The organism is Nocardioides sp. NPDC047086 (assembly GCF_040643685.1).
Lineage (GTDB): Bacteria > Actinomycetota > Actinomycetes > Propionibacteriales > Nocardioidaceae > Nocardioides.
The window spans coordinates 1-47,253 of the sequence record NZ_JBEYUV010000040.1 but is presented as its reverse complement, the minus strand read 5'-3'; the positions used below and the strand labels follow the sequence as shown (position 1 = coordinate 47,253).

The 47,253-nt window shown below is 70.2% G+C and carries 46 protein-coding genes and 1 riboswitch; of the genes, 36 read left to right on the top strand and 10 right to left on the bottom strand.

What is annotated here, in order from left to right:
* Nucleotides 1-245: 245 nt before the first annotated feature.
* A complete protein-coding gene (locus tag ABZ796_RS23415; RefSeq protein ID WP_357340184.1) occupies nucleotides 246-2,558 on the bottom strand; it encodes an FdhF/YdeP family oxidoreductase in 2,313 nt (770 codons plus the stop codon).
* Nucleotides 2,559-2,774: 216 nt separating this feature from the next.
* On the opposite strand from ABZ796_RS23415, the gene ABZ796_RS23410 reads away from it, so the two are divergent.
* Nucleotides 2,775-3,938, top strand: coding sequence for an acyl-CoA dehydrogenase family protein (locus tag ABZ796_RS23410; protein ID WP_357340182.1), 1,164 nt, complete (start codon nucleotides 2,775-2,777; stop codon nucleotides 3,936-3,938).
* Here the strand turns inward: ABZ796_RS23410 and ABZ796_RS23405 are convergent.
* Complete coding sequence (locus ABZ796_RS23405; RefSeq protein WP_357340180.1) at nucleotides 3,901-4,530, bottom strand: TetR/AcrR family transcriptional regulator; 630 nt, start codon at nucleotides 4,528-4,530, stop codon at nucleotides 3,901-3,903. The two genes, ABZ796_RS23410 and ABZ796_RS23405, sit on opposite strands and share 38 nt — an antisense overlap.
* A gap of 207 nt (nucleotides 4,531-4,737) precedes the next feature.
* On the opposite strand from ABZ796_RS23405, the gene ABZ796_RS23400 reads away from it, so the two are divergent.
* From ABZ796_RS23400 to ABZ796_RS23390, 3 genes are all read left to right on the top strand, one after another.
* Nucleotides 4,738-6,288, top strand: a complete 1,551-nt coding sequence (locus ABZ796_RS23400) for a long-chain-fatty-acid--CoA ligase (protein ID WP_357340178.1) — start codon at nucleotides 4,738-4,740, stop codon at nucleotides 6,286-6,288.
* Between the two features lie 4 nt (nucleotides 6,289-6,292).
* The gene (locus ABZ796_RS23395) at nucleotides 6,293-7,798 is read left to right on the top strand and encodes an acyl-CoA synthetase (protein ID WP_357340176.1); all 1,506 of its coding nucleotides are present in this window, start codon (nucleotides 6,293-6,295) and stop codon (nucleotides 7,796-7,798) included.
* A 67-nt stretch (nucleotides 7,799-7,865) separates the two neighbouring features.
* The gene (locus tag ABZ796_RS23390; RefSeq protein ID WP_357340174.1) at nucleotides 7,866-8,984 is read left to right on the top strand and encodes a sterol desaturase family protein; all 1,119 of its coding nucleotides are present in this window, start codon (nucleotides 7,866-7,868) and stop codon (nucleotides 8,982-8,984) included.
* A gap of 20 nt (nucleotides 8,985-9,004) precedes the next feature.
* On the opposite strand, the gene ABZ796_RS23385 is transcribed toward ABZ796_RS23390, so the two are convergent.
* The gene (locus ABZ796_RS23385) at nucleotides 9,005-11,719 is read right to left on the bottom strand and encodes an AAA family ATPase (protein WP_357340173.1); all 2,715 of its coding nucleotides are present in this window, start codon (nucleotides 11,717-11,719) and stop codon (nucleotides 9,005-9,007) included.
* Nucleotides 11,720-11,855: 136 nt separating this feature from the next.
* Between ABZ796_RS23385 and ABZ796_RS23380 the strand changes: the two genes are divergently transcribed.
* The 3 genes from ABZ796_RS23380 to ABZ796_RS23370 all read left to right on the top strand — a co-directional run bounded on the left by ABZ796_RS23380 (nucleotide 11,856) and on the right by ABZ796_RS23370 (nucleotide 15,905).
* On the top strand, nucleotides 11,856-12,956 hold the full coding sequence (locus ABZ796_RS23380; protein WP_357340172.1) for a class I SAM-dependent methyltransferase: 1,101 nt from the start codon (nucleotides 11,856-11,858) through the stop codon (nucleotides 12,954-12,956).
* 73 nt (nucleotides 12,957-13,029) lie between these two features.
* Nucleotides 13,030-15,159 carry an alpha/beta fold hydrolase gene (locus tag ABZ796_RS23375; RefSeq protein ID WP_357340171.1) on the top strand — a complete coding sequence of 710 codons (2,130 nt, stop codon included), beginning with the start codon at nucleotides 13,030-13,032 and terminating at the stop codon, nucleotides 15,157-15,159.
* A 125-nt stretch (nucleotides 15,160-15,284) separates the two neighbouring features.
* Nucleotides 15,285-15,905 (top strand): HAD family phosphatase, encoded by a 621-nt coding sequence (locus ABZ796_RS23370; RefSeq protein WP_357340170.1) that lies wholly within the window; start codon nucleotides 15,285-15,287, stop codon nucleotides 15,903-15,905.
* 108 nt (nucleotides 15,906-16,013) lie between these two features.
* Here ABZ796_RS23370 and ABZ796_RS23365 read toward each other — a convergent pair whose 3' ends face one another.
* Complete coding sequence (locus ABZ796_RS23365; protein ID WP_357340169.1) at nucleotides 16,014-16,781, bottom strand: LuxR C-terminal-related transcriptional regulator; 768 nt, start codon at nucleotides 16,779-16,781, stop codon at nucleotides 16,014-16,016.
* A 163-nt stretch (nucleotides 16,782-16,944) separates the two neighbouring features.
* On the opposite strand from ABZ796_RS23365, the gene ABZ796_RS23360 reads away from it, so the two are divergent.
* The 6 genes from ABZ796_RS23360 to ribH all read left to right on the top strand — a co-directional run bounded on the left by ABZ796_RS23360 (nucleotide 16,945) and on the right by ribH (nucleotide 21,705).
* Entirely contained in the window at nucleotides 16,945-17,238 is a 294-nt protein-coding gene (locus ABZ796_RS23360; RefSeq protein ID WP_357340168.1) for a hypothetical protein, read from the top strand.
* Nucleotides 17,239-17,325: 87 nt separating this feature from the next.
* Nucleotides 17,326-17,985 carry a ribulose-phosphate 3-epimerase gene (gene rpe, locus ABZ796_RS23355; RefSeq protein WP_357340186.1) on the top strand — a complete coding sequence of 220 codons (660 nt, stop codon included), beginning with the start codon at nucleotides 17,326-17,328 and terminating at the stop codon, nucleotides 17,983-17,985.
* Between the two features lie 51 nt (nucleotides 17,986-18,036).
* Nucleotides 18,037-18,183, top strand: a riboswitch (FMN riboswitch).
* 93 nt (nucleotides 18,184-18,276) lie between these two features.
* Nucleotides 18,277-19,344: a bifunctional diaminohydroxyphosphoribosylaminopyrimidine deaminase/5-amino-6-(5-phosphoribosylamino)uracil reductase RibD gene (gene ribD, locus ABZ796_RS23350; RefSeq protein ID WP_357340167.1), complete on the top strand. Its 1,068-nt coding sequence runs from the start codon at nucleotides 18,277-18,279 to the stop codon at nucleotides 19,342-19,344.
* Nucleotides 19,344-19,952 carry a riboflavin synthase gene (locus ABZ796_RS23345; RefSeq protein WP_357340166.1) on the top strand — a complete coding sequence of 203 codons (609 nt, stop codon included), beginning with the start codon at nucleotides 19,344-19,346 and terminating at the stop codon, nucleotides 19,950-19,952. The genes ribD and ABZ796_RS23345 overlap by 1 nt, the downstream gene beginning before the upstream one ends.
* Nucleotides 19,949-21,226, top strand: a complete 1,278-nt coding sequence (locus ABZ796_RS23340; RefSeq protein WP_357340165.1) for a bifunctional 3,4-dihydroxy-2-butanone-4-phosphate synthase/GTP cyclohydrolase II — start codon at nucleotides 19,949-19,951, stop codon at nucleotides 21,224-21,226. Before ABZ796_RS23345 ends, ABZ796_RS23340 begins: the two co-directional genes overlap by 4 nt.
* Entirely contained in the window at nucleotides 21,223-21,705 is a 483-nt protein-coding gene (gene ribH / locus ABZ796_RS23335) for a 6,7-dimethyl-8-ribityllumazine synthase (RefSeq protein WP_357340164.1), read from the top strand. Before ABZ796_RS23340 ends, ribH begins: the two co-directional genes overlap by 4 nt.
* Nucleotides 21,706-21,751: 46 nt before the next feature.
* Here the strand turns inward: ribH and ABZ796_RS23330 are convergent, their stop codons facing one another.
* Nucleotides 21,752-22,360 (bottom strand): class I SAM-dependent methyltransferase, encoded by a 609-nt coding sequence (locus tag ABZ796_RS23330; protein WP_357340163.1) that lies wholly within the window; start codon nucleotides 22,358-22,360, stop codon nucleotides 21,752-21,754.
* Nucleotides 22,361-22,397: 37 nt separating this feature from the next.
* On the opposite strand from ABZ796_RS23330, the gene ABZ796_RS23325 reads away from it, so the two are divergent.
* The 3 genes from ABZ796_RS23325 to ABZ796_RS23315 are packed head-to-tail and all read left to right on the top strand — an operon-like array spanning nucleotide 22,398 to nucleotide 24,328.
* On the top strand, nucleotides 22,398-22,754 hold the full coding sequence (locus tag ABZ796_RS23325; RefSeq protein ID WP_357340161.1) for a metalloregulator ArsR/SmtB family transcription factor: 357 nt from the start codon (nucleotides 22,398-22,400) through the stop codon (nucleotides 22,752-22,754).
* Entirely contained in the window at nucleotides 22,751-23,779 is a 1,029-nt protein-coding gene (locus tag ABZ796_RS23320; RefSeq protein WP_357340160.1) for a cation diffusion facilitator family transporter, read from the top strand. The genes ABZ796_RS23325 and ABZ796_RS23320 overlap by 4 nt, the downstream gene beginning before the upstream one ends.
* Before the next feature lie 15 nt (nucleotides 23,780-23,794).
* Entirely contained in the window at nucleotides 23,795-24,328 is a 534-nt protein-coding gene (locus tag ABZ796_RS23315; protein WP_357340158.1) for a gamma carbonic anhydrase family protein, read from the top strand.
* 15 nt (nucleotides 24,329-24,343) lie between these two features.
* Here ABZ796_RS23315 and ABZ796_RS23310 read toward each other — a convergent pair whose 3' ends face one another.
* Complete coding sequence (locus ABZ796_RS23310) at nucleotides 24,344-24,964, bottom strand: hypothetical protein (protein WP_357340157.1); 621 nt, start codon at nucleotides 24,962-24,964, stop codon at nucleotides 24,344-24,346.
* Entirely contained in the window at nucleotides 24,961-25,215 is a 255-nt protein-coding gene (locus ABZ796_RS23305) for a helix-turn-helix transcriptional regulator (protein WP_357340156.1), read from the bottom strand. The genes ABZ796_RS23310 and ABZ796_RS23305 overlap by 4 nt, the downstream gene beginning before the upstream one ends.
* A 106-nt stretch (nucleotides 25,216-25,321) precedes the next feature.
* Here ABZ796_RS23305 and ABZ796_RS23300 point away from each other — a divergent pair, with 106 nt between their 5' ends.
* The 4 genes from ABZ796_RS23300 to ABZ796_RS23285 all read left to right on the top strand — a co-directional run bounded on the left by ABZ796_RS23300 (nucleotide 25,322) and on the right by ABZ796_RS23285 (nucleotide 28,221).
* Nucleotides 25,322-25,585 carry a phosphoribosyl-ATP diphosphatase gene (locus tag ABZ796_RS23300; RefSeq protein ID WP_008359350.1) on the top strand — a complete coding sequence of 88 codons (264 nt, stop codon included), beginning with the start codon at nucleotides 25,322-25,324 and terminating at the stop codon, nucleotides 25,583-25,585.
* A gap of 9 nt (nucleotides 25,586-25,594) precedes the next feature.
* On the top strand, nucleotides 25,595-26,464 hold the full coding sequence (gene hisG, locus ABZ796_RS23295; RefSeq protein ID WP_357340154.1) for an ATP phosphoribosyltransferase: 870 nt from the start codon (nucleotides 25,595-25,597) through the stop codon (nucleotides 26,462-26,464).
* A gap of 22 nt (nucleotides 26,465-26,486) precedes the next feature.
* Nucleotides 26,487-26,915, top strand: coding sequence for a PH domain-containing protein (locus ABZ796_RS23290; protein WP_357340153.1), 429 nt, complete (start codon nucleotides 26,487-26,489; stop codon nucleotides 26,913-26,915).
* Between the two features lie 91 nt (nucleotides 26,916-27,006).
* The gene (locus ABZ796_RS23285) at nucleotides 27,007-28,221 is read left to right on the top strand and encodes an SGNH/GDSL hydrolase family protein (protein ID WP_357340151.1); all 1,215 of its coding nucleotides are present in this window, start codon (nucleotides 27,007-27,009) and stop codon (nucleotides 28,219-28,221) included.
* Nucleotides 28,222-28,231: 10 nt separating this feature from the next.
* Here the strand turns inward: ABZ796_RS23285 and ABZ796_RS23280 are convergent, their stop codons facing one another.
* Complete coding sequence (locus ABZ796_RS23280; protein ID WP_357340150.1) at nucleotides 28,232-29,134, bottom strand: aldose 1-epimerase family protein; 903 nt, start codon at nucleotides 29,132-29,134, stop codon at nucleotides 28,232-28,234.
* A 63-nt stretch (nucleotides 29,135-29,197) separates the two neighbouring features.
* Between ABZ796_RS23280 and ABZ796_RS23275 the strand changes: the two genes are divergently transcribed.
* The 5 genes from ABZ796_RS23275 (at nucleotide 29,198) to ABZ796_RS23255 (ending at nucleotide 34,292) form a co-directional block, all read left to right on the top strand.
* On the top strand, nucleotides 29,198-30,073 hold the full coding sequence (locus ABZ796_RS23275) for a LysR family transcriptional regulator (RefSeq protein ID WP_357340148.1): 876 nt from the start codon (nucleotides 29,198-29,200) through the stop codon (nucleotides 30,071-30,073).
* Nucleotides 30,074-30,201: 128 nt separating this feature from the next.
* Complete coding sequence (locus tag ABZ796_RS23270; RefSeq protein WP_357340147.1) at nucleotides 30,202-31,158, top strand: ABC transporter substrate-binding protein; 957 nt, start codon at nucleotides 30,202-30,204, stop codon at nucleotides 31,156-31,158.
* Complete coding sequence (locus tag ABZ796_RS23265; protein ID WP_357340146.1) at nucleotides 31,158-32,396, top strand: betaine/proline/choline family ABC transporter ATP-binding protein; 1,239 nt, start codon at nucleotides 31,158-31,160, stop codon at nucleotides 32,394-32,396. The genes ABZ796_RS23270 and ABZ796_RS23265 overlap by 1 nt, the downstream gene beginning before the upstream one ends.
* Entirely contained in the window at nucleotides 32,389-33,291 is a 903-nt protein-coding gene (locus ABZ796_RS23260) for an ABC transporter permease subunit (RefSeq protein ID WP_357340144.1), read from the top strand. The genes ABZ796_RS23265 and ABZ796_RS23260 overlap by 8 nt, the downstream gene beginning before the upstream one ends.
* Before the next feature lie 53 nt (nucleotides 33,292-33,344).
* Nucleotides 33,345-34,292 (top strand): TauD/TfdA family dioxygenase, encoded by a 948-nt coding sequence (locus ABZ796_RS23255; RefSeq protein WP_357340142.1) that lies wholly within the window; start codon nucleotides 33,345-33,347, stop codon nucleotides 34,290-34,292.
* Between the two features lie 36 nt (nucleotides 34,293-34,328).
* Here ABZ796_RS23255 and ABZ796_RS23250 read toward each other — a convergent pair whose 3' ends face one another.
* Both ABZ796_RS23250 and ABZ796_RS23245 read right to left on the bottom strand, forming a co-directional pair.
* Complete coding sequence (locus ABZ796_RS23250; RefSeq protein ID WP_357340140.1) at nucleotides 34,329-34,829, bottom strand: 4-amino-4-deoxy-L-arabinose transferase; 501 nt, start codon at nucleotides 34,827-34,829, stop codon at nucleotides 34,329-34,331.
* Nucleotides 34,830-34,873: 44 nt separating this feature from the next.
* The gene (locus ABZ796_RS23245) at nucleotides 34,874-35,335 is read right to left on the bottom strand and encodes a hypothetical protein (protein ID WP_357340138.1); all 462 of its coding nucleotides are present in this window, start codon (nucleotides 35,333-35,335) and stop codon (nucleotides 34,874-34,876) included.
* An 88-nt stretch (nucleotides 35,336-35,423) separates the two neighbouring features.
* Between ABZ796_RS23245 and ABZ796_RS23240 the strand changes: the two genes are divergently transcribed.
* The 11 genes from ABZ796_RS23240 to pheT all read left to right on the top strand — a co-directional run bounded on the left by ABZ796_RS23240 (nucleotide 35,424) and on the right by pheT (nucleotide 47,119).
* Nucleotides 35,424-35,918 (top strand): SseB family protein, encoded by a 495-nt coding sequence (locus tag ABZ796_RS23240; protein WP_357340137.1) that lies wholly within the window; start codon nucleotides 35,424-35,426, stop codon nucleotides 35,916-35,918.
* 294 nt (nucleotides 35,919-36,212) lie between these two features.
* Nucleotides 36,213-36,956: a translation initiation factor IF-3 gene (gene infC, locus ABZ796_RS23235; RefSeq protein ID WP_350713858.1), complete on the top strand. Its 744-nt coding sequence runs from the start codon at nucleotides 36,213-36,215 to the stop codon at nucleotides 36,954-36,956.
* 67 nt (nucleotides 36,957-37,023) lie between these two features.
* Nucleotides 37,024-37,236, top strand: coding sequence for a 50S ribosomal protein L35 (locus ABZ796_RS23230; protein ID WP_008359371.1), 213 nt, complete (start codon nucleotides 37,024-37,026; stop codon nucleotides 37,234-37,236).
* Between the two features lie 43 nt (nucleotides 37,237-37,279).
* Nucleotides 37,280-37,663 (top strand): 50S ribosomal protein L20, encoded by a 384-nt coding sequence (gene rplT, locus ABZ796_RS23225; RefSeq protein ID WP_160023841.1) that lies wholly within the window; start codon nucleotides 37,280-37,282, stop codon nucleotides 37,661-37,663.
* A 91-nt stretch (nucleotides 37,664-37,754) separates the two neighbouring features.
* Nucleotides 37,755-38,525 (top strand): RNA methyltransferase, encoded by a 771-nt coding sequence (locus ABZ796_RS23220; protein WP_357340134.1) that lies wholly within the window; start codon nucleotides 37,755-37,757, stop codon nucleotides 38,523-38,525.
* A 341-nt stretch (nucleotides 38,526-38,866) separates the two neighbouring features.
* Nucleotides 38,867-39,922 carry a MerR family transcriptional regulator gene (locus ABZ796_RS23215; protein ID WP_357340132.1) on the top strand — a complete coding sequence of 352 codons (1,056 nt, stop codon included), beginning with the start codon at nucleotides 38,867-38,869 and terminating at the stop codon, nucleotides 39,920-39,922.
* 2 nt (nucleotides 39,923-39,924) lie between these two features.
* Nucleotides 39,925-41,112, top strand: coding sequence for an MFS transporter (locus ABZ796_RS23210; protein ID WP_357340130.1), 1,188 nt, complete (start codon nucleotides 39,925-39,927; stop codon nucleotides 41,110-41,112).
* A 33-nt stretch (nucleotides 41,113-41,145) separates the two neighbouring features.
* Complete coding sequence (locus ABZ796_RS23205) at nucleotides 41,146-42,348, top strand: oxygenase MpaB family protein (RefSeq protein WP_357340128.1); 1,203 nt, start codon at nucleotides 41,146-41,148, stop codon at nucleotides 42,346-42,348.
* A 37-nt stretch (nucleotides 42,349-42,385) separates the two neighbouring features.
* Nucleotides 42,386-43,426, top strand: a complete 1,041-nt coding sequence (locus ABZ796_RS23200; protein ID WP_357340126.1) for an ATP-binding protein — start codon at nucleotides 42,386-42,388, stop codon at nucleotides 43,424-43,426.
* Nucleotides 43,427-43,511: 85 nt separating this feature from the next.
* Complete coding sequence (gene pheS, locus ABZ796_RS23195; protein ID WP_357340124.1) at nucleotides 43,512-44,633, top strand: phenylalanine--tRNA ligase subunit alpha; 1,122 nt, start codon at nucleotides 43,512-43,514, stop codon at nucleotides 44,631-44,633.
* Nucleotides 44,630-47,119 (top strand): phenylalanine--tRNA ligase subunit beta, encoded by a 2,490-nt coding sequence (gene pheT, locus ABZ796_RS23190; RefSeq protein ID WP_357340123.1) that lies wholly within the window; start codon nucleotides 44,630-44,632, stop codon nucleotides 47,117-47,119. The genes pheS and pheT overlap by 4 nt, the downstream gene beginning before the upstream one ends.
* The last annotated feature ends 134 nt before the right edge of the window (nucleotides 47,120-47,253 follow it).

Here is a 47,253-nt window from a genome sequence, read left to right as displayed (position 1 = left end):
GGTGTCAGGTCGACCAGCGGGGGCGGTGTCAGGTCGACCGGCGGGGGTGGTGTCAGGTCGACCGGCGGGGGTGGTGTCAGGTCGACCGGCGGGGGTGGTGTCAGGTCGACCAGCGGGGGCGGTGTCAGGTCGACCAGCGGGGGCGGTGTCAGGTCGACCGGCGGGGGTGGTGTCAGGTCGACCGGCGGGGGTGGTGTCAGGTCGACCGGCGGGGGCGGTGTCAGGTCGACCGGCGGGGCCGGGGGTCAGCGGCTCGGCGTGACCCGGACCTTCACGTTCTTCATCAATGGCTGGTCGCTCTGGAGGCTGTAGTCGCTGACCCCGATGAGCGCGTTCATCTCCGGCATGTAGCCCGCGGCGCTCCCTCGCGGGAGGTCGTAGCGCAGCGCGCGATAACCGCGGAGCGAACGGACCGACCCGTCCTTGGCGGTGGCGACGATGTCGACCAGCGACCCCTCGGTGATCCCGCGCGAGCGCATGTCGTCCTCGTGCATCAGGATCAACGTACGCAGGTTCTTGATGCCCCGGTAGCGGTCGTCGTCGGAGTAGATCGTGGTGTTCCACTGGTCGTGGGAGCGCATCGTCTGGAGCACGAGGACGTCGTCGTCGGCCGGGATCACGTCGGGCAGCGGCGTCGCGGAGAACTCCGCCCGGCCCGACGGCGTGTTGAAGACCAGCTCGCGGGCGGGCTGCTTGAGCCGGAAGCCCAGCGGGAGCCGGACCCGGCGGTTGAAGTCCTCGAAGCCGATCAGGGCCTTGGCCATCACGTCGCGGATCCGGTCGTAGTCCTCGACCCAGGACTCCCACGGGCTCGCGCTCGCGGGCAGGGTCGCCCGCGCCATCCCGGCGATGATCGCGGGCTCGGAGAGCAGGTGGGGTGAGGCGGGCCGCTTCATCCCGCGGGAGAGGTGGACCATGCTCATCGAGTCCTCGACGGAGGTCTCCTGGAGGCCACCGGCCTGGTGGTCCTTCTCGGTGCGACCCAGGCAGGGGAGGATCAGCGCCCTGCGGCCGTGGACCAGGTGGCTGCGGTTGAGCTTCGTGCTCACCTGGACAGTGAGGTCGCACTCGCGCAGGCCGCTGGCGGTGTAGGCGGTGTCGGGAGCGGCCATGACGAAGTTGCCGCCCATGCCGACGAACACCTTGACCCGGCCCTCGTTCATGGCCCTGATGACACCGACGGTGTCGAGGCCGCGCTCGCGCGGCGGGGTGATGCCGCAGACCTCGCCGAGCCGGTCGAGGAACGCGCCGGTCGGCTTGTGGTCGATGCCGCAGGTGCGGTTGCCCTGGACGTTGCTGTGGCCGCGTACGGGGGAGGGGCCGGCGCCCTCGCGGCCGAGGTTGCCGCGCAGCAGGAGGACGTTGACGATCTCGCGCACCGTGTCGACGCCGTGCTCGTGCTGGGTCACGCCGAGGCACCAGCTGATCAGCGTACGGTCGGAGGCGGAGTAGACCTCGGCGGCTTTGCGGATCTCGGCCTCGCTGAGCCCGGCCTGGCGGCTGAGGTCGTCCCAGGAGGTCGACTCGACCAGGTCCCGATAGTTCGAGAATCCCGTGGTGTAGCGCTCGATGAACTCGACGTCGAGCGCCTTCGGGTCGCTGCGGTGCTCCTCGAGCAGCGCCTTGGCCATCCCGCGCAGCAGCGCGAGGTCGCCACCGGGGCGGACCTGCAGGTTGAGGGTGCTGGTGCGGGTGGCCTTGTTGAGGGCCATGTCGACGAACTCGTGCGGGATGATCGCCTTGCGGGCGGCGGCCTCGACCAGCGGGTTGATGTGCACGATCTGGGCACCGCGGTCGTAGGCCTCGGTCAGCGCGGTGAGCATCCGCGGCGCGTTGGAGGCCGCGTTGACGCCCAGGACGAAGAGCGCCTCTGCGCTCTCCCAGTCCTTGAGGTCGGCGGTGCCCTTGCCTGTCCCGATCGCGGCGGTGAGGGCACGCCCCGAGGCCTCGTGGCACATGTTGGAGCAGTCGGGCAGGTTGTTGGTGCCGAACTCGCGCGCCCACAGCTGATAGAGGAACGTGGCCTCGTTGCCGAGACGCCCCGAGGTGTAGAACGCGGCCTCGTCGGGGGAGTCCAGGGCACGCAGCGTGTCGCCGACCAGCGCGAACGCGTCGGCCCAGGAGATCGGCAGGTAGCGGTCGCTCGCCTCGTCGTAGACCAGCGGCTCGGTCAGCCGGCCCTGGTCCTCGAGCTCGAAGTCGGACCAGGTCTCCAGCTCGGTGACCGTGTGGGCGGCGAAGAAGTCGCGGTCGACCCGCTTGGCGGTCATCTCCCACACGACGTGCTTCATGCCGTTCTCGCACAGGTCGAGCTTGAGCCCCTTCATGTCGTCGGGCCAGGCGCAGCCCGGGCAGTCGAACCCGTCGTTCTCGTGGTTCATCTTGAACATCGCCCTGGTCCCGGAGACGATCGCCTGCTCGCGGGAGAGCACCTTCATGACCGAGGTCGCCGCGCCCCAGCCGGCCGCCGGATGGTGGTAGTCGCGCTGCTTCCACTCACCTGCGGGGACCGGCCCCTGGCCGGAGGTGTCCTGGTCGGAGGTGTGCTGGTCGACCATCTCGCGCTCCTGTGCATGTCGTGACCGAGGGCGTGCCGGGCGGCCCCGCCTCGTCGTCGACGTTAGTCCCGCCCGGCCGCCTTCGCGAGCGGCGACAGGCGCGGCGACGGGATCGTGTCGGCTCCGACAGCGTCGGTGGTGGACGGCGACAAGAGACGCTCTTGACACGGTTTCAAAATCTAATACGATTTAAAAAACGCCAGATCGGAGTAGCTGATGAGCGGTGCCATCCCCACGGATCGCAACCTGTACGACGAGGACCACGAAGCGTTCCGGGAGACCGCCCGAGCGTTCGTGGACAAGCACGCGGCCCCCCACGCCGAACGCTGGAGCAGGGAGGGGAAGGTAGACCGCTGGCTGTTCACCGAGGCCGCGAAGGCGGGTGTGCTCGGCTTCAACATCCCCGAGGAGTTCGGTGGGGGAGGCACCCGCGACTTCCGCTTCAACGCGATCTTCGGCGAGGAGCTCGCCCGGCACCCGGTCTCCGACGGCCTCGCCGGGGTCGGGCTCTCCAACGACATCGTGATCCCCTACTTCACCGACCTGACCGACGACGAGCAGAAGCAGCGCTGGCTGCCTGGCATCGCAGCGGGCGAGCTCATCGTCGCCGTCGCGATGACCGAGCCCGGTACCGGATCCGACCTCTCCGGGATCCGCACCAGCGCGGTCCGGGACGGCGACGACTACGTCGTCAACGGGTCCAAGGTCTTCATCTCCAACGGACAGAACGCCGACCTGGTCGTCACTGCGGTGCGTACGGGCGAAGACAAGCACAAGGGCATCAGCCTGCTGGTGATCGAGGCCGACACCCCCGGCTTCAAGCGCGGCCGCAACCTGGAGAAGGTCGGCCTGCACGCGCAGGACACCAGCGAGCTCTTCTTCGAGGATGTACGCGTCCCGGCGGCCAACCTGCTCGGCGAGGAGGGCAGTGGCTTCATCGGCCTGATGCGCAACCTGCCCCAGGAGCGGATCTCGATCGCCGCCAACGCCGTCGCCGCGGCCGAGGGCGTGCTCGAGCGCACCCTGACGTACGTCAAGGAGCGCCAGGCGTTCGGCAAGCCGATCGGCTCCTTCCAGAACACCCGGTTCGAGCTGGCCGACATGGTCACCGCGGTGCGGGTCAGCCGCTCCTACATCGACGACCTCCTCGCCCGGCACTCCCGTGGTGAGCTGAGCGCCGTCGACGCGGCCGCCGCGAAGTTCTGGACCACCGAGCAGTACGTCCAGGTCGTCGGCCGCTGCGTCCAGCTGCACGGCGGCTACGGCTACATGCTCGAGTACCGGATCGCGCAGGACTACCTCGACTCCCGCATCACCACCATCTACGGTGGCACGACCGAGATCATGAAAGAGATCGTCGGCCGCGACCTGGGTCTCTGACCTCCTGATCGGTGACCGTCCGTCGCACCATGTCCTGGGCGACGGCGATCACCTCGTCGAGGCCGCGGGTCTCGGGCCGCCACCACTCCACGACCCAGTTCATCGCGCCGAGCAGGAGCATCCGGAAGGTGGTGGCGTCGAGGTCGTCCCGGATCGTGCCCTCCTTCTTCGCCGCCTCGAAGAGGTCACGCCAGAAGTGGCTGTAGAGCGACTCCTCGGCGGCCGGCCGGTCCCGCAGCGCCTCGGGCACGTGCCGGGCGTTGCGGATCGAGGCGGTCGCGTAGTCGGAGATCTCCAGCTCGTAGCGGAGGTGAGCGTCGACAGCGGTCATGATCCGGTCGAGAGGGGCAGTGCCGTCGGGGAGTGCGGCGACTGCCTCCTCGACGTGGATGCGGACGTCGTGCGCTCCTGCCCACATGACCTCCTCGACGAGCTCGTCGCGGGAGGCGAAGTAGTAGTAGATCGCCGGCGCCTGGACGCCGGCCACCTGTGCGACCTCGCCGAGGCGCATCCCGGCGTATCCTCTCTGCGAGAGCACGCTTGCCGCCGCGTCCAGGATGCGTTTGCGGGTCTTCTCCGACTTCGATGCCACGATTGAATTCTAATACAGATTCAGTTTTCGTGACCGTACTCATTCGTGCGTGGCGCCCTCGCCGCCCGTCCCGCCAGGCCCCGCCGTGACTCTGTCGGTCGCAGTCGTCGGCTTCTGACGTGAGACGACCCTTGTGCTCGAATATGAATCTGTATTAAAAAATGCTGTGATGGAAACCACATGGTTTCGCCTGGGAGAGGGAGATCGATGAGCGACCACGTTGCGCAGGCCCCGGCCTGGACGTTCCGCAACCACTGGATGAGCCAGACCGCCGGGCACGCGGTGAGGCGGCCCGACGCGACGGCGCTGCGCTTCCTCGGGGTGGACACCACCTGGAAGCAGCTCCACGAGCGGTCGCTGCGTTTCGCCGGCGCGCTGCGGGAGCGCGGTGTCCGGCAGGGCGACCGGGTGATCCTGCTGACGCTCAACCGGCCCGAGTTCGTCGAGGCCGTCTTCGGGATCAACAGCCTCGGCGCGATCGCGGTGCCGGTCAACGCCCGGCTGGCTCCGCCGGAGATCGCCGGCCTGGTCGAGGACAGCGGCGCCACCGTCATCGTGACCGAGCAGCTCCTCGCCCCGCTGGCCGCGGCCACCGCGGGTCTCGCGCCCGGGCTCAAGACGCAGGTCGTCATCGGCGAGGCCGAGGGGATGGAGGCGTACGAGAGCCTGGTCGAGGGCAGTGAGCCGATTGAACTCGGCGACATCTCCGAGGACTCGGTGGCGCTGATCATGTACACCTCGGGCACCACAGGGAAGCCCAAGGGCGCGATGTTGACGCATCACAACATGCAGATGCAGGCACTGACCTGCATTCGCGCCAACGACGTCGGCGACGAGTCCGACATCGCGTTCATGACCGCGCCGTTCTTCCACATCGCCGGCCTGGGCTCGCTGGCCGCCAACTTCCTGCTCGGCATCCCGAGCGTGATCCACCCGCTCGGCGCGTTCGACGCCGGCGAGGTCGTCGACGCCTGGGAGCGCGAGGGCGCCACCGTCGTCTTCAACGTGCCCCAGCAGTGGCAGGCCATCTGCGCGCTGCCGGGCATCAAGGAGCGCGACCTCAAGCTCCGGATCATCTCCTGGGGCGCCGCTCCGGCCTCCGAGACCCTGCTCAAGGCGATGGCCGAGACCTTCCCGAACGCGCTCAACGTCGCGGTCTTCGGGCAGACCGAGACCTCACCCATCACCTGCGTGCTGCGCGGCGAGGAGTCGCTGCGCAAGCTCGGCTCGGTCGGCCGCCCGATCCCGACCATCCAGTACCGGATCGTCGACGGTGAGATGAACGACGTGCCCGTCGGCGAGGTCGGCGAGATCGTCTACCGCGGCCCTTCGGTCACCCAGGGCTACTGGAACAACATCGAGGCCACCGAGAAGGCGTACGCCGGCGGCTGGTTCCACTCCGGAGACCTGGTCCGTCAGGACGAGGAGGGCTTCGTCTGGGTGGTCGACCGTGCGAAGGACATGATCATCAGCGGCGGCGAGAACATCTACAGCGCCGAGGTCGAGAACGCCATCCACGCCCACCCCGCGGTGGTCGAGGCGGCGGTCGTCGGTCGCAGCGACGAGAAGTGGGGCGAGGTTCCGGTCGCGCACGTGGCGCTGAAGCCGGGTGAGAGCCTCGACCTCGAAGGGCTCAACGAGTTCCTGACCACCCGGCTGGCCCGGTTCAAGCTCCCCAAGGACCTGGTCGTGCTCGAGGCGCTGCCGCGCAACGCCGGAGGCAAGGTCCGCAAGACCGAGCTGCGGACCCAGGGCTGAGGCCGTGTTCCCCGGGGTCTGGGCGGCACGCACCCCCGACAAGCCCGCCATCGTGATGGCGGGCTCGGGGCGGGTGCTCACCTACCAGGAGCTGGCGGAGCGCAGCCTCCGGCTCGCGCGACACCTGCACGCCTGCGGGCTGCGTCGCGGCGACGTGGTCGCGCTGCTGAGCGACAACCGGCCCGAGGCCTACGAGGTCTACTGGGCGGCTCTGCGCTCGGGGCTCTACGTCACCGCGGTCAACAGTCACCTCTCCGCTGACGAGGTCGCCTACATCGTCACCGACTGCGGCGCGAAGGCGCTGGTGGTCTCGGCGGACGTCGCGGCCGCCACGACCTTGGAGGTCGACGTGGCCCACCGGCTGGCCTACGGCGGTGAGGTCGACGGCTATGCCACCTACGAGGCCGCGCTGGCGGCCGCGGGCGTGGGACCTCTCACCGAGTCCCACGGCGACGACCTGCTCTACTCCTCGGGCACCACCGGGCGCCCGAAGGGGATCAAGGCGCCGCTGCCCGAGATCGCGGTCGGGGAGCCGGGCTACGTCTACCCGCTCGTCTTCGGCACGACGTACGGCTTCGACGACGCCTCGGTCTATCTCTCCCCGGCGCCGGTCTACCACGCCGCGCCGCTGCGGTTCGGCGGTGTCGTGCACGCCTACGGCGGGACCCTGGTGATGATGGAGCGCTTCGAGGCCGAGCAGGCGCTGGCGACGATCGAGCGCTACGGCGTCACCCACACCCAGATGGTGCCGACGATGTTCGTGCGGATGCTCAAGCTGCCCGAGGACGTACGCCGCTCCTACGACGTCGCCTCGCTGCAGTGCGTCGTCCACGCCGCGGCGCCCTGCCCGGTGGAGGTCAAGCGAAGGATGATCGAGTGGTTCGGTCCGATCATCGAGGAGTACTACGCCTCCACCGAGGGCATGGGCGCGACCGCGATCGACTCCGCGACCTGGCTCGAACATCCCGGCTCCGTCGGCCGGCCGATCATCGGCGTCCCGCACATCGTCGGCGAGGACGGGTGCGAGGTCGGCCCCGGAGAGGTCGGGGCGATCTACTTCGAGCGCAACGACCGCAGCTTCGCCTACCTCGGCGACCCGACCAAGACCGATGCCGCCAGGCACCCCGAGCACCCCTCGTGGACGACGGTCGGCGACGTCGGCTACCTCGACGAGGACGGCTTCCTCCATCTCACCGACCGGGTCGCGTTCACCATCATCAGTGGAGGCGTGAACATCTACCCCCAGGAGATCGAGGACCTCTTCAGCCTCCATCCGGCCGTCTCCGACATCGCCGTCATCGGTGTCCCGGACGAGGAGATGGGGGAGCGGGTCGCCGCGTTCGTCCAGCCGGCTCCGGGCGCCGACACCGGCCCTGGGCTGAAGGAGGAGCTGACCGCGTACGCACGGGACCGGATCGCCCACTACAAGGTTCCGCGCGAGATCCACTTCCGGGACTCGTTGCCGCGGACACCCACCGGGAAGATGGTCAAGCGCCGTCTGCTGGAGTGAGCTGCGCGGGTGAGTTGAGTACCTGGACTCAGGCGGCGAGGGTGCGCCGGCGGCCAGAATCTCTGCCATGTCCACGACCCTGCTGCGCCACCATCTGCTCGCTCCGGCCGCCTCCTGCTTCCTGGGAGTCCTGAGCCTGGCCACGGTGCTCTGCTTCCACTTCCCGGAGCTGCTGACCAGCCGCGAGTTCCGGGCGATCTACACCGAGGACTTCGCGCGTACGCTGCTGCTGGTCGGTCTGGCTGCTGCCTTCTTCGCGGGCACGATCGCAGTGCTCCGGGACCAGCACAAGCGGCTGGCATTCACCGGCGTCGGCACGGCGACCGCCGCCGTGCTGCTCGGCGGCACCGAGGTCCCGTTCGACGGTCCGGTGAAGGACACGCCGTTCTCGCTCGGTCTCGACTGGTTCGTGCTCGCCCTGTTCTTCTCGGCTCTGGTGTTCATCCCGCTCGAGCACGCCTTCGCCCGCCGTCCGGTGCCGGTCTTCCGGCCGGGCTGGCGCACCGACGCCTGCTACTTCTTCATGAGCCACGTGCTCGTCCAGCTCATCCTGATCCTGGTCACCACCTCGACCTCGCTGGTGGTCTCGACGGTGAAGGTGCCGGGTGTGCAGGCGTGGATCCAGGACCTGCCGTTCGTCGCGGCGTTCCTGCTCGCGGTCTTCCTCGCCGACCTCGCCCAGGCGGTGCTGCACCGCTGCTACCACCGGATCATGGTGCTGTGGCGGTTCCACGCGGTGCACCACTCCAGCCCCGAGCTCGACTGGCTGGCCGGTTCCCGGGTGCACTTCGTCGAGACCGTGCTGACCCGCAGCATCGTGCTGCTGCCGCTGCTGTTCCTCGGCTTCTCGACCTCGGTCGTCAACGCGTACGCCGTGCTCGTCGGCATCCAGGCGGTGGTCGCGCACGCCAACCTCGGCATCCGGTTCGGCTTCCTCGAGTATCTGATCGTGCTGCCTCGCTACCACCACTGGCACCACGCCCGGCACCTCGACTACTGGGACCGCAACTACGCCATCCACCTGCCGGTGATCGACATGCTGATGGGCTCCTTCAAGCTGCCCCGCGACGGCAGCTGGCCCGAGGAGTACGGCGTGCTCAAGCGCGAGACCGTGCCGGTCGGCATCCTCGCCCAGCACGTCGCCCCGTTCCTCGGCCAGCGCACCTTCGACGAGTACGTCCGCTGACGTGGGTCAGGAGCGTCTCCTCATGCACCCAGGAGCTGCTCGGCGAGCTCGGCGCGGGAGTGGATGTCCAGCTTCGTGTAGACCTTCCGCAGGTGGTACTCGACGGTCTTCGGGCTGAGGAAGAGTGCGGCCGCGGTCTCACGTGTCGTGCGGCCCTCGGCGAGGAGCAGCGAGACCTGCAGCTCCTGCGGTGTCAGGGACGCCGTTCCCGACGCCTCCCGCCGCGCCACCCTCTCGCCCGTCGCCTCCAACTCGGCGGCGGTGGTCCGGGCCCAGGGATCGGCCCCGAGGTCGTCGAAGGACTCGAGTCCGGTGCGCAGGTGCGCGCGGGCATCGACGCGGCGTCCCGCCCGCCGGAGCCGGCCCCCGTACGCCAGGTGGGTCCGCGCGGCCTCGAAGAGGTCACGGGTGTCCGCATGACCTTCGATGGCCGCCTCGAAGTGCGCGTCGAAGGAACCATGGTCCGCCACGGTTCCCAACGCCCGGTGCGCCCGCGCGACCGACCAGGGTCGACCCTTCGTACGTGCCGCGGCCGCGTACCGCCGGGCCTCGGCCTCCGCCTCGGCGGGCCGGCCGAGGCGGAGCAGGGCATCGACCAGCTCCGCGCCGGGGGAGAGGTCGGGGTCGGCGATGCCCCACTCCTCGAGCCGTCGCGAGAGGTCGAGGAACGTCTTCGTGGCGGCTCGGGGGTCGCCCTCGGCGAGCTCGAGGTCGCCGACGGCGTAGAGGCACCAGGCCTCGCCCATCCGGATGCCCCGTCGGGTGCACAGCCGGACGGCCTCGGTCGCATGCTCCCGGCAGGCGTCGCCCCGACCCTGCCGGGACTCGAGCCACGCCAGCCCGGCGAGGGACATGGCGAGGTCCGTGCCCTGGCCCGTCTCGCGCGCGAGCCGGATCGCCTCCTCGTAGTTGGCCGCGGCCCGGGACCAGGCCGTGGACGTCGCCTGGTCCCGGGCGACGTGGAAGAGCACGTTGGGCAGCAGGCCGACGCCCATGCGGGACCGTACGTCGTCGACGATCCGGCGCAGGTCGGCACCGGTCTCGGCGTCGCGGAGGAACAACGGCGTCGTCAGCAGCCACGGCAGCGCCTCGGGATGCTCGACCGGGTCGGCGTGCGCGGCGAGCAGCGGAACCGACGCCTGGATCTCCGCCAGTCCGCCCGTGCCGCTGAGCACCTTCGCCATCCCCGCCGCGGCGAGCCCGATGGCACGAGCGCGAGGCGATTCGGCGGTGGCGACCGCTGCCAGCAGGGACGTGGCGAGGCGTGTCGACACCGCCGCGTCGGCCAGGTAGAAGGCGGCGTGCAGCGCCTCGGCGAGGAGGAGCACGGTGTCATCGGGAGCGGGCGCCTCGGGCGCCGACCGCTCGAGGATGCGGACGGCATCGGTGACAGACCCGCTCCGCGCCGCGATCTGCGCCCGGATCCGCAGGGTGCGAGAGCGGATGAGGATCGGGACGGGCCGGGTCTCGATCTCGTCGAGCAGCGCGACCGCTCGGTCGTGGCGCCCTCCGGTCCATGCCGCCTCGGCAGCCTCGCACAGCAGGAGGTGCCACCGCTCGGGGTCCGTGCTCAGCCGTGCCGCGCGCTCATAGGCGGTGCTCGCGACGGTGTACGCCGAACGGGCGCTCGCGCTGTCGGCGGCGGCTTCGAGCAGACCCGATACCTCCGGGTCGGGACCCCAGGTCGCCTCCGCCAGATGCCACGCCCTACGCTCCGCGTCGTCCGGCAGCAGGTCGGCCACGGCGAGATGGACGGATCGACGGAGAGCCTGCTCGGCCTCGGCGTAGACGGCCGCGCGTACGAGCGGGTGTCGTACGTCGATGCGGCTGCTTGTCACGACGACCAGCCCGGCACGCTCGGCGGCACCGAGGCCGGAGACGTCGAGCCCGAGCCGCTTGCAGACCTCGCACGTGAGGTGGAGGTCGCCGTTGGTGACCACGGCAGCGAGCAGGACGGTCCGGGATCCCGGGTCGAGCTCCGCCAGCCGCCGGGAGAAGGCGGTCGCGAGGGCGGCGGGCAGCGCCGGCGGGAGCCCCGGGGCCCGGTCGTCGAGAAGCTCGAGGCTGCGACCGAGCTCGAGGAGGGCGAGCGGGTTGCCGCCGGTCGCGGCGAACAGCCGGGCCACCTGATCCTCGGTCGGTGGCGCGATCTCCAGCGCCCGCACGAGGTCACCGGACGCGGCCGCGTCGAGACCGGACAGCTCGAGCACGTCGAGGCCGTCGACGAGTCCGTCGCACACTCCGGATCGGCCGGCGAGCAGGACGACGGCCGGGTCCGCGTCGATCCGGCGGGCGGCGAAGGCAAGGGCCTCGGCCGACGGCCGGTCGAGCCACTGCAGGTCGTCGACGACGACGGCTATCGGGGCCTGCTCGGCGTACCGGCACAACAGTGCGAGGGTGGCGGCGCCGATGGCGAACCGATCGCCGGCGGTCGCCGCCTGGAGTGCGAGTGCGCTGCTCAGTGCTGCTGCCTGCGGGACGGGCAGCGTGTCGAGGAGATGGAGCGCCGGGCGGAGCAGCAGGTGGAGCCCGGCGAACGCGAGGTCCTGTTCCGCTTCGGTGCCGGTCGCGCGCAGGACGCGGACGCCTTCCAGACGCTCGAGCGCATCGTCGAGCAGTGCGGTCTTGCCGACACCGGGGTCGCCGGTGACCGCGAGAGCGCCACCGCGGCCGAGCCTCGCTCCGGCGAACAGCCGGTCCACGATCCGCTGCTCGACGTCGCGTCCGATGAGCACCAGGTGAGTCTAGGCGCCGGCTCCGGTGCCGGCGCCGCGGTGGAACAGCGTCCTACCTGTTCCTGGGTACCCCAGGAACAGGACCAGGTGGGGCACCTGACGCGGGGACGTACCGAGCGTTCCTAGCGTTCCGGCCATGACTACCACTGATGACGCCATGACCCCGGGCACGAACGAGGTCGAGATCGACATGGACAAGCTGATGGCCTTCGTCTTCCGTGCGGTGGACGAGGTCGGTGCGACGCTCAACGCCGCTCTGGTGGTGATGGGCGACAAGCTCGGCTACTACCGCGACCTCGCGGCCAACGGGCCGAGCACCCCGGCCGAGCTCGCTTCGCGGACCGCCACCGGCGAGCCGTACGCCCGTGAGTGGCTCAACGCCCAGGCCGCCGGCTCGTACGTCACCTACGACCCGGCCACCGGCCGGTTCACGCTGCCGCAGGAGCACGCGGTGGCGTTGACGGTCGAGGACAGCCCGGCCTTCCTGCCCGGCATGTTCCAGATCGCGCTCGGCACCGTCCACGACGCCTCGCACATCCTCGAGGCCGCACGCAACGGCGGCGGCTACGGATGGCACGAGCACGACGCCGACGTACACGTCGGCTGCGAGCGGTTCTTCCGCCCGAGCTACAACGCCCACCTGATCCCCGAGTGGCTGCCCGCCCTCGACGGCGTCGTGGAGAAGCTCGAGCGCGGAGCGACGGTCGTCGACGTGGGCTGCGGCCACGGCGCCTCGACGATCCTGATGGCGCAGGCGTTCCCCGACTCCCGATTCGTCGGGTGGGACTACCACGAGGCGTCGATCGCGACCGCGCGCGAGCGCGCCGCGGCCGCGGGCGTCGCGGACCGGGTGAGGTTCGAGGTCGCCCCGGCATCCGCGTTCGGCGGCGGCGACTACGACCTGGTCACCATGTTCGACTGCCTGCACGACATGGGTGACCCGGTCGGCGCGGCGCGGCACGTCCGGGAGTCGCTCGCCGAGGACGGCACCTGGATGGTCGTCGAGCCCATCGCCGGTGACCACGTCGAGGACAACCTGCACGCGGTCGGTCGCGCCTACTACGGCTTCTCCACGCTGCTCTGCACGCCCAGCTCGCTCGCCCAGGACGTCGGGCTCGCGCTGGGGACCCAGGCCGGCCCGGCCCGGATCCGCGACGTGACGATCGCGGCCGGGTTCACCCGGTTCGAGGGCGTGTCCGAGACCCCGTTCAACCGCGTCTACGAGGTCCGGCCGTGAGGGGGAGGCTCTCGCGGCTCGTCGCTCGGTCGAAGCCCGGCGCGACCGGGCCCGACCGAGTCACACTGGGGCCATGAGGGCACGCGAGCCCGATGCCGACGGCTACGTGGAGACGGACGGCATCAAGGTCCACTACGAGGTCTACGGTGCAGCGACCGCCGGCCCGGACGACCGCACCATCGTGCTGATGCCGACCTGGACGATCATCCACTCCCGGTTCTGGAAGGCGCAGATCGGCTACCTGGCGCGGCACTTCCGAGTTGTGACCTTCGACGGTCGCGGCAACGGCCGGTCCGACCGGCCGGAGGGAGCGGCGGCGTACACCAGCGAGGCGTACGCCGCCGACGCGCTCGCCGTCCTCGACGCCACGGGCACCGATCGTGCGGTCGTCGTCGGGATGTCGTCCGGAGTGACCTGGAGCCTGCACCTGGCTGCCGATCACCCGGGCCGGGTGGCCGGTCTGGTCGCGATCGGTGCGGCCTGCGGCTTCGCGAACGTCCAGGCTCGGGACGCTGCGGTGTGGGGTGCCCGTCTCGACACCACCGAGGGGTGGGCGAAGTACAACCGGAACCACTGGCTCGAGGGCGGCTACGACGACTTCCTGGAGTTCTTCTTCACCACGATGTTCCCCGAGCCGCACTCGACCAAGCAGATCGAGGACTGCATCGCCTGGGCGCACGAGACGACGCCCCAGGTCGTCGCCGATGCCACCGCGGCGCGGCTCGGGCGCGACGGGGTGGTCTGCGCCTCGGTGGAGGAGATCTGCGGCCGGGTCCGGTGCCCGGTCCTCGCGATCCACGGGACCGAGGACCAGATCCGGCCGGTCGCGATCAGCGAACGCCTCGTCGAGCTCACGGGTGGGTCGCTCGTGCTGCTCGAGGGCAGCGGGCACGGTGTGGTGGGCCGCGACCCGGTCAAGATCAACCACCTGATCAAGGACTTCGCGGACGCGGTCCGACCGCCGCCGCCGGTGAGCCGGCCCCGGGTACGCGCGTCCCACCGCCCGAAGAAGGTGCTCTATCTCTCCTCGCCCATCGGGCTCGGGCACGCCCGCCGCGACCTGGCCATCGCGCAGGCCCTCCGGGAGCGCCACGAGGACGTACGGATCGACTGGCTCGCCCAGCATCCGGTGACCAGGATCCTCGCGGCCGCCGGCGAACGGATCCATCCCGCCAGCGGGTGGCTCGCCAACGAGTCGCGCCATATCGAGGAGGAGTCGGGCGAGCACGACCTGCACGTCTTCGACGCGCTGCGGCGCATGGACGAGGTCCTCGTCAACAACTTCATGGTCTTCGATGACGTCGTCCGCGACGAGCGCTACGACCTCGTCGTCGGTGACGAGGCCTGGGACGTCGACCACTTCCTGCACGAGAACCCAGGGCTCAAGCGCTTCGGCTACGTGTGGCTGACCGACTTCGTCGGATTCCTCCCGATGCCCGACGACGACGAGCGGACACGGTTCGTCACCGCCGATCACAACGCCGAGATGCTCGAGCATGTCGATCGCGATCCGCGCCTTCGGGACCGGGCGATCTTCGTCGGGAACCCCGTGGACGTCGTGCCCGGGCGTTTCGGCGAGGACCTGCCCGAGATCTCGGCCTGGACGCGGCAGCACTACGACTTCAGCGGCTACGTCACCGGCATCGACCCCGGCTCGATCGCCGACAGGGCGCGGCTGCGGCGCGAGCTCGGCTGGCGACCGGACGAGCGGGTGTGCGTGGTCACCGTCGGCGGGTCCGGAGTCGGCAGCCACCTGCTCCGCCGGGTGGAGGGCGCCTACGACGCCGCCCGCGCGGCCGTGCCGGACCTTCGGATGGTCGTCGTGACGGGCCCACGCCTGGACACCCGCGTCGTCCGAGCGCGGCCCGGCTTCGAGGTCGTCGGCTTCGTCCCCGATCTCTACCGGCTCCTCGGCGCCTGCGACCTCGCCGTGGTGCAGGGCGGCCTGACCACGACGATGGAGCTGACCGCTGCCGGCACGCCGTTCGTCTACGTGCCGCTGCGCCACCACTTCGAGCAGAACATCCACGTCCGGCACCGGCTCGAGCAGTACGGCGCCGGCCGCTGTCTCGAGTACCACGACCTCAACCCGGACACGCTCGCGCGCGCGATCGCCGAGGAGATCGGCCGCGAGCCCGGCAGCCGGCCGGTCGAGACCGACGGCGCCGGACGCGCCGCCGCACTGGTCGCCGACCTTCTCTGATCCCGCCCCCGCCAGGCCCTAAGGTTGGTCCCGCACCGCGACCCGATCTCGTTCCACCGGAGGCTCCGCTGAACACCAACCAGGCACCTGACAGTCCATCCAGGCAGTTCCCGGCCGCGATCCTGATGGACATGGACGGCACCCTGGTCGACACCGAGCCCTACTGGATCGCCGCGGAGTACGCGATCGCCGAGCGCTTCGGGGCGACGTGGTCCGAGGAGCAGGCGATGGAGCTGGTCGGCAACGCGCTGATCGAGTCGGCGCGGCTGGTCAAGGTGGGCATGGGTCTTCCCCACGAGCCCGAGGAGATCGTCGAGATGCTCCTCGACGGCGTGGTCGAGCAGGTCGAGCGTGAAGTCCCGTGGCGCCCCGGAGCGCGTGAGCTGCTCACCGACCTCTTCGAGCAGGGCGTGCCATGCGCCCTGGTGACGATGTCGTACGCCCGCTTCGTCGGCCCGATCCTCCAAGAGCTGCCCGAGGGCACCTTCAAGGTGATCGTCACCGGTGACATGGTGCGCAACGGCAAGCCCCACCCCGAGCCCTATCTGACCGCGGCCGCCGCCCTCGGGGTCGCGGCCGAGGACACCATCGCGGTCGAGGACTCCAACACCGGAGCCCGCTCCGCCGAAGCGGCCGGCTGCACCGTCCTTGTCATCGAGAACCACGTCCCCGTCGCCCCCGGCGAGCGCCGGGTCTTCCGCGACACGCTCGAGGGCATGACGTACGCCGACCTGGCCGGACTGTAGGTCACATCGAGCGTCCGCGGTGCGAGCCGGCCGCGGCGGAGCAGCGCTCGGTTCACCGCGACCGAGCCAGTCGGCTTCCGGCGCCAAGGGTGGGATCGTGGACGCAGATCAGGCTGCGTCGAGAAACGGGCGTACGTGGGCGAGCGCCTCGGTCCGGCTCATGACGTGGAGCCGGAGGAAGATGTTCTCCAGATGCTTGCGCACCGTCGCGTCGGAGAGACCGAGCGACCTGGCGATCTGGATGTTGCTCGCCCCGGTGGCGACGCGGCGCAGGATCTCCCATTGGCGCGGTGTCAGGTTCGGCTCGCCCCGCAGCTCGCGGTCTCGGCGTGCGTGCAGCTCTGCCAGATGAGGCCGGACCAGCCGCAGCATGTTCACCTCACGCTCTGTGAAGCCCGGGCCGTCGTCGCGGAACAGCAGTAGTCGCCGGTCCAGCGGACCGTACGGTGCCATCGGTACGAGCACCTTGTGCTGGTGGATTCCCAAAGCGGCGTGGAACGAGCCCATCGGCGTGTTTGCATAGGCCCGCTCGGTCCACAGGTCGGAGTCGCGCAAGACTGTCGTGTAGTCGCCGGTGAGCACCGGGCCCGCGCAGCCTCCGTAGTTCCAGAACTCCTGCCAGAACAGCTGGTCGTACTCCTCGTCGTCGCAGGACACCTCGCGGTCTGCACCGTCATCGCGAGCCTCCAGGAGGTGCACCCGCTGCTCGCTGACGTCCATGAGCTGGAACGTCATGTCGTCGCAGGGGATCAACTCACGCAGTCCGGCGAGCACGTGGGGATAGAAGATGTCGCCGCTCTCGGTCACGTCGCAACGTTCGAGGACCGCGAGCAGGGCTTGGACGTCGTCGTCGGTCAGCACCCAGCGACCTGTCATGCGCTCGCCCCCTCGGTCTGCGCCTAAGTCTAGGACCGGAAGGTCGATCCGGATATACGCGGAACGGCGTACGCACAATCTCGTGCGCGGTACGTCTGATTCCGTCGGGTGCCGGGGAGGTGGACCGTGGAGATCACCATCTACACCGACCACGGAGGTCGCCATGAACTATTTGACTCGTCCGTTCGCCCGACTCGCCGCCAGCATCGCGACGGCCTTGGGCATCCTGCTCGTCGCCGCCGGCCGAGCAGCGGCGAACTACCCTGACCCGCAAACGGGCGGAGCGGGGGATGTTCCCCCGACGCCCGGCACTGCGCCGGCCCCGCCGGTCACCGACACGGCGGTCTCCGCCCTGCAGTGGTCGCTGCTCGCCCTCGCCGTTCTCGCCGCGCTGGTGATCGGCGCGGCGGTCGCGACCGCCGTCCAGCGCCATCGCACGGCGCGGCCCGTCCTTTGACTCCAGCCCCGGCGTCCGCTCGAAGGATTCGCGGGCGCCGGCCGCCGGAGAACCCGACCGAGACCTACTAAGGTTCCATTCGTGTCCATGCAGATCACTCCGTCCATCCTCAACGCCGACTTCGCCGCCCTGGGGGCCGAGGTGGCCAGGATCCCCAGCGCCGACTGGATCCATGTCGATGTGATGGACAACCACTTCGTGCCCAACCTGACCTTCGGACCGACGATGGTCGAGGCGATCGCGCGGTCCACGGACACGCCCCTCGACGCCCACCTGATGATCGAGAACACCGACCGTGAAGCGCTGGCCTACGTCGAGGCCGGTTGTGGCTCGGTGACCTTCCACGTCGAGGCCACCAAGGCACCGGTACGCCTGGCCCGCGAGATCCGGGCGAAGGGTGCCCGGGCCTCGATGGCGCTCAAGCCGGCGACCCCGATCGAGCCGTACGAGGACATGCTCGCCGAGCTCGACATGGTGCTGCTGATGACGGTCGAGCCCGGTTTCGGCGGGCAGAAGTTCCTCGACCTTGTGCTGCCCAAGATCCGCCGGGCGCGCTCGATGATGGACAAGCACGGTGTCGAGACGTGGCTGCAGGTCGACGGCGGGGTCTCCCTGGAGACCATCGAGCGCTGCGCCGAGGCCGGGGCCGACGTCTTCGTCGCCGGCTCCGCGGTCTACTCGGCCGCGGACCCGGACGCGATGGTCAACGCGCTGCGGGACAAGGCCGTCTCAGCTGTCGACGCCTGAACCGGCCTCGTGCCGCCGGTGTGGCACACTGGTTCTCAGACGAGCTTGTGCTCGCGTGCTCTGGGGTCGGTGAAATTCCGAGCCGGCGGTGACTGGATTCAGGTCCAGAAGTCCGCGACCCGATGACAGCCAGTCATCGGTTGAGCAGGTGAAACTCCTGCACCGACGGTTAAAGTCCGGATGGGAAGACGCACGCAGCCCGATTCGTCGTGACCGCCCTGGATCCACAGCGCGCGGCGCGATGTCTCGGCCTGAACCCCGGAGTCCGTGAGACGGACCAGAGGGGATCAGATGAAGTGCTTGGATCAGCGTGACCCGGAGCCGGGGGCGATGCGTCGTGCCCTGGACCTGGCCGCTGCGATCGGCGCCCCGGGACCTGCCACCTACCCGAACCCACGGGTGGGCTGCGTACTCCTGGGGTCCGACGGGTCGATGATCGCCGAGGGCTTCCACCGCGGGCCCGGCACCCCGCACGCCGAGGTCGACGCGCTGTCGAAGGCAGGCGAGGCGGCGCGCGGGGCGACCGCGGTGGTCACGCTCGAGCCGTGCAACCACACCGGCCGCACCGGACCCTGCTCGCAGGCGCTGATCGATGCCGGCGTCGCTCGCGTCGTCTTCGCCCAGGCCGACCCCAACCCGGTCGCCGCCGGGGGAGCGGAGCGGCTGAAGGAGGCGGGGATCGAGGTCGAGCAGGGCCTGTACGCCGCGGAGTCCCGTGAGCTCAACTGGGTCTGGACGCGCGCGGCCGAGCTCCAGCGCCCCTACGTCACCTGGAAGTTCGCCACCACGCTCGACGGTCGCAGCGCCGCCGCCGACGGCACCTCGCGCTGGGTCTCCTCGCGCGCCGCGCGGCTCGACAACCACAAGCTGCGGGCGCTGTCCGACACGATGCTGGTCGGGACCAACACGGTCGAGGTCGACGACCCCGCGCTGACGGTCCGCGACCTGGAGGACCGGCTGGTCGGCGTACAGCCGCTGCGGGTCGTCATGGGGGAGCGCGACCTTCCGGCCGAACGTCGGATCTTCGACACGCAGGCTCCGTCGCTGCACCTCCGCACCCGCGACCCGCACGCGGCGCTGGCCGAGCTGTGGGAGCGCGAGCGGCGCCATGTCTTTCTCGAGGGCGGGCCGACGCTGGCCGCGGCCTTCCTGGAGGCGGGCCTCGTGGACGAGATCGTCGTCTACGTCGCCCCGTTCCTGCTCGGCGCCGGCCGCTCGGCCGTCGCCGACCTCGGGATCACCACCATCTCCGACGCCTTCCGGCCGCGGGTGCGTTCCGTCGACGTGCTCGCACCGGCCGCCCCCGGCGAGGAGCCGAACGTACGACTCATCTTGGAACCACAGAAAGGGGAGCAGTGATGTTCACCGGGATTGTTGAGGAGCTCGGCACCGTCGCCGGGATCGAGGACCAGGGCGACGCCGTACGCCTGACCATCTCCGCCGAGACCGTGCTGTCGGACGCCGAACTGGGTGCCTCCATCGCGGTCAACGGCTGCTGCCTGACCGTCGCCACGCTCGGTGAGCGGGAGTGGACCGCGGATGTGATGCTGGAGACGCTCAAGCGGACGAGCCTGCACGCGCTGACGGCCGGCGACCAGGTCAATCTGGAGCGTGCCGTCACTCCCACGACCCGGCTGGGCGGCCACATCGTCCAGGGGCACGTCGACGGTGTCGGCCGCATCGTCTCGCGCGAGCCGAGCGAGCACTGGGAGGTCGTCACGATCTCGCTGCCTCCCGAGCTGGTCCGCTACGTCGTCGAGAAGGGCTCGATCGCGGTCGACGGGATCAGCCTCACCGTCGTCTCCGTGAGCGACGACGCGTTCACGGTCAGCCTCATCCCCGAGACCCTGGCGCGTACGTCGCTGGGGTTCCGGGCCGTCGGCGACGAGGTCAACCTCGAGACCGACATCATCGCCAAGCACGTGGAGAAGCTCGTGCTGACTTCACCGGAAGGGATTCGGTCATGAGTATCGAGAACGGTACCGAGCAGTACGTGGGGGTCCGGCTGGATCCGGTCGAGAACGCGATCGCCGACCTGGCGGCCGGTAAGCCGGTCGTGGTCGTCGACGACGAGGACCGGGAGAACGAGGGCGACCTGATCTTCTCCGCCGAACTGGCGACCCCGGAGGTGATGGCGTTCGCGATCCGCTGGTCCTCGGGCGTGATCTGCGTGGCGCTGCCGGGGGAGCGGCTCGACGCCCTCGAGCTGCCGCCGATGACTCGTGTCAACGAGGATCGCAAGCAGACCGCGTATGCCGTCTCCGTCGACGCCCGTGAAGGTGTCTCGACCGGCATCTCGGCGGCCGACCGGGCGCTGACGACCCGGCTGCTCGCCGGTCCGTCGTCGGTCGCCGGCGACCTGACCCGTCCGGGTCACGTCTTCCCGCTGCGCGCCCGCGACGGGGGAGTGCTGGTGCGGGTCGGCCACACCGAGGCCGCGGTCGACCTGACCCGGCTGGCCGGCCTGGAGCCGGCCGGTGCCCTGGTCGAACTGGTCAACGACGACGGCACCATGCAGCGCGCGCCGCAGCTGCGGGAGTTCGCCGACGAGCACGGCCTCGCGATGATCTCGATCGCCGACCTGGTCACCTTCCGGCGGCGTACGGAGGTGCTGGTCGAGCGTCGCGCGGTGACCCGGCTGCCCACCGAGTTCGGCGAGTTCACCGCCTACGGCTACCGCACCACCGACGATGGCGTCGAGCACGTCGCGCTCGTCCACGGCGACGTGTCCGGATGCGATCCGGTCCTCGCCCGGGTGCACTCGGAATGCCTGACCGGGGACGTGTTCGGGTCCCGGCGCTGCGACTGCGGGCCACAGCTGCGCGAGGCGCTCGAGCGGATCGTGGAGGCCGGCTGCGGCGTCGTGGTCTACCTGCGCGGCCACGAGGGCCGCGGGATCGGGCTGCTCGCCAAGCTGCAGGCCTACCAGCTGCAGGACGGCGGCCGCGACACGGTCGACGCCAACCTCGACCTCGGCCTGCCGGCCGATGCCCGCCACTACGGCTCCGCCTCGCAGATCCTGCGCGACCTCAAGATCGACTCGGTACGCCTGCTGACCAACAATCCTGAGAAGGTGAGCAACCTGGAGGCGTACGGCGTCGAGGTCGCCGAGCGGGTGCCGCTCACCCCGCGGCCCAACGAGCACAATCTCGCCTATCTGCTGACCAAGCGTGACCGGATGGGTCACGCACTGCCCGATCTGAACATGTCTGAGTCCAACGGAGTCGAGGAGAACCGATGAGTGGCAAGGGAGCCCCTACCCCCGAGGTCGTCGACGCGAGCGACCTGCGGGTCGCCGTGGTGGCCGCGCGCTGGCACGACGAGGTGATGACCGGCCTGCTGAACGGCGCCGAGCGGGCGCTGAAGGATGCCGCCGTCGGCGGGCTGACGGTCGTCCGGGTCCCGGGAGCCTTCGAGCTCCCGGTCGCGGCCGCGGCGCTCGCCAAGTCGGGCTACGACGCCATCGTCGCGCTGGGCGTCGTCATCCGTGGCGGCACCCCGCACTTCGACTACGTCTGCTCGGCCGCCACCGACGGGCTGAACCGGGTCGCCATCGACCACGTGGTTCCCGTCGGTTTCGGCCTCCTGACCTGCGACGACGAGGAGCAGGCGCTCGACCGGGCCGGGCTCGAGGGATCCAGCGAGGACAAGGGCTACGAGGCCGCCGCGGCGGCCATGGAGACCGCGCTCGCCCTGCGCGACTGCGTACGCCACTACTGACAGCGCCGAGTCGGCTCGTCATGACGAGCCGACTCGGCGTCGGGGGTCAGTCGATGAGCGTGGCGACCAGATCACCCTGGCGGCGGCGCGCGCCCGGGTCCTGTCGGGTTGCGGCCTGCCCCACCGTGAACCCGTGCGGGGCGAGGAGCTCCTCGAGGGCCTCGGCTGACCAGTAGTAGGCGGTGTGCACCGCGTGGTCGAACGCCTCGCCCGGCTCGCCGTCGAAGAACCCGATCAGCGTCGAGCCGCCGGGCGTCAGGACGCGGGCGAGCTCGCCCAGGATCGCGGGCAGGTCGGTGGGTGGGGTGTGGATGATCGAGTACCAGGCCAGGATCCCGCCGACCGAGCCGTCGGCCAGGGGGATCGCCGCGAGGTCGGCTCGCTGGAAGCTGACGTCTGGATACCGCGCTCGTGCGTCGGCGACGAACTCGGCTGAGGCATCCAGGCCGATCACCTCGCGGAGGCCGCTCGTGGTGAGCTCCTGGCTCCAGAGCCCTGGGCCGCAGCCGGCGTCCAGGAGGCGGCCGGTCGTGGTGTCTCGCCAGGTGGTGATCGTGTCGCGGTCGCGCTGTGCGAGCTTGTCGATCGTTCCGAACAGGTCGATGTACTCAGCTGCGCGGCTGTCGTAGGCGGCGCCGATCTCGGTCATGGTCATCAGGGACAGAGAGTAGCGGTCTCGCTATAATTTGCGCATGCATGCAAATACGCAACCTCCGGTGTGGGGGGATGACGTGGTCACTCTCGCTGTCGAGGTGCTGCGGATGCTGGCCGATCCCACGCGTCTGCAGATGGCGGGGCTGTTGCTGGACGAGGAGCGGTCCGTCTCGGAGCTCGCCTCGATGTTGGACAAGCCGGTGCCGGGGGTCTCGCAACATCTGGCGAAGATGCGGATGGCGCGGCTGGTGACCACGCGGAAGGAGGGGACCTCGGTGCTCTACCGGGTCGAGAACGGGCACGTGCGCCAGCTGGTCCTCGACACGATCGGGCATGTGGAGCATCTCCTGGACCAGGTTCCGGCGCACCACCGATCCACGGAGGAGTCGGCATGACCCACACGCTGCATGATCACCCGAGCGACCGTGCCCACGACAGCCACGACCACGAGCACAGCCATGGGCACGATGGCGGTTGGGCGCGGGTCCGGCACGCGGTCTCGGAGGTGTTCGGGGCTCACTCCCACGATGCCGCGGACCAGGTCGACGAGGCGCTCGAAGCGGACGTACGCGGTCGCAGGGCATTGTGGATCAGCCTCGGTGTCCTCGCGCTGACGGCGGCGCTGCAGGCGGTCGTCGTGGCCCTGACCGGGTCGGTGGCGCTGCTGGGCGACACGCTCCACAATGTCGCGGACGCGCTCACGGCGGTGCCGTTGCTCGTGGCGTTCTGGCTCGCGCGACGTCCGGCCAACGACCGGTTCACCTATGGGTACGGACGGGCCGAGGAGCTTGCCGGCCTCTTCGTCGTCGCCATGATCGCGCTCTCCAGCATCCTGGCGGGCTGGGAGGCCGTCGACCGGCTCTTCCATCCGCGCGAGGTCCAGCACGTCTGGGCGGTTGCCGCCGCCGGTGTCATCGGATTCCTCGGCAACGAGATCGTCGCGCGGTACCGGATCCGGGTGGGCCGCCAGATCGGCTCGGCCGCTCTGGTCGCCGACGGGCTCCACGCGCGCACGGACGGCTTCACCTCGCTGGCCGTGGTCCTCGGTGCCGCCGGGGTCGCGGTCGGGATGCCGTGGGCCGACCCGGTGATCGGGCTGCTGATCGCGGTCGCGATCCTCGGCGTGCTGCGCTCGGCCCTCAAGCAGGTCGGCGCCCGGCTGATGGACGCGGTCACCCCCGAGGACGTACGCAGGGCGCGGGAGGCGGTCCGCACCGTGGACGGCGTGCTCGAGGTCCGGAGCCTGCGGCTGCGGTGGATCGGGCACACCCTCCACGCCGACGGCGACATCACCGTGCCGGCCGACCTCGCGGTCTCCGCCGCGCACGACATCGCCCACCATGCCGAGGAGCACCTCCTGGAGGCGCTGCCGCGGCTGACCAGTGTCGTCCTCCACGTCAGTCCCGAGGGCACGCACTGACTAGGCTCTGCCCCGATGAACATCTTCGAGTTCGACGGCAAGAGTCCGCAGATCCATCCCGATGCCTGGGTGGCGCCGACGGCGACGCTGATCGGTGACGTACGCCTCGGCCCGAACGCCAGCGTCTGGTACGGCGCGGTGCTCCGTGCCGACGTCGGGCCGATCATCATCGGCGAGGGCTCCAACGTGCAGGACAACTCGGTGCTCCACGTCCGTCCGGGGTCCTCGCTCGAGATGGGGCCGCACAGCACGGTCGCCCACGGCTGCGTGGTGCACGGGGACCGGATCGGGACCGGGTCGCTGATCGGCAACGGCGCAGTGATCTCCGACTCCGTCGTCATCGGCGACGGCTGTCTGATCGCGGCCGGTGCGATGGTGGTCGAGGGCACCGAGGTGCCCGATCGCAGCCTGGTGATGGGCGTGCCCGCCAAGATCCGCGGCACCATCGAGCCCGACACGAACCCGGCGGCGATCCTGGAGCTCAACGCGCCGGGCTATGTTGAGTTCATGAAGCTGCATCGCGCGACCGTACGCCGCATCCAACCCTGACCCTGAACCTGAGGGTTACTCCGCTCCGCAGGCCACGCAGTGGATCGAGCCGACCCGACGGTCGGCCTCGCAGGTCGTGCACGGTGCGATGGTCTCGCGACCGCAGCCCTCGCAGTGCTTGCCACGGGTCGGGTAGCCGCAGTAGGGGCAGTCGCCCTTGCGTACGCGCATCGCCGGGATGCGCTTGGCCAGGAGCCGCTGGACCGCCACGAACACTCCGACCGTGGCCGCGGCGCCGAACAGCGACAGGATGAGCGGGCCGAAGTCGGCGTACTCGAAGGTGTAGTGGAAGGCGAAGACGAGGGCCATGATCACCCCGGTCGCGGCGAGCGCGAAGCCGAGCGGGAGGAAGCGGGAGCCGCTGCGGCGCAGCCGGTAGAGGACCCAGAATCCGACCAGGCAGAGCAGGATGACGAAGCCGAGCCGGATGCCGATCTGCATCGCCTCATGGCCGGGGATCTCGCACGCCGTCTCGCCGTTGTTGCACTGGTCCCAGTCCATGTAGAGCGGCCACCAGCCGGCGACCTTGACGTAGAACCAGACGGTGCCGACGAGCAGGAAGGCGGTCAGTGCGACCGCCAGGAACCGCTCGCTGCGGGTCGACTCGACCTCGTCGGCGGCGATAGGGGTCTTCATGGTGTGCTCCTGTGGGATCGGGTGCGGGCGTGGAAGCCGACCTCGAGGCGGCAGTCGAGGGCGGCGGCCACCCGGAGGAGGGTGTCGATCTTGGGCGGGCGGGACCCGGACTCCAGTCGGGCGATCGCCGACTGGGTCGTCCCGCAGAGCTCGGCGAGCTCGCGCTGGGACAGGCCTCGCGCGACCCGGTGCTCGGTGACCTGTGCGGCGATGCCGACGTAGAACGCGGTGTCCTCGTCGTCGATGCTCATGCATCGAAGGTATCGCAGTCCTGCTATGACAGTCCATAGCAGGACTGCTATCGATTCGGTGAGACGATTCGGGTGCGGGGTCGCGTACCGCCTAGGCTTGGCGCTCGTGAAGACGTTCGACGAGCTCTGGGCCGAGCTGAGTGAGAAGGCCCGGACCCGACCTGAAGGATCCGGCACCGTGGCACAGCTCGACGCCGGGGTCCATGCGATCGGGAAGAAGCTGGTCGAGGAGGCCGCCGAGTCCTGGATGGCGGCCGAGTACGAGGGCAAGGAAGCGACCGCGGAGGAGATCTCCCAGCTGCTCTACCACGCCCAGGTGCTCATGCTCGCCAGCGGCATCTCGATCGACGACGTCTACTCACACCTGTAGGGAAGCCTCATGCCTGACACCACCCAGACCGACATGCTCCGGATCGCCGTGCCCAACAAGGGCTCGCTGTCCATCGCTGCCTCCGAGCTGCTGCGCGAGGCGGGCTACCGCCAGCGCGAGGACTCCAAGCGCCTGACCCTCATCGACGAGGAGAACGGCGTCGAGTTCTTCTACCTGCGCCCGCGCGACATCGCGCTCTACGTCGGCGAGGGCACCCTCGACATCGGCATCACCGGCCGCGACCTGCTCCTCGACTCCGGCGCCAAGGCCGACGAGGTCGTCGGGCTCGGCTTCGGCCGTTCGCGGTTCCACTTCGCCGGCCGCGCCGGTGACTTCACCTCGATCGAGGAGCTGCGCGGCAAGCGGATCGCGACCTCGTACGTCGGGGTCGTCTCGGCCTTCCTGGAGCGCGAGGGGATCGACGCCAGCGTCACCCGGCTCGACGGCGCCGTGGAGACCTCGATCCAGCTCGGTGTCGCCGACGCGATCGCCGACGTGGTCGAGACCGGCTCCACGATGCGCCAGGCCGGCCTGGAGATCTTCGGCGAGCCGATCATGCACTCCGAGGCGGTGGTGATCACCCGTTCGGGCGCCCAGCTGCCGAGTGCGTACGAGACCTTCCGTCGCCGCCTCGACGGCGTCCTGATCGCGCGCAGCTACGTGATGATGGACTACGACATCCGCGCCGAGTTCCTCGCCGAGGCCTCCGCGATGACGCCCGGGCTCGAGGGACCGACGGTCAGTCCGCTGCACCGCGAAGGCTGGGTCGCGGTCCGAGCGATGGTGCCGAGCAAGGGCTCGCAGAAGCTGATGGACGACCTGTACGCCGTGGGTGCCCGCGCGATCCTGCTGACGGAGATCAATGCCTGCCGGATCTGACCCCACCGGATCGGAACGTCCGGTGAAGCTGCCGCACACCTGGCGCCCGCTCGGGGCGCGCGTCATGGCCTGGTTCCTCGTGGCCGCTCTCGCGGTGATGTGCACGATGGTCTGGGTCGGTTTCACGCCCGAGATCAAGGCTCAGGTCACCATGTTCGAACGGCTCACCTTCGGCGCCGTGGGTCTCGGGATCGGGACCTGCGTGTACGCGCTGACCCGGTCGCGGGTCGTCGCCCGCACCGACGGCCTGACCGTCGTCAACGGCTTCAAGCGCCGCGACCTGGAGTGGGCCGAGGTCCTCGCGATCAACTTCCCCCGCGGCGCTCCGTGGCCCAACATCGACCTGGCCTCGGGCCACAGCATCTCCGCGCTCGGCATCCAGGCCGCCGACGGCGGCTCGTCGAAGAAGGCCGTGCGGACGTTGCGCGCGCTCGCCGAAGAGCTGTCCTAGCAGCGACTCCGCGGCGAACCGCCTACTACGGTTCGGGGAATCCTCGCCCGAACTGCTGATAGCCACGCCTGCGGCGTCCTAGCGTGTCTGCGTGATCTCATGGACTCGCGCCATCGCCGTGCTGGCCGCGGCGTTCACTCTGGCCTCGACAATGCCGGCCCAGGCCGCGCCGGTGCACCCGGTCGGCACCTGGGGTGCCTCGGCCGACGAGGTGGGCGGTGAGACCGGCGCCGCCGGCCTGGCGGACCGGTCGGTGCGCAACCTGGTGCACACCTCGCTGGGTGGCTCCGGCGTACGCATCTCCCTCTCCAACGCGTTCGGCGACCGTCCGGTGACCTTCGCCTCGGTACACCTGGGGCTGGCCGGCGACGGTGCGGCGGTGGTGTCCGGTACGAACCGGTCGCTGACCTTCGACGGCGCGGAGGAGGTCACTGTCGCCCCCGGCACCGAGGTGCTCAGCGATCCGCTCGAGGCCACGGTGCCGGCCGATACGACCCTCGCGGTGAGCTTCCACGTCGTCGGCGAGAGCGGTCCGATCACCGGGCACGACGTGGCCACGCAGATCTCCTACCTCTCCGGGACCTCCGGTGCGGACGTGGCCGGCGAGGAGTCGGGCGCGGCGTTCACGACGCAGATCTCCCGCTGGTACTGGGTCGAGAGCGTCGTCGTCGAGAAGCCGCGCCGGGTCAAGACCGCGGTCTTCTTCGGCGACTCGATCACCGATGGCAACGGCTCCACCGTCGGTGCCGACCGGCGCTACCCCGATCTGCTGGCGGACCGGGTGGCGGCGAGCTCCTACGCCGGTCGGTTCGGCGTGATGAACGAGGGCATCTCCGCCAACCGCGTCCTCACCGACGGGACCGGCGGCCAGCGCGCTCTGGACCGCTTCCGGCGCGACGTCCTGGACCAGCCCGGCGTCTCCACGGTCGTGCTGCTGGCGGGGATCAACGACATCCGCTGGGACGACGCCGACGACGCCTCCGACCTGATCGTGGCCTACCGCGACCTGATCGCGCAGGCACACGCCGAGGACGTGTGCGTCGTCGGCGCCACCCTGACGCCCTACGAGGGTGGCAGTCGCTACACCCCCGCGCGCGACCGGGTGCGGGTGGCGGTCAACGAGTGGATCCTGACCTCCGGCGAGTTCGACGGCGTCGTCGACTTCGACGCGGCCACGCGTGACCCCGAGCGGCCGGCGCGGTTCCTGCCGGCGTACGACTCCGGGGACCACCTCCACCCCGGCGACGCCGGCTATGCGGCGATGGCCGACGCGTTCGACCTCTCGCTGCTGGAATGCGACCTCTAGAGCGTGAGGGTCAGATCGCGGTGATGCCCCAGGTGACCTCGAGGCGCTCGTCGGGGGCGAGCGCGATCAGGTCGGTGCCGGAGTTGAACGCGTCCGGGGGAGCGGTCATCGGCTCGACGGCGAGGCCGCCGCGTGCCGGGGACTGGTCGTCGGCGCTGTAGACCATCAGCCACGGGTGGTGGTCGTCGACCCAGAGCGCGACGCCTCCGTCGGGGCCCTGGATCGTGACCGTGGCCCGACCGTCCTCGCCCCGGTCGAGATCGGTGAAGGCGTGGTCGAGGACGACATCGCCGATGGGCCTGGCGGAGGTGAAGTCGTAGGCCGTCCCGGCCGTCGCCTCGCTCGTGGTGGGCAGCTTGCGCTCGGGGTCGGAGAGCAGCCGTGTCCGCGCCGGAAGGGTGAGCGTCCACTCGTCGACCGGTCCCGCCCCGGCGCTCAGATAGGGGTGGGCGCCGACCGCGTAGGGCGCGGGGGAGTCGGCGTGGTTGGTCGCCGACTGGGTCACGGTGAGCCCGTCGGGTCCGACGGCGTACGTCACCTCGAGGTCGAGGGTCCACGGGTAGCCGCTCTGCGCCATCAGCCGGGTGGCGAGGGTGATCGAGCTCTTGGCCTCCTCGATCGGCAGCCACTGGGCCCATCGCACCAGCCCGTGGGAGGCGTTGTTGCGCGCGACCTCGGTGAGTCCGAGCTGATAGCTCTTCCCGCCGAACTCGTAGCGGCCGTCGCGGATCCGGTTCGGCCACGGCGCCAGCAACTGGCCCTTGCCGCCCCGGGACTGCTCCTCGTCGCCGAAGCCGGCGACCAGGTCCCGGCCCTCGTAGGACAGCAGCCGCAGCGCCCCACCACTCTCGGTCACCGTCGCGGTGTAGCCCCCGCCATCGATCGTGAACTGCTCTCCACTCGGTCTCAGCACGCTCACAGGCTATCGAGGTGGCGGGTTTGCTCCGGCGGCTGGTCGGGCCCTTAACCTCGGGGCATGGAGCGACGACAGCTGGAGTTCTTCCTCGCGATCGCCGAGGCGGGCAGCTTCACCAGCGCCGCGGCTCGGCTCCATGTCGCCCAGCCGTCGTTGTCGTACGCCGTGCGAGGGCTCGAACGAGAGCTCGGCGGTCCGCTCTTCGAGCGCCACGGCAGGGGAGTGCGGCTCACTCCGGCGGGTTCGGCGCTGCTCGGCCCGGCCCGCCGGGTCGTACGTGGCTTCGAGCTCGCCGCGGGCGCGGTCCGGTCCGTCTCGGACGAGGGGTTCGGCCGGCTGCGGATCACCTCCAGCACGGTGTGGGCGGTCGAGCCGCTGGTGCCGGTGCTGGCCGAGTTCCGGCGGATCCAGCCGGGCGCGCAGGTGGTCGTCACCGACCCGCAGCACCGCTCGGACGTCCTCGACCAGGTGCGCAAGGGCGAGGCGGACGTGGGCCTGATCGACGGGGCGACGCCGCACGGCCCGTTCGGCTCGCACCTGCTCGCCGAGCACGACCTGGTGGCGGTCCTGCCGCCCTCGGGCGAGGCGCCGGAGGAGGTCCGGATCGAGGACCTCGCCGACATCGGCCTGATCGCGACGCCGGCGGGCACGGCGCTGCGTACGTTCCTGGATGCCCGGCTCGAGGCCGCCGGTCTGCCCACGGAGGTCGCCATCGAGACGGCCCACGTCGCCTCGATCATCCCGCTGGTGCTGGCCCGCGCGGGGGTGGCGGTGCTGACCGAGGGCATGGCCGGCGCGGCGTCGCGGGCCGGAGCGCAGGTCGTGGCGCTGACGCCGGTGGCGCGGGTGAGCGTGTCGGTCGTGTGGCTGGAGGAGCGCGGGGACGCGCTGGTCGAGCAGTTCGTCGCGTTGGCTCAAGAGCTCACCGACTCGTAGCGAGCCATAGAGGTTCTCTATCGCAGCATCTCGATCCTGGTCTTGCTCATTGCCCGGACGTGCTGGAATACCCAGAAGGTCAATGTCTAGTGTGTTAGACATATATGAACCGATTGGATGGAGCATGCATGCGCCGCCCCCAACGCCTTGCTGTGGCCGCACTCGCCATCGCGGCGACAGCCGGCACCCTGACCGCCTGCACGACCGCCAGCGAGCGTGACGGCTTCGCCCAGAGCGACTCCGGCGGAGCCGAGGACTCGGTGGTCCTCGCCGAGCAGCCGTGGGTCGACCTCCAGGTCGAGAACGAGATCGCCGTCCAGATCCTCCAGAAGCTCGGCTACGACGCGAGCATCAAGAAGAACCTGTCCGTCGAGAACGCGGCGACCGCGGTCTCCTCGGGGCAGATCGACGCCTACCTCGGCAACTGGTGGCCCTCCCAGGAGCCCAGCTTCGGCGACCCCATCGACTCCGGTGAGGTCGAGGTCGTCTCCACGATCGTGAAGGGCACCGAGTACGCCCCGGCCGTCCCCGGCGACGTCGCCGAGGAGCTCGGGATCGAGTCGCTGGCCGACCTCGACGCCAACGCCGCGAAGTTCGGGAAGAAGATCTACGGCATCGAGGCCGGCTCCCCGGGCAACGAGACGATCCAAAAGGCGATCGACGAGGACGCGTACGGGCTGGGCGACTGGAAGCTCGTCGCCAGCGGCACTCCCGCGATGCTCGCCCAGGTCGAGAAGTCGCAGAAGGCCGGCCAGCCGATCGTGTTCCTCGGCTGGAGCCCGCACTGGATGACGGTGCAGTTCGACGCCGTCTTCCTCGAGGACCCGGACAAGGTCTGGGGCGGCGCCGGTGAGATCCGCACCGTCACCCGCAAGGGGTTCGAGGACGATAACCCGGAGATCGCCGAGCTGCTCGCCAACCTGACCTTCACCACCGACGAGGCAGGGCAGTTCTACTACGACCACGACAAGTCCGGGAAGGAGCTCGCCGACATCGCCGAGGCGTGGATCGACGACAACCCGGACAAGGTCACCGAGTTCCTCGACGGGGTCGAGGATGCCGACGGCGAGAAGGCGGAGATCTGATGAGCGAGACGAACGAGACGACCCGGCCCGCGATCGTCGGGCGTGGCCTGAGCAAGGTCTACGGCCTCGGCAGGAGGCAGGCCGAGAAGGTGCTGGCAGCCGAGGATCCGCGTGCGGCGGCCGCCGCAGCGGGCGGCTACCTCGGTGCCCACGAGATCGACTTCGAGATCGCCAAGGGCGAGATGTTCGTCGTCATGGGCCTGTCGGGCTCCGGCAAGTCGACCGTGCTGCGGATGATCAACCGGCTCAACGAGCCCAGCGCCGGCGAGCTCCTGATCGACGGCGAGGACATCACCAAGGTCTCCGACCAGCGACTGCGCGAGCTCCGCAACAACGGCATCGGGATGGTCTTCCAGCACTTCTCGCTCTTCCCGCACCGGACGGTGCGGGAGAACGCGGCGTACGGCCTCAAAGTACGCGGCACCGCGAAGCAGGAGCGTCTCGAGAAGGCCGACGCCGCCCTCGACCGGGTCGGCCTGGGCGGGCGCGGCGACAAGCTCCCGCACGAGCTCTCCGGCGGCATGCGGCAACGGGTCGGCCTGGCCCGTGCGCTGGCCGTGGATCCGCCGATCCTGTTGATGGACGAGCCGTTCTCCGCGCTCGACCCGCTGATCCGGCGCGACATGCAGGACCTGCTCGTCGACCTGCAGGCCCAGGACCAGCGCACGACGGTCTTCGTCACCCACGACCTCAACGAGGCGATGCGGATCGGTGACCGGGTGATGGTGATGCGCGAGGGCCGAGTCATCCAGGTCGCTCCCGGGCCCGAGATCGTGGCCCACCCGGCCGACGACTACGTCAGCGAGTTCGTCTCCGACGTCGACCGTGCCCGGGTGCTCAGTGCCGCCGATCTGGTGCGGCCGCCGCGCCTCGTGCTCGACGAGGAGACCAGCCGTGCCGACGCGCTCACCAGGCTCGGCGAGAACGAGGTCACCGGCGCCTTCGTGACCGACGGCGAGGATCGGCTGCTGGGTGTCGTGACCGCCGATCGGGTCGCCGACCTGAGCATCGGCGAGAGTCTGCGCGAAGCGCTCGGAGAGCCCTATGAGCAGGTCGGGCCCGACGACGTCGTCGGTGACTTCATGCAGCTCGCCGGACGCCAGGTGGTGCCGGTGACCGTGCTCGACGACGACGGACGGATCGTCGGGGTCGTGCCTCGGGCCGCGATCCTCTCGGCCCTGTCCACCGCCAACGACGCGAGCGCCGACACCGAGGCCAAGGAGGTGGCCCATGCCTGACCTTCACATCGGCGACCTCGGTGAGGACGTCATCAACTTCCTCACCGACAATCTCGGACCGTTCTTCGACGGCATCAAGGAGGCGCTCAACTTCCTGCTCCGGATGGTCTACAACGTGCTCGGCGGGCTGCCGCCGGTGGCGATGATCATCGTGCTCGCCGTGATCGCGCTGCTGGTGACCCGCAAGGTCGTACTGACCCTGGTGCTGACCGTCGGGCTGCTCCTGATCGAGTCGATGGACCTGTGGTACGAGACGATGCAGACCACCACCTCGGTGCTCGTGGCGACGCTCGTCGCGCTGGTGATCGGCATCCCGTTGGGCATCTGGTCGGCCTTCTCGCCACCGCTGCGAGCAGCGCTGCGGCCGGTCCTGGACCTGATGCAGACGCTGCCGGTCTTCGTCTACCTGCTGCCGACGATCCTCTTCTTCGGCGTCGGTGATGCGCCCGGTCTCGTCGCCACGATCGTCTTCGCGCTGCCGCCCGCGGTCCGGCTCACCCAGCTCGGGATCAACCAGGTCGATGCCGAGACCGTGGAGGCGGCGGCCGCCTTCGGCGCGGGTCGCTGGGAGATCCTGCGCGAGGTCCAGCTCCCGCTGGCCAAGGACTCGATCATGACCGGCGTCAACCAGGTCATCATGCTCGCCCTCTCGATGGTCGTCGTGGCCGGTCTGGTCGGCGGCTCCGGCCTCGGTGGCGTGGTCGTCAACGCGGTCCAGGGCCTGCAGATCGGCGCCTCGATCGAAGGCGGTCTGGCCGTCGTCGTCATCGCGATCTACCTCGACCGCGTCTCGGCCGCACTCGGCGGCCAGCGTGGCCTGGTGCCGTCCTGGTGGCCGAAGCTCGGCCGTGGTGCCCGCACCAGGACCGCGCAGCCCGAGCTCACCGCTGCCTGACATCCCTGAGCTGACATCCCTGAGCTGACATCCCTGATCGGAGGAGAACGACCGTGACCATCACCGAGCTGCATCGTCCCGCCGACGTCGTCGAGACGTCCTCGGGCGTGCGGATCCGCCGCGCCGGCGCCCGGATCGGCGCCGTGATCGAGGGCCTGCACCTGGCCGAGGCCGGCGACACCCAGATCCAGGACGTACGCAACGCCCTGCTGCGCCACAAGGTGCTCTTCTTCCGGGGCCAGGACGGGCTCACCGACGAGGCGCAGAGCGCCTTCGCGGCCCGGTTCGGTGAGCTCACGACCGCGCACCCGACCGTCAACACCGGCTCCGGGCGGGTGCTGCGGGTGACCGCCAACGCAGGCATGGCGGCCAACGCCTGGCACACCGACGTCACGTTCGTGGACCGGGTCCCGGCGATCTCGGTGCTGCGCGCGGTCACCCTGCCGCCCTACGGCGGGACCACGATCTGGGCGAACACCGTGGCCGCCTACGACCGGCTCCCGGCGCCGCTGAGGGCGCTGGCCGACGCGCTCTGGGCGGTGCACACCAACTCCTACGACTACGCCCAGCGCGACGAGGAGCACGAGCAGCCCGACGCCAACTACTCCCGGGACGACTTCGCCTCGATCCACTTCGAGACCCGGCACCCGGTCGTCCGTGTCCACCCCGAGACGGGGGAGCGGTCCCTGGTGCTCGGCTCGTTCGTGAAGGAGTTCGAGGGCCTGACCTCCACCGAGTCGATCCACCTGTTCAACCTGCTCCAGGACCGGGTCACCAAGCTCGAGAACACCATCCGCTGGGCCTGGCAGCCCGGTGACGTGGCGATGTGGGACAACCGTGCCACCCAGCACTACGCGGTCGCCGACTTCGATCACCACCCGCGCGAGATGCGCCGGGTCACGGTCGCGGGTGACGTACCGGTCTCGGTCGACGGGCGGCGCTCGGAGGTGCTCCAGGGTGACGCGCGCGCCTACTCGCGCCTGGACGAGCTCATCTCCTGACCCTGCTGGTCTCGACACGCTCGGCCGGCAGGGGACCTAGGTCATGACGACCACGTCGGCGCGGGCGGCGGTCCGGTCGTGGGCGAAGTGGTCGGTCTCGGCAGTGGCCCAGGCGTCCCAGTGGGGTCCGAAGGTGTCGCCGTCGCGGTCGATGCCGCGTCGCTTGCGCTCCTCCTCGGGTGCGTCGACCCAGGCGAGGGCGGTGCGGAAGCCGTCGTACGCGGCGGCGCCGCTGCCGACGCCCTCGACCACGAGCAGCGGGCACGGCGGGACCATGACCGTCTCGGCGTAGGCGCCCCGGTGCCAGTCGTAGCGGCGGTAGGAGCCGGGGGCGCCCTCGACGAGGGGGAGCAGGACGGTCTCGAGCTGGGCGATGCCGTCTGCGAGGCCGTCCCAGCCGGCGTACAGGTCGTCCATGTGGATCACCGGTGCCTGGGTCATCTCCGCCAGGGCGCCGGCCAGCGTCGTCTTTCCCGACCCGGCGGGGCCGTCGACGCAGATCAGCCGGCCCGGGCCGAGAGTGGCCGGGCGGCTCATCGCGATCGTGAGGAGATCGGCGGCAGCGGGGGAGTCGGTCGGGGTCAGGAGATGCCGTACTTCTTCAAGATGTCGTTGACGTCGGCCATGTCCTCGTCGTCGTCGTCGACCACCGGGCCCTTGGTCGTCCTCGGAGCCGTGACCGACGCCGGACCGGCCGAGCCGGGGGCGCCGCCGGCAGCCGCCTTCCGGGCTGCCCGGCTCGGCTTCTCCTTGGTGGGCAGGAGGCGGGCGACGAAGATCAGCACGATCGCGAGCGTGGCGATGCCGAACCCGATCCACACGGTCGGGCTGAAGACCAGGCGCGCGGCCCAGTCGGCGATCGCGTCGACGATTCTGCCGCCGGCGCGCAGCAGGCCGGTCAGGTAGGCCGCCGGGGCGAGCAGCGTCCACCCGAGCGCCTTCACGCCGGCTCCGAGGCCACGCCGTCGGAACGCGACCCAGGTCCAGATCGCGCCCAGAACGGTGAGCGCGGCGGCTAGTGCGAGGTAGGCGCCTTGGTCCATGCCCACAGTCTTCCACCGTCCCGGTCGCCCGGCACCCGGACTGTCCCCGATATCGGCCCTGATCTTCGGCTGAGGTTCAATGGAGTCGATGAACGACAAGCGACTCCTCGGCACTGCGTTTCCCGGCGACACCGGCGAGACCAGCCCCGAGGTCGTGTCCGTGATGAGGTCGTACGCCGCGGGTCAGGCGATCCACGCCGACGTGCTCACCACGCTCGCCTCCGCCCGGGTGCTGGTCCCGGTCGTCGCGGTGCTGGGCGAGGTGGAGGTCGACGAGGCCGGCCTCGCCCACGACAAGACCTCCGACATGGCGACCGTGCTGCTCACCGGCGCCGACGGCCGGCAGGCGCTGCTCGGGTTCACCGGCACCGCGCCGCTGCAGGCGTGGCAGACCGACGCCCGCCCGGTGCCGGTCTCGCTGCGCGACGCCGCCCAGGCCGCCGTCCACGACGGCGCGGATGCCCTGGTGCTCGATCTCGCCGGGCCGGTCCCGTTCGCGATCGAGGGCGATGACCTGCTCAAGGTGGCCGAGGGCTGGCAGCTGGCGACCGTCGGGCCGCGTACGGCCTGGGTGCGGCCCTGACGATTGGCTCCCCAGGATTGGGTGGGCAGGGGAATGTTGCAGTAGTGTCCCGTGTTGACCGATCAGCCGACGTACGCCGTCGGTTCGATCCAACAAGCGGAGATCACGACAGCGTTCTCCCACCCGCATCGACCGCCCAGCAACAGAGGTCGTCGGGTCCGGTCCCGAAGACAGTGCCCGAGAGTTTCACGGGTCAGTGGATTCGGTGGTGTGAGCCCCAACGTGGGTGAGCGTCCTGACTGGCTTCCGCTTGTAACAATCCAGCGGAAGCCTTTTTTGATTTCCGGACCGCTCGTGCACGCGGCCCGGAAGCCGAGATCCCGAGCCTCCGCAGCCACAACAACTGGAGGACACATCAGCACTGAGCTTCGTATCAACGACCGGATCCGGGTTCCCGAGGTCCGCCTCGTTGGTCCCAACGGAGAGACGGTCGGCATCGTGCCGACCCCTGACGCGCTGCGCCTGGCCCAGGAGGCCGACCTCGACCTGGTCGAGATCGCCCCGCAGGGTAAGCCGCCGGTCTGCAAGCTCATGGACTACGGGAAGTTCAAGTACGAGAACGCCCAGAAGGCCCGTGAAGCCCGTCGAAACCAGACGAACGTGATCATCAAGGAGATGAAGCTTCGTCCGAAGATCGACAAGCACGACTACGAGACCAAGAAGGGTCACGTCGTGCGGTTCCTCAACGCTGGGGACAAGGTCAAGATCACGATCATGTTCCGCGGTCGTGAGCAGCACCGTCCCGAGCTCGGCTTCCGCCTGCTGCAGCAGCTGGCCGACGACGTCCAGGAACTGGGCTTCGTCGAGTCCTCGCCGAAGCAGGACGGCCGCAACATGATCATGGTGCTCGGCCCGCACAAGAAGAAGGCCGACGCCAAGGTCGAGGCCAAGGAGGCCAAGGAGGAGAAGGCCGCCGAGCGCGCCGCCGACGAGGCCGCCGAGAAGGCGGAGCGTACGGCTGCGAACGCTGCCCGTCCGGCCTCCACCCCGAAGCCGAAGCGCCGCTCGGAGAACCTCGACCCCGACATCGACCTCTGAGTCGATCCACTGACTTCCGCCGCCGCGGCGCCCCGTGACCGGCCGGACGACGAGAGAAGGAAGAACTATGCCGAAGAACAAGACCCACTCCGGTTCCAAGAAGCGCTTCAAGGTGACCGGTTCCGGGAAGATCCAGCGCCTGCAGGCCGGCCGTAAGTCCGGTGCTGCGTTCGCCTCCGCGCCGACGACCGGCTCCCGCAAGAAGCACCGTCGCAACGCTGGTCTGGTGGAGCTCGCCCCCGCCGACGTCAAGCGCGCGAAGAAGCTGCTCGGTCGCTGAGCGATCACCCCGAAACTTTCCCTAGCATTCAAGGAGCACTGAAATGGCACGCGTCAAGCGCGCAGTGAACGCTGCGAAGAAGCGTCGCACCACCCTCGAGCGGGCCTCCGGTTACCGTGGCCAGCGCTCGCGCCTCTACCGCAAGGCGAAGGAGCAGGTCACCCACTCGCTGGTCTACTCCTACAACGACCGCCGCAAGAACAAGGGCAACTTCCGCAAGCTGTGGATCCAGCGGATCAACGCCGCCGCGCGCGCCGAGGGTATGACCTACAACCGCTTCATCCAGGGTCTCAACCTGGCCGGCATCGAGGTCGACCGCAAGATCCTCGCCGAGCTCGCTGTCAACGACGTGGCCGCGTTCAACGCGATCGTCGCCCAGGCCAAGGCTGCGCTGCCGGAGGACGTCAACGCCCCGGCGAACGCCTGAGCCTGACTCCGATCGTGGGAGTCTTGGTGTCACCAGGTGACACCAAGACTCCCACGTTCCATTTGTCGACCTACTCGATCATGGGGTGAGTGTGATTCTCTCTGCAGCCAACGCGCGTCTCAAGGAGATCCGCAAGCTTGCCCGCCGTTCCGTACGTGCGGAACGAGGTCTCTTCCTGGCCGATGGCCCGAAGGCGGTCGAGGGTGCGCTCGGGGTGAGTGGCTGTGTGCAGGAGATCTTCGCCACCGAGGCGGGAGCCGAGACGTACGCAGCCCTGCTGGCGGGTCAGGAGACGACCCTCGTCGAGGACCGAGCGATGGCGGGTCTCTCGGACTCGGTGAGCCCGGCCGGTGTGGTCGCGCTGTGCCGTTTCCTGGATGTCCCGCTCGCCGACATCGCGGGCCCGCTCGTGGTGATCTGTGCCGACGTACGCGATCCCGGCAACGCCGGCACCGTCATCCGCTGCGCCGACGCGGCCGGCGCGTCCGGGGTGATCCTGGCCGGCGACTCGGTCGATCTCTACAACCCCAAGACCGTCCGGGCCTCGGTCGGCTCCGCCTTCCACCTCCCGATCGCGGTCGAGCGCGACGCGATGGTCGCCGTCAAGGCAGCCAAGGCTGCCGGCCTGACCGTCCTGGCCGCCGACATGCACGGCACTGCCGACCTCTTCACCGCCGACGCGCTCCTCGCCCGGCCCACCGCCTGGCTGATGGGCAACGAGGCCTGGGGTCTGCCGTCCGAGCTCGCCGCCGAGGCCGACGAGGTCGTGAGCATCCCGATCTTCGGCAAGGCCGAGTCGCTCAACCTCTCCACCGCTGCCGCCCTCTGCGTCTACGCCTCGGCGCGGGCGCAGCGGGGGTGAATGCTCACCGAGGTATCTCGGTGGGCGCTCACTTCCCTCGTGGAACTTCGCGAAGGAAGTGAGCAGCCGGTGAGTTACCTCGGTGAGCATTCCGTGCCGCCAGTCGAGACGTCGCTACCGTCGGCCGAGAGGTCTCGAGGTGCCCGCTCGGCCGACGCGAGAGACGCCTCGGGCGGCGTACGCGACGCCTCGGCCGACCGGGGTGACGCGTCGGGCGACGGGGGTGACGCGTCGGGCGACGGGGGTGACGCGTCGGGCGACGGGGGTGACGTCTCGGGCGACCGGGGCGGCGCTTCGGCGGGGCTTGACCTTCATCTCACCTGAAGGGCGATGGTTGCGGCATGGATGAGCCACTGTTGACGATCGGGGCGTTCGCGCGGGCCGTGGGGCTGACCGCGAGCGCGCTGCGTCACTACGACGAGTGCGGGTTGCTGGTGCCGGCGGAGGTCGACGCGGGGACCGGGTACCGCTACTACACGCCCGAGCTCGCCGACCGGGCACGGTTGATCGTGGGCATGCGTGAGGCCGGGGTGCCGATCGAGACGATGCGGGTGGTGCTCGACTCGCCGGCCGGTGAGGCCAGGGCTGCGCTGGCGGAGTTCGTCGAGGATCGGAGCGCGCGTACGGCGCGGGCCGAGGAGGCCGTACGCGGCGTGCTGGCCGTCGTCGACGCCGGCCCCGCAGCGAGGCCGGCGCTCGTCGAGCTCCCCGGTCCGGTGCTGGCCGCGGCGATCCGGCAGGTACGGCATGCCGCCGAGTCCGATCCGGCCTCCGAGCTCGCCTCCGTCCTCATCGACGTCGCCGGCGGCAGCAGCAGCGCGGGGGTGGACGTGGTGGCGACCAACCGCTACTGGATGGCGGTGCGGGAGCTGCCGGCGATCGCCGAGGGCGACGGTGGCCGCGCGGTCCTGTCGCTGCCCGACGCGGCCGCGCTGGTCGACCGGCTCGACGCGATCACCACCGCGGAGCTGCGCATCGCCGACGGCACCCTCACGCTCGCCGGGCAGGAGCTGGGCCGCGACACCACCTACCCGGCGCATCGGCTGGTGCTGGCGGGTCTGGAGCCGGCCGTCACCCACGCGGTGCTCACCAAGGCCGATCTGCTGGCGGGCCTCGACGCGGCTGCGTACGCCGAGGTCGACCTCTTCCTCGGCGACCAGACGCGGCTCCGTTCGCCGCACACCGCCGAGCAGAGCGACGTACGCGGCGTGGTGACCGGCCCGCCGAGCCGGCTCCGACTGGGCACAGCTCTGTTCGGCCGCGCCCTGGCAGCGTGCCTGGGTGATGAGATCCAGCTGGCGGTGACCGCGCCGGACCGGCCGGTGGTGCTGACCTCGCCCTACCAGCCCGGGTTCACCGCGCTGGTCATGCCCGTGCGTCACGAGCCGACGAGCTGAGGATGGGACTGATCGCAGGCCGGGGGTTCCGCCCCTGGCTGGCAGCGTCGACCGCATCGGTCTTCGGTGACTCGGTGGCCTTCTTCGCGGTCGGCTGGGCGGCGGCGGGCTTCGGCGCCGACGCGGCCAGCCTCGTGCTGACGATCGAGGGCATCCCGTTGGCCGTGCTGGTGCTGGCCGGGGGAGTGCTGGCCGACCGGATCGGGATCCGGCGGACGATGGCCGCGTGCGACGCCGCGATGGTGCTGGTCATGGCCGCGTTCGCCGTCGGCGCGATCGATGGCGCGGGCCTGTGGATGCTGGTCGCGGTCGGTGCGCTCTCGGGCATGATCCAGGCGCTGCGCCGACCCGCCGAAGGAGTCTTCCCGCGGCTGTTCGGGGCCGAGGACCTGGACCGGCGGATGGCGCTGGTCGGCTCGGCTCACCAGATCGCTCGCACCGCGGGGCCCGCGGCCGGCGGCTTCCTGATCGGCAACGGCGGCCTCCCGTTGACGGCTGGACTGGACGCGGCGACCTACGCTGTCGTGCTCGCCGCTCTGCTCCTCGTCCGACCGCCGCACGAGCCGGCTCCCGAGCCCGGCCAAGGCTCGGTCTGGCGCAGCCTGGCCGACGGCGCCGCGGCCGCGCGACGTACGCCCGGAGTCGTCCCGGTCCTGGTCGCCATCACCGGCCTCGCCGCGACGGTGCTCCCGCTGGTCATGCTCGCGCTGCCGCTCACCGGCCGCGAACGCGGCTGGACGGCGGCCGAGACGGGTCTCGTCTCGGGTGCCTGGGTGGCCGGGGGACTGGTGATGACCCTCACGGTCGCCCGCTGGGGCGCGCCGCGCGCGCAGGTCGCGGTCGCCGGCCCCGTGATCGCGGCCGGCGGGGTGGTCCTGCTGGCGGTGCGTACCGAGATCTGGGCGGGGGTCCTCGCGGTCGGCCTCGTCGGCGTCGGCACCACCATGCTGACCAGCTACCTGCTCCCGGCCTATGTCGCCCGCACCCCGCCGGAGATGCTCGCCCGGTTCTCGAGCCTGACCCAGCTGGCCCAGACGGGCCCGGTGCTGCTCGCGACTCCGCTGCTGGGGGTGGCGGCCGGGGTGGACGTACGGCTGGCCCTTGCCGTCATCGGCGCGCTCCTCCTGGCCACCGTTCCAGCGGCCGCGCGGGTCGCCCGGCTGCCCGAGCCGATACCCCAGCGGGTCTGATACACGGAACGCAAATCTGTTTCACTCGAGGGCATGACGAACGTGAGCAGACGACGCCTGTTGGCCTCGGGCGGTGCGGCGGCCGCTGCCGGGGCGACCCTCCCGCTGTGGACGTGGTCGCCGAGCGCCTCGATCGCGGGCACGGGAGCAGGACTGGACCCCGAGTACGTCTGGGACGTCCGCGCCGATCCCGTCATCGAGCGTCTCTACGGCGAGGGCGTCGACAAGGTCGCCGAGGTCAACGAGATCCTGAAGGGCTGGACCACCAACGACCAGCCGCTTCCCGACGGGCTCCCGACCTACCTCGCCGGCTTCATCGAGGAGGCGAGGAGCCTCCCGGCCTGGGCCGACCAGGGGAAGCTGAAGCTGGCCGGGTCGTTCAATGAGGAGCGGTACGGCTTCTTCCTCGCGCTTCTCTACACCCTCGGCAGCGGCCTGATCAGCTGCGCGATCAAGCGCGAGGCGTGGTCGGTCTACTACTCCTACGGCGGCGCGAACATGCGCGACCGGATCGCCAAGACAACGGTGCTCGGCTATGACGTGATGGACGCCCAGGGCTGGACCGCGACCGGCCGGCTGATGGTCGACTCGGTCAAGACCCGGATGGTCCATGCCGCCGTACGCCACCTGCTGCCGCAGTCCCCGCACTGGCAGCGCGTCGGCGCCGGCCAGGAGATCCCGATCAGCCAGGCCGACATGCTCGTCACCTTCCACAGCCTCGGCACCTGGGTGATGAAGAAGTTCACCGAGTGGGACATCGCGCCGAGCAAGGAGCTTGCCGACGCGTTCCTGCACGCGTGGAACGTCGACCTCCATCTCCTCGGCGTGCAGGACCAGTATCTGCCGAAGGACTGGGCCGCCGCCTACGCCCAGTACGACCAGGTGATGGGTCCGGCGACCGGCGGCACCCGGGAGGGCGTCGAGCTGGCCCAGGCGCTGCTCGACTCGGTGATCGGCGAGGGCAACCCGCTGCTGCGCCACGAGCTGGAGTCGCTGGGGCGCTACGTGATCGGGGATGCGTACGCCGACATGATCGCCTTCGACAAGGACCCGGTGCTGGCGCCGGTCTGGGCGAGCGCCGTGCCGCTGCTGGTCAGGTCCTACCAGGGCACCGTCCCGCACATCCCGCTCGTCTCCAACCTGCTCCCCGAGGCCGTGCACACCTTCATCAAGATCTACTTCTCGCCCGGCGACCCGGCGCCCATCACGCTGCCGCTCAGCAATCGGCCCGAGTAGCGCTCCCCGCACGGCCGTGTCGGTCTAGGGTGTCGACGTGGACGCCAGAGAACTCGCCGATGCCCTGCCCGACGGCGTCGTCGTCGCCGATGGGGAGGGTGCGGTCGTCCTGGTCTCCGCCCTGGCCGGGCGCATGCTCGGCGTGGACCCCGAGGCGAGCCTCGGCCGGCCGCTGGGTGACGTACTCACGCTGAGCAACCCCGAAGGACACACCTGGACCAAGGTCAACCGGCCCTACGAGACCCTGCCGACCGTGACCGGCACCCCCGAGCAGGCGTGGCTGCTGCCCGACGGCACCGAGGTGCTGGTCCTCTCCACGATCCGGCGCCCGGCCCTGGACGCCGCCGTCGACCAGGTCTCGATCTCGCTGCGCTCGGGCCGCGGCCGCAAGCGCCTGGACCGTGAGCGATCCGACCTGGTCGCCACCGTCGCCCACGAGCTCCGCTCGCCGCTGACCGGCGTCAAGGGCTTCGTACAGGCGCTCCTGAACCGGTGGGACAAGCTCAACGACGATCAGAAGAAGCTGATGCTCAGAACGGTCGCCTCCGACTCCGATCGGCTCTCCAGGCTGATCGCCGAGCTCCTCGACGTCGCCCGGATCGACACCGGCCGGCTCCAGCTCTACCCGCGCCCCAGCGACGCGACGGTGCTGGTCACCCGCGTCGTCGAGTCGGTGCGCTCGGCGACCTCGCGGCCGATCGAGCTCGACATCTCCGCCGATCCCGACGATCTCGAGATCCACGCCGACCCGGACAAGTTCACCCAGGTCGTCACCAACCTCGTCGAGAACGCCGTACGTCACGGCGACGGCGTCGTCACCGTGAGCCTGGGCCTCCGGCCGGATGCCCCCGACCAGGTGCTGCTGGTCGTCGAGGACCGCGGCGAGGGGATCCCGGCCGAGCTCCGCCAGCGCGTGTTCACGAAGTTCTGGAAGCACGGCGCCCGCGGCGGCTCGGGCCTGGGCCTCTACATCGTCGGCGGCCTCACCCGCGCCCACAGCGGCTCGGTCAAGATCGCCGACGCCGACGGCGGCGGGGCCCGGATCGAGGTCGGCTGGCCGAGGAACCCACCGGTCTGACCCGCTGATGGGTGTTCCGGTTCGCGCGAGAGGGTGGGGGATTCCTAGACTGTCGCTCACACACTCGATGCGACGAAAGCCAGTGATGTCCGGTCCCAACACCGACTATGACCCGGTAGAGGTCACCCCCTTGAAGGCTGAGGAGGTCGAGGCCGCGCGCGATGCTGCGCTGGCGGCCATCGACGCCGCGAACAGTCTCGAGGAGCTCAAGCAGACACGGCTCGACCACGCCGGCGACCGTTCGCCGCTAGCCCTGGCCAACCGCGAGATCGGCGCCCTGCCTCCGGCCGCGCGCAAGGAGGCCGGCCAGCGCGTCGGCAAGGCTCGCGGCGCGGTCAACCAGGCGCTCGCGGCCCGGCAGAAGGTGCTCGAGGCCGAGCACGAGGCCCGGATGCTGGTCGAGGAGACCGTCGACGTGACGCTCCCGACCGACCGGCTCCCGGCAGGCGGGCGACACCCGCTCACCACCGGTGCCGAATACATCGCCGACATCTTCGTGGCGATGGGCTGGGAGGTCGCCGAGGGGCCGCTCATCGAGGCCGAGTGGCTCAACTTCGACGCCCTCAACCTGGGCCCGGACCACCCCGCTCGCACCATGCAGGACACCTTCTGGACCGAGCCGGCCGAGAACCACGTCGTCCTCCGGACCCACACCAGCCCGGTGCAGGCGCGCACGATGCTGACCCGCGAGGCGCCGATCTACGTCGTCTGCCCCGGACGCGTCTTCCGCACCGACGAGTACGACGCGACCCACTCGCCGATGTTCCACCAGGTCGAGGGCCTGGCCATCGACGAGGGCATCTCGATGGCGCACCTGAAGGGCACCCTGGACCACTTCGCCACGCAGATGTTCGGCGAGGGCATCGTGACCCGGTTCCGGCCGTCGTACTTCCCCTTCACCGAGCCGTCGGCCGAGGTCGACCTGACCTGCTTCGTCTGCCGTGGCGCGCAGGTCGTCGACGCCGGAGACGGTCAGCTCGTCACCTGTCGCACCTGCAAGGGCGAGGGCTGGATCGAGTGGGGCGGCTGCGGGATCGTGAATCCGCGCGTGCTGGTGGCGTGCGGCGTCGACCCGGAGAAGTACAGCGGCTTCGCGTTCGGGATGGGCATCGACCGCACCCTGATGTTCCGCACCGGCCTGTCCGACCTGCGCACCCTCTTCGAGGGTGATGTCCGGCTTACTACTGCATTCGGGAGTGAACTGTGAAGGCCCCCCTCTCCTGGATCAAGGAGTACGTCGACCTGCCTGCCGAGCTCGGGGTCGAGGAGATCACCGACCGGCTGACCGCGCTCGGCCTCAAGCTGGAGGCGATCGAGACCTCCGGCGCCGGCATCGAGGGCCCGCTCGTGGTGGGCCAGGTGCTCACCGCAGAGAAGGAGCCCCAGAAGAACGGCAAGACGATCAACTGGTGCTCCGTCGACGTCGGCGACGCCAACGGCACCGGCGAGCCCCAGGGGATCGTCTGCGGTGCGCACAACTTCGTCCCCGGCGACAAGGTCGTCGTGATCCTGCCCGGCGGCGTGCTGCCCGGCAACTTCCAGATCTCGGCGCGCAAGACCTACGGCCACCTGAGCGCCGGAATGATCTGTTCCGCCCGCGAGCTCGGTCTGGGGGAGGAGGCCGACGGCATCATCGTGCTGCCCGCCGACGCCCCCGCGCCCGGGACCGACGCGCGCGAGGTGCTCGGGCTCGGCGAGGAGATCATCGAGTTCGAGATCAACCCGGACCGCGCCTACGCCCTGTCGATGCGCGGCATCGCCCGGGACGCGGCGCTCGGCTTCGACGTACCGTTCCACGACCCGGCGCAGATCGACTTCCCCGTCGCTGACGGCTCGGGCTACCCGGTCCGGCTCGAGGACGAGGCGTGCGACTACTTCGTCACCCGCGTGATCACAGGGTTCGACCCGGCCGCGCCGACGCCCGAGTTCATCAAGAAGCGGCTCGAGGCCACCGGCGTACGCTCGATCTCGCTGGCCGTCGACGTCTCCAACTACGTGATGATGGAGCTCGGCCAGCCGACGCACTGCTACGACAGGGCCAAGCTGTCCGGCGACATCGTGGTGCGGCGGGCGAGCGAGGGCGAGAAGATCACCACGCTCGACGACGTGGTCCGGGTCCTCTCCGAGGAGGACCTGCTGATCACCGACGACTCCGGCCCGATCGGCATCGCCGGTGTCATGGGCGGGGCGTCCACCGAGATCTCCGAGACGACCACGGACATCGTGGTCGAGGCCGCGCACTTCGACCCGACCACCGTCTTCCGCTCCCAGAAGCGGCACAAGCTCCCCTCCGAGGCCTCCAAGCGCTTCGAGCGCGGGGTCGACCCGCTGCTGCCGCCCGCGGCGGCCGAGCGTGTCGTCGAGCTGCTCCTCGAGCACGGTGGCGGTCAGGCCGTCGGCGTCTCCGAGGTCGGGCCGACGGCCTCGCCCGAGACGCGCCGGCCGCTCACGACCATCACGATCCCCGTCGACCTGCCGGCCCGGATCATCGGGCTCGACATCGACGAGGCGACGGTGGTGAAGTCGCTCGAGCTGATCGGGGCCGGCGTCGCCGTGTCGGGCGACTCGCTGACCGCGACCATCCCGACCTACCGGGTCGACCTGACCGACCCCTACGACCTGGTCGAGGAGGTCGCCCGGATCGTGGGCTACGACAAGGTCCCCTCGGTGCTGCCGCGCCGGGCGACCGGTCGCGGATTGACCCGCGCTCAGCAGTTGCGCCGCCGGATCGGCCGTGCCCTGGCCGGGGCCGGGCTGGTCGAGGTCGTCGACTTCCCGTTCGTGGGCGAGGCGGACTTCGATCGGCTCGGTCTGCCCGACGACGACGTCCTGCGCCACACGGTCAAGCTGGCCAACCCGCTCAGCAGCGAGGAGCCGGGCTACACCACAACCCTTCTGCCCGGGTTGCTCAAGGTGGCCGCCCGCAACGTCTCCCGAGGTCAGGACGGGGTTGCCCTCTTCGAGACCGCGACCGTCGCCTTCCCGGTGGACCAGGCCGCGCCGATCTACGGCGTCGACCGGCGCCCCTCGGTGGAAGAGCTCGAGAAGCTCTTCGCCGCGATCCCGCGCCAGCCGCTGCACCTCGCCGTCGTGCTCGCCGGGGAGCGTACGCGGGGTGGCTGGTGGGGCTCCGCCGAGACCGCCTCGTGGGCCGACGCCATCGACGTCGTCCGCCGCCTGGGGACCGAGCTCGGGGTCGCCGTCGAGGTCGCCTCGGCCTCGCGGGCGCCGTGGCACCCGGGCCGCTGCGCGGTCGTCTCGATCGACGGGGTCGAGTTCGGCCACGCCGGCGAGCTGCACCCCAACGTGTGCAAGGCGTTCGGGCTGCCGGCTCGTTCGGCAGCGGTCGAGATCGACCTCGACTTCCTGATCTCGAAGGTGCCCGCCACCGCCGCCGGCCCGGTCTTCTCGACCATGCCGATCGCGAAGGAGGACGTCGCGCTGACCGTGTCGACCGACGTCACCGTGGCTGCCGTCGAGGCGGCCCTGCGGGAGGGCGCCGGAGAGCTGCTGGAGACCGTGCGGCTCTTCGACGTCTACGAGGGCGACCAGGTGGGTGAGGGCAAGAAGTCGCTCGCCTTCGCGCTCCGCTTCCGCGCTCCTGACCGCACGCTGAAGGCCGAGGAGACCGCGGCCGCACGCGATGCGGCCGTGGCGAAGGCGGCCGAGCTCACCGGGGCTGTCCAGCGCTGAGGATCCTCTGAACCCAGGAGGGCCGCTCGCGTTTCGTCGCCGCAACGAGCGCAACCCTCGTCCTATGTTGCCAGCAATTCGGTTGGGGACTCATAGGAGACTGCCGGGGTCAACTCGGAGGAAGGTGGGGATGA

Bases quoted from the DNA above. Each gene is read 5' to 3' on its own strand.
- ABZ796_RS23415 (WP_357340184.1), bottom strand. From the start codon at position 2,558: ATGGTCGACCAGCACACCTCCGACCAGGACACCTCCGGCCAGGGGCCG.
- ABZ796_RS23410 (WP_357340182.1), top strand. From the start codon at position 2,775: ATGAGCGGTGCCATCCCCACGGATCGCAACCTGTACGACGAGGACCAC.
- ABZ796_RS23400 (WP_357340178.1), top strand. From the start codon at position 4,738: ATGAGCGACCACGTTGCGCAGGCCCCGGCCTGGACGTTCCGCAACCAC.
- ABZ796_RS23390 (WP_357340174.1), top strand. From the start codon at position 7,866: ATGTCCACGACCCTGCTGCGCCACCATCTGCTCGCTCCGGCCGCCTCC.
- ABZ796_RS23380 (WP_357340172.1), top strand. From the start codon at position 11,856: ATGACTACCACTGATGACGCCATGACCCCGGGCACGAACGAGGTCGAG.
- ABZ796_RS23375 (WP_357340171.1), top strand. From the start codon at position 13,030: ATGAGGGCACGCGAGCCCGATGCCGACGGCTACGTGGAGACGGACGGC.
- ABZ796_RS23370 (WP_357340170.1), top strand. From the start codon at position 15,285: ATGGACATGGACGGCACCCTGGTCGACACCGAGCCCTACTGGATCGCC.
- ABZ796_RS23365 (WP_357340169.1), bottom strand. From the start codon at position 16,781: ATGACAGGTCGCTGGGTGCTGACCGACGACGACGTCCAAGCCCTGCTC.
- ABZ796_RS23360 (WP_357340168.1), top strand. From the start codon at position 16,945: ATGAACTATTTGACTCGTCCGTTCGCCCGACTCGCCGCCAGCATCGCG.
- rpe (WP_357340186.1), top strand. From the start codon at position 17,326: ATGCAGATCACTCCGTCCATCCTCAACGCCGACTTCGCCGCCCTGGGG.
- ribD (WP_357340167.1), top strand. From the start codon at position 18,277: ATGAAGTGCTTGGATCAGCGTGACCCGGAGCCGGGGGCGATGCGTCGT.
- ABZ796_RS23345 (WP_357340166.1), top strand. From the start codon at position 19,344: ATGTTCACCGGGATTGTTGAGGAGCTCGGCACCGTCGCCGGGATCGAG.
- ABZ796_RS23340 (WP_357340165.1), top strand. From the start codon at position 19,949: ATGAGTATCGAGAACGGTACCGAGCAGTACGTGGGGGTCCGGCTGGAT.
- ribH (WP_357340164.1), top strand. From the start codon at position 21,223: ATGAGTGGCAAGGGAGCCCCTACCCCCGAGGTCGTCGACGCGAGCGAC.
- ABZ796_RS23330 (WP_357340163.1), bottom strand. From the start codon at position 22,360: ATGACCATGACCGAGATCGGCGCCGCCTACGACAGCCGCGCAGCTGAG.
- ABZ796_RS23325 (WP_357340161.1), top strand. From the start codon at position 22,398: ATGCATGCAAATACGCAACCTCCGGTGTGGGGGGATGACGTGGTCACT.
- ABZ796_RS23320 (WP_357340160.1), top strand. From the start codon at position 22,751: ATGACCCACACGCTGCATGATCACCCGAGCGACCGTGCCCACGACAGC.
- ABZ796_RS23315 (WP_357340158.1), top strand. From the start codon at position 23,795: ATGAACATCTTCGAGTTCGACGGCAAGAGTCCGCAGATCCATCCCGAT.
- ABZ796_RS23310 (WP_357340157.1), bottom strand. From the start codon at position 24,964: ATGAAGACCCCTATCGCCGCCGACGAGGTCGAGTCGACCCGCAGCGAG.
- ABZ796_RS23305 (WP_357340156.1), bottom strand. From the start codon at position 25,215: ATGAGCATCGACGACGAGGACACCGCGTTCTACGTCGGCATCGCCGCA.
- hisG (WP_357340154.1), top strand. From the start codon at position 25,595: ATGCCTGACACCACCCAGACCGACATGCTCCGGATCGCCGTGCCCAAC.
- ABZ796_RS23275 (WP_357340148.1), top strand. From the start codon at position 29,198: ATGGAGCGACGACAGCTGGAGTTCTTCCTCGCGATCGCCGAGGCGGGC.
- ABZ796_RS23270 (WP_357340147.1), top strand. From the start codon at position 30,202: ATGCGCCGCCCCCAACGCCTTGCTGTGGCCGCACTCGCCATCGCGGCG.
- ABZ796_RS23265 (WP_357340146.1), top strand. From the start codon at position 31,158: ATGAGCGAGACGAACGAGACGACCCGGCCCGCGATCGTCGGGCGTGGC.
- ABZ796_RS23260 (WP_357340144.1), top strand. From the start codon at position 32,389: ATGCCTGACCTTCACATCGGCGACCTCGGTGAGGACGTCATCAACTTC.
- ABZ796_RS23250 (WP_357340140.1), bottom strand. From the start codon at position 34,829: ATGAGCCGCCCGGCCACTCTCGGCCCGGGCCGGCTGATCTGCGTCGAC.
- ABZ796_RS23245 (WP_357340138.1), bottom strand. From the start codon at position 35,335: ATGGACCAAGGCGCCTACCTCGCACTAGCCGCCGCGCTCACCGTTCTG.
- ABZ796_RS23240 (WP_357340137.1), top strand. From the start codon at position 35,424: ATGAACGACAAGCGACTCCTCGGCACTGCGTTTCCCGGCGACACCGGC.
- ABZ796_RS23230 (WP_008359371.1), top strand. From the start codon at position 37,024: ATGCCGAAGAACAAGACCCACTCCGGTTCCAAGAAGCGCTTCAAGGTG.
- rplT (WP_160023841.1), top strand. From the start codon at position 37,280: ATGGCACGCGTCAAGCGCGCAGTGAACGCTGCGAAGAAGCGTCGCACC.
- ABZ796_RS23215 (WP_357340132.1), top strand. From the start codon at position 38,867: ATGGATGAGCCACTGTTGACGATCGGGGCGTTCGCGCGGGCCGTGGGG.
- ABZ796_RS23210 (WP_357340130.1), top strand. From the start codon at position 39,925: ATGGGACTGATCGCAGGCCGGGGGTTCCGCCCCTGGCTGGCAGCGTCG.
- ABZ796_RS23205 (WP_357340128.1), top strand. From the start codon at position 41,146: ATGACGAACGTGAGCAGACGACGCCTGTTGGCCTCGGGCGGTGCGGCG.
- pheS (WP_357340124.1), top strand. From the start codon at position 43,512: ATGTCCGGTCCCAACACCGACTATGACCCGGTAGAGGTCACCCCCTTG.